The organism is Rhodoferax sp. LS1P39 (genome assembly GCF_056521425.1).
The window spans coordinates 223,723-280,186 of record NZ_JBWMAV010000002.1 but is presented as its reverse complement, the minus strand read 5'-3'; the positions used below and the strand labels follow the sequence as shown (position 1 = coordinate 280,186).

Below are 56,464 nucleotides of genomic sequence, written 5' to 3'. Positions count from 1 at the left end.
GACGGCCTGAACTACACCTTTGTGCTCAAAAAAGGCATCAAATTCCAGGACGGCACCGACTTCAACGCCGAAGCCGTCAAGGCCAACTTTGACCGGGTGACCAACCCCGACAACAAGCTCAAGCGCTACACCCTGTACAAGAACATCGCCAAGACCGAGGTGCTGGATGCCAACACGGTGCGGATTGTGCTCAAGGAGCCGTTCTCGCCCTTCATCAATTCGCTGGCCCACCCCTCGGCGGTGATGATTTCGCCCGCAGCCATCGCCAAGTACGGCAAGGCCATTGGCCAGAATCCGGTAGGCACCGGCCCCTTCAAGTTTGTCGAATGGAAGCAGACCGACTTTGTGAAGGGCGAGAAATTTGACGGCTACTGGCGCAAGGGCTACCCCAAGGTGGACAGCATCACCTGGCGCCCAGTGGTCGATAACAACTCGCGTAGCGCCATCATCCAGACCGGTGAGGCCCACTTCACCTACCCGGTGCCGCCCGAGCAGGTCGAGCTGCTCAAGGCCAAGCCCAATCTGGAGATCACGGTATCGCCGTCCATCGTGCACCGCTTTGTGACGCTTAACACCCAGCACAAGCCGTTTGACAACCAGAAGGTGCGCGAAGCCCTGAACTACGCCATCAACAAAGACGCGCTGATCAAGGTGGTGTACGGCGGCTACGCCATCCCCGCCGAAGGCGTGATCCCCAAGGACGTGCAGTTCTCCACCAAGCTGGGCCCCTGGCCGTACAACCCGGTCAAGGCCCGCGAACTGCTGAAAGAGGCGGGCTACCCCAACGGCTTTGAGAGCACGCTGTGGTCGGCCTTTACCGACTCCACCTCGCTCAAGGCCATCCAGTTCATCCAGCAGCAGCTGCGCGTGGTGGGGGTGAACCTGCAGGTGCTGGCCCTGGAGGCAGGGCAGCGGGCAGAGCGCGTTGAAAGCGCGCCTGATGCCGCCACCGCCCCGGTGCGCATGTACTACGTGGGCTGGTCGGCCTCTACCGGCGAGGCCGACTGGGCCATCCGTCCGCTGCTGGCGGCAGAGTCGTTCCCGCCCAAGTCGTTCAACGTGGCCTACTACAAGAACGATGCGGTGGAAGCCGGTATCGCCAAAGCACTGGTCACCACCGATCCGGCCATCAAGGCGCAGATTTACGCCGACGTGCAGCAGCGCGTGTGGAAAGACGCGCCCTGGATCAACCTGGCCACGCTGCAACTGGTGTCGGCACGCGCCAAGAACTTCAGCGGGTTTTACGTGATGCCCGACCGCTCGTTCAACTTTGACGAAATCGAACTGAAGTAAACCCCGGCCCGCATGCTCAACTACATCCTCAAGCGGCTGCTGGGCCTGCTGCCCACGCTTTTGATCGTGGCGGGGCTGGTGTTCCTGTTCGTCCACCTGCTGCCGGGCGACCCGGCGCGGCTGGCCGCCGGGCCGGAGGCGGACTTTGAAACCGTGCAGACCATCCGCCGCGACCTGGGGCTGGACTTGCCCTTGCACCAGCAGTTCTGGCGTTTCATCAGCAACGCAGCGCAGGGGGATTTTGGCCATTCGCTGCGCAGCAAACGCCCGGTGTCCACCGAGATTGCCGAACGCTTCATGCCCACTTTTTGGCTCACCGTGGCGGCCATGGGCTGGTCGGTGCTGCTGGGGCTGGTGATTGGCACGGTGTCGGCCGTGTGGCGTAACCGCTGGCCCGACCGCCTGGGCATGACGCTGGCCATTACCGGCATTTCGTTCCCGTCGTTTGCGCTGGGGATGGTGTTGATGCAGGTGTTCTCGGTGTATCTGGGCTGGCTGCCCACGGTGGGCGCAGACACCTGGAAGCATTACGTGCTGCCCTCGCTCACGCTGGGCGCGGGTGTGGCGGCGGTGATGGCGCGGTTCACCCGCTCGTCCTTCATCGACATTTTGAAAGAAGACTACGTGCGCACCGCCCGCGCCAAGGGATTGGGCGAGTTTGTGGTGGTGGTCAAGCACGGCCTGCGCAACGCGCTGATCCCGGTGGTCACCATGATGGGCCTGCAGTTCGGCTTTTTGCTGGGCGGCTCCATCGTGGTGGAGAAGGTGTTCAACTGGCCGGGCATGGGTCGTTTGCTGGTGGACGCGGTGGAGATGCGCGACTTTCCGGTGATCCAGGCCGAGGTGCTGCTGTTTTCGCTGGAATTCATCCTGATCAACCTGGCGGTCGATGTGCTGTACGCAGTGATCAATCCGGCCATTCGCTATAAATAAAAGAGCTTGTCATGCCCGTTTCATCAGCGCTAGAGCCTCATTTGACCAAGGATCGCGTGCGCACACCCTGGAGCGAGTTCTGGCGCAAGTTCAAGGGCCAGTACGTGGCCCTGGTGGCCGGGCTGTTCGTGCTGTTGCTGGTGGTGGTGGCGTTGGCGGCCCCGTGGCTGGTGCCCTTCGATGCCGAGAATTTCTTTGACTACGACGCGCTGAACGCCACGCCCTCAAGCACTCACTGGTTTGGTGTGGATGCCCTGGGCCGCGACATCTTCAGCCGCATCCTGATGGGCGCGCGTATCTCGCTGGCCGCTGGCTTTATCTCGGTAGCGGTGGGGGCGGTGATCGGCACGGTGCTGGGCCTGTTGGCAGGCTACTACGAAGGCTGGTGGGACCGCATCGTGATGCGCATCTCCGACGTGCTGTTTGCCTTTCCGGGCATTTTGCTGGCTATTGGCATCGTGGCCATTCTGGGCAACGGCATGGTCAATGTGATTTTGGCGGTGGCGGTGTTCAGCGTACCGGCCTTTGCGCGGCTGGTGCGTGGCAACACCCTGGTGGTGAAGAACCTGACCTACATCGAAGCCGTGCGCTCGATTGGCGCGTCCGACTGGACCATCCTTTCCCGGCACATCTTTCCGGCCACCATCTCGTCGGTGGTGGTGTACTTCACCATGCGCATCGGCACCTCCATCATCACCGCCGCCAGCCTGTCCTTCCTGGGCCTGGGCGCGCAGCCACCTACGCCCGAGTGGGGCGCGATGCTGAACGAGGCCCGCGCCGACATGATGAGCGCGCCGCATATCGCGCTGTTCCCCAGCCTGGCGATCTTTTTCACCGTGCTGGCGTTCAACCTGCTGGGCGACGGCCTGCGCGACGCGCTCGACCCCAAGCTGGATAACTGATTTAGTGCCTTTCAGGCCTCCAGCGCTTATGGAGTAGGCGCGAGCAGCTACTTTTTAGATAGCAATCACTGGGGAGCTGCCTGGATGCTGTCGATCACCTTTTGCAGGTCGGCTACGGCCCGGCTGCGGTTTTCGTCGCTGAGCTTGTCCAGGTCTACCGACAGGCGCAGGCCGGGGTAGCGCTGGTTCAGGGTGTCGGGCGGCGCGTCGGGGGCGTGGATGTCGCGCAGCACAAAGCAGCGGATTTCGCGCGACACGCCCTTGGCGGCCAGCGGCTCGCGCTCGTGCGCGTCAAATTCTTCTTTCACCAGGGCGTAGGTCTCGTACGACATGATGATGCCGTCGGGTTCGCCGTTTTGCTCCAGCCGGGCGGCCAGGTTCACCTCGCTGCCGATCACGGTGTAGTCCATGCGCTGGTCGCTGCCAAAGTTGCCCACGTGGCAAAAGCCGGTGTTGATGCCGATGCGGATCTGGAACGGCTGGCGGTCGCCCTTGTCGCGCCAGATTTCGCGCAGCTGGTGCATGCGCCGCTGCATCGCCACGGCCATGCGCACGCACTGCAGTGCATCTTCCTGCACGCCGCGGGTTTCGGGGTCGCCAAAGAAGATGAGGATGGCGTCGCCGACGAATTTGTCGATGGTGGCACCAAACTCCAGCGCGATCTTCGACATCTCGGAGAAGTAGCTGTTCAAAAAGTAGGTCAGGTCCTCGGGCTGCATGCCCTCGGAGGTGCGGGTGAAGTCCTTGATGTCCGAGAAAAAGATCGTCAGCTTCTTGCGCACCGCCTGGATGGACACGTCCTGGTCGCCCTCGAAAATCGACTTGTACACCTGGGGCGAGAGGTAGCGCGAGAGCTTGTTGGACAGCGAATGCAGCATGGCCGTGCGCACGTTCAGGGCAATGTGGTTGTGCACCCGGGCCAGCAGGATCGGCGGGCAAATTGGTTTGGTGATGTAGTCCACCGCGCCCAGCTCAAAGCCTTTTTCTTCGGCTTCGTCGTCGGACTTGGCGGTGAGAAAGATCACCGGAATGTCGCGCGTGGCCGGGTTGGCCTTGAGGCGGCGGCAGACCTCGTAGCCATCGATCTGCGGCATCATGATGTCGAGCAGGATCAGGTCCGGTGGCGTGCTGGAGGCGGCCACGGCCAGCCCTTTTTCGCCGTGGTTGACCACCTTGACGCGATAGGTGTCCTTGAGCAGCGCCGCCATCAGCGTCAGGTTGTCGGCAGTGTCATCCACCACCAGCACGGTGGGTTTTTCGGCGAAGCCCAACATTTTCATACAGTGTCTTCCGAGAGCCAGACTGTCCGCATACAACACGCGGGTCCAAGGCGCTGAGAATCGTACACCGACCGCCAAGTCAAATGTGACATTTTGTGTACATTCCAGGCGCTGTACCATCCCGGTCTTGACCACTGGGAGTATGGCTATGAAATGGGAAGGCAATCGGGAATCCAGCAACGTGGAAGACCGGCGCGGCGGCGGGGAGGGCGGCTCTGGCGGCGGCATGCTGGGCGGGCGCAGCATCGGTATTGGCACCATCGTGGTGGCGTTGGTGGGGGGCTGGATTTTTGGCATCAACCCCATGACCATCATCAGCCTGATGAGCGGCGGCAGTGCGCCCCAGATACAGCAGCAAGGGCCCGCACAGCGGCCGCCCAAGGACGACCAGCTGGCCAAGTTTGTCTCTACCGTGCTGGCCGATACCGAAGATGTCTGGAAGGATGTGTTCGCCAAGGCGGGCGGTACCTACCAGGAGCCCGCTCTGGTGCTGTTTCGTGGCGCGACCCGCACGGCGTGCGGCCAGGGGCAGGCGGCGATGGGGCCGTTTTACTGCCCGGGTGACCAGAAGGTCTATATCGACCTGGGTTTTTATGAAACACTTAAAAACCAGCTGGGTGCGCCGGGCGAGTTTGCCCAGGCCTACGTGATTGCCCATGAAGTCGGCCACCACGTGCAAAACCTGATGGGCATCAGCGAAAAAGTCGAAGGCATGCGCGCCCGGGTCAGCCAAACCCAGTACAACGCCTTGAGCGTGCGCCTGGAGTTGCAGGCCGACTGTTTTGCCGGCCTATGGACCAAGCACGCGCAGAACGCCCGTCAGATTCTGGAAAACGGCGATATAGAGTCGGCCATGAACGCCGCCGCCAAGATTGGCGACGACGCTTTGCAGCGCTCCAGCGGCGGCGAAGTGGTGCCCGACAGCTTCACCCACGGCACCAGCGCGCAGCGCCAACGTTGGTTCAATACGGGTTACCAGACCGGTGTGGTGAAGTCCTGCGACACCTTCAGTGCCCGGCAAATCTGAGGCCTGCGCCGTTCCGGGCTATAATTTCAAGGCTTTGCATACGGCAGAGCGCACGTTGACTGAAATTCCATCTATCAACGCAAGTCACTTTTAACGGATAAAACATGATCGCATCCTCTATCAAGGCCGAAGTCGTCAAGGCCAACGCGCGCAGCGCCACCGACACCGGCAGCCCAGAAGTGCAAGTTGCACTGCTGACCGCCCGTATCAACGAACTCACCCCCCACTTCAAACTGCACGCCAAGGACCACCACGGCCGCCGCGGTCTGCTGCGTATGGTGAGCCGTCGCCGCAAGCTGTTGGACTACCTGAACTCCAAAGACCACGAGCGTTATGTCGCTCTGATCGCGAAACTCGGCCTGCGTAAGTAATCCCAGTTCCCAATGCACAAGCGCCTGAGTTAGTTCACTAGCTCAGGCGTTTTTGTTTGTTTTTTCGTTGAGAGGCGATTTACCCCGTACGCGCTGTGTCATTCCATAAACCACCCGGTGGCGGTTTATGGAATGGCATCGTATGGCCGAACCCTCTTTGTCCCCCGCCGGTCCCGTCGTGATGTCGATGGACTGCAAAACCTCCCAGGAGACTCCCTATGACTATGTTCAACAAAGTAAGCAAAACCTTCCAGTGGGGTGCCAACACCGTCACCATGGAAACCGGCGAAATGGCCCGCCAATCCACCGGCGCCGTGCTGCTGGACATGGACGGCACCGTGGTGCTGGCCACCGTGGTGGCCAAGACCGTTGGCAAGCCCGGCCAGGACTTTTTCCCGCTGACCGTCGATTACCTGGAAAAGACCTACGCTGCGGGCAAGATCCCCGGCAGCTTTTTCAAGCGCGAAGGCCGCCCCAGCGAATTTGAAACGCTGACCAGCCGCTTGATCGACCGCCCGATCCGCCCGCTGTTCCCCGAAGGTTTTTTCAACGAAGTGCATGTGGTCATCCACACCCTGTCGCTGAACCCCGAAGTCGATGCTGACATCGCCGCCCTGATCGCCACCAGCGCCGCCTTGTCGGTCAGCGGCATCCCGTTCAGCGGCCCCATTGGTGCCGCCCGCGTGGGTTACATCAACGGCGAATACGTGCTGAACCCTGGCCAGACCGCCCGCAAAGATTCCATCATGGACCTGGTGGTGGCCGGTACCGAAACCGCCGTGCTGATGGTGGAATCGGAAGCCCAGCAACTGTCCGAAGAGATCATGCTCGGCGGTGTGATGTTCGGCCACGAGCAAGGCGTGATCGCCATCAACGCTATCCATGAACTGGTGCGTGATGCAGGCAAGCCGGTCTGGGACTGGACCGCACCTGCCAAAGACGAGCCGCTGATCGCCAAGGTGGGCGAGTTGGCCCAAGAAAAACTGGTGGCTGCCTACCAGATCCGTAACAAGCAATCCCGTACCCAGGCTTGCCGTGCTGCTTACGCCGAAGTCATGGCTGCACTGAAGGCCGACGGCGCTGCGTTTGACAGCGTGGCGGTCGAAGGCATGCTGTTCGACATCGAAGCCAAGATTGTGCGCAGCCAGATTCTGGCCGGCGAGCCCCGTATTGACGGCCGCGACACCCGCACGGTGCGCGCCATCGAAATCCGCAACAGCGTGCTGCCCCGTACCCACGGCTCGGCCCTGTTTACCCGCGGCGAAACCCAGGCTCTGGTGGTTACCACCCTGGGCACCGAGCGCGATGCCCAGCGCATTGATGCACTGGCGGGCGAGTTTGAAGACCGCTTCATGCTGCACTACAACATGCCTCCGTTCGCCACCGGCGAAACCGGCCGCGTGGGCACCCCCAAGCGCCGCGAAATCGGCCACGGTCGTCTGGCCAAGCGCGCTTTGGTAGCAGTGTTGCCCAGCAAGGAAGACTTCCCCTACACCATGCGTGTGGTGTCGGAAATCACCGAATCGAATGGCTCCTCGTCGATGGCTTCGGTCTGCGGCGGCTGTCTGTCGTTGATGGACGCTGGCGTGCCCATGAAAGCCCATGTGGCCGGTATCGCCATGGGCCTGATCAAAGATGGCAACCGTTTCGCCGTGCTGACCGACATTCTGGGTGACGAAGACCACCTGGGTGATATGGACTTCAAGGTGGCCGGTACCACCAACGGTATTACCGCGCTGCAAATGGACATCAAAATCCAGGGCATCACCAAAGAGATCATGCAGGTTGCATTGGCCCAGGCCAAGGAAGCCCGCTTGCACATTCTCGACAAGATGATGGCAGCCATGTCCGAAGCCAAGACCGAAGTGTCCACCTTCGCGCCCCGCCTGTTCACCATGAAGATCAATCCGGACAAGATCCGTGACGTGATCGGCAAGGGCGGCGCGGTGATCCGTGCGCTGACCGAAGAAACCGGCACGCAGATCAACATCGAAGAAGACGGCACCATCACCATCGCGTCGAGCGATCCCGCCAAGGCTGAAGAAGCCAAGCGCCGCATCGAGCAGATCACCGCAGAAGTCGAAATTGGCAAGGTCTACGAAGGCCCGATCACCAAGATTCTGGACTTCGGCGCACTGGTTAACCTGTTGCCCGGTAAAGACGGCCTGCTGCACATCAGCCAGATCGCCCACGAGCGTGTGGAAAAGGTGACTGACTATCTGAGCGAAGGCCAGATCGTCAAGGTCAAGGTCATGGAAACGGACGAAAAAGGCCGTATCAAGCTGTCCATGAAGGCCTTGCTGGACCGCCCCGCGTACAACCCGGAAGCCCAGCGCTAATTCCAGTGTTCAGCGGGTGTGGCAACGCAGCCGTGGACATGGAATGCCACTCTTCTATGAAAGCCATCGAAATCACCGCGTACGGCGCGCCGGATGTGCTGCGTCTCGCAGAACGTCCCGTGCCCGTGCCGGGTGCGGGTGAGTTGCTGATCCGCGTGTCCGCCAGCGGTGTCAACCGGCCTGACGTATTGCAGCGAACCGGTAACTACCCCGTACCTGCGGGTGCTTCGGATATTCCCGGCCTGGAGGTGGCAGGCGTGGTGGTGTCTGGCGATGCCGATGCGATGGCGCAGGTAGGCTTGCAGATCGGCGACCGCGTCTGTGCGCTGGTAGCGGGTGGTGGCTATGCGCAAATGTGCGTGGCCCCGGTGGCGCAATGCCTGCCGGTTCCACTAGGTTTGAGCGACATCGAGGCGGCATCCCTGCCCGAGACCTTCTTTACGGTGTGGAGTAATGTGTTTGACCGGGCCCGCTTGCAACCAGGCGAAACCCTGTTGGTGCAAGGCGGCTCCAGTGGCATCGGCATCACGGCCATTCAGTTGGCCAAGGCCATGGGGGCCACGGTGCTGGTGACGGCGGGCAGCGATGCAAAATGCGTGGCCTGTCTGGCCCTGGGTGCGGACTACGCCATCAACTACAAGACCTACGACTTCGTGGAAGAGGTGCAGCGCATCACCCAGGGTGCTGGCGTGGACGTGGTACTGGACATGGTGGCGGGTAGCTATGTGGCCCGAGAGATCCAGTGCCTGGCAGAAGATGGTCGTCTGGTCATCATCGCCGTACAAGGCGGTGCCAAGAGCGAGATCCATGCCGGTCTAGTCCTACGCAAGCGCCTGACCATCACCGGATCGACCTTGCGTGTTCGCCCTGTGGCGTTCAAGGCGGCGATTGCGCAGGCTTTGCGGCAACAGGTGTGGCCCATGCTGGCCGATGCCCGCATCAAGCCGGTGGTTTGTCAGGTATTTGCCGCTGAAGAGGATGGGGCCGCCCAGGCGCATGCGCTGATGGAGTCGGGTGCAAACATTGGAAAAATCGTTTTGACATGGTGATGCTATGAAGAAAAAACTGATTGTTGGAAATTGGAAGATGAACGGCAGCCTGGCTGCAAACCAGGCTTTGTTGCAGTCTCTGCTGGCGGGTGTGGGCCAGCCCGCATGTGGCGTGGCTGTTTGCATTCCTGCGCCTTATTGGGCGCAAGCGCAGGTTTTGCTTGCATCGGGCGCTATCAACTTGGGAGCGCAAGATGTTTCACAGCATGCTGTGGGTGCATTCACTGGTGAAGTGTCCACGGCCATGCTGAAGGAATTTGGCGTGCGCTATGCCATCGTTGGCCATTCGGAGCGCCGGCAATACCATGGTGAAACCGATGCGGTCGTGGCCCTGAAAACCCAGACTGCCTTGGCAGCAGGTATCACGCCCATCGTTTGCGTGGGTGAAACCCTGGCAGAGCGCGAAGCGGGCAAAACCGAAGAAGTGGTGAAGCGCCAACTGGCGGCTGTGGTGCATACCAACGGCCACTGCATTAGCGAAATCGTGCTGGCCTACGAGCCAGTGTGGGCGATCGGTACAGGGCTGACGGCCACGCCCGAGCAAGCCCAGCAAGTGCATGCCTTGCTGCGTGCCCAGCTGCATGCAGCCACCAATCAGTCCGATCGGATCCAGATTTTGTACGGCGGCAGTATGAACGCGGCCAATGCGGCGCAACTGCTGGCCCAGGCGGATATCGACGGTGGCCTGGTCGGCGGCGCGTCGCTCAAAGCGGCAGACTTTTTGGCGATTGTGGCGGCGGCCCAGTAGGCCGGACACATCGCATTACACATTTTTGAGTTTGATTTAGGAGTATTGAGATGAATATTTTGTTGACCATCCTGCTGGCGGTCCAGATGCTGGCCGCGATCGGCATGATTGGCCTGATCCTGGTCCAGCACGGCAAGGGTGCCGACATGGGTGCGGCATTCGGTAGCGGCAGCTCGGGCAGCCTGTTCGGTGCTAGCGGAAGTGCCAATTTCCTGTCGCGTACTACCGGCATTTTGGCGGCGGTGTTTTTTGCGTGTACCTTGGCTTTGGCGTATTTCAATAGCGCGCGTACTGTCAGTTCCGGTAGTGTGCTGGAGCGTGCGGCTGTGACTGCACCTGAAGTTGCTGCCTCTGGTGCGGTCGGGCAGATCCCTGGCTCTACATCTGGTTCGGTGCCTGCTGCACCCGCAGTAGCAGCTTCCGGCGCGGGGCAGATTCCGACTAAATAATATGGGTTGAATTTCTTAGTCACCCTGAGAACGACAGGGTAATCGAGTAAAATTCATAGCTGTGCAGAAAGCCACAAACCGCAAGGTTCCTCATGCCATCTGTACAGAAAAAACCGCCGTCGTGGTGAAATTGGTAGACACGCTATCTTGAGGGGGTAGTGGCGAAAGCTGTGCGAGTTCGAGTCTCGCCGACGGCACCAACAAAAAGACCTGCTGAACCTGTGTTCGGCAGGTCATAAGCGGTGATCAGAACCTCAAGATGAACTTAGATCAGTACCTCCCAGTCCTTTTGTTCATCTTAGTCGGCATAGGTGTCGGCGTTGCACCGCAGGTGCTTGGCCATATATTCGGCCCCAACCGGCCCGACGCGGCAAAAAACTCCCCTTACGAATGTGGCTTTGAAGCATTCGAAGACGCGCGCATGAAATTTGATGTGCGCTACTACCTGGTGGCCATTCTTTTTATCTTGTTTGATCTGGAAATTGCGTTCCTTTTCCCTTGGGCGGTAGCGGTCAAGGAGGTGGGTATTGTGGGTTTCTGGGCTGTCATTATTTTTCTGGGAATTCTGGTTGTAGGCTTTGTCTACGAGTGGAAAAAAGGGGCCCTTGACTGGGAGTAGCACGATGATTGAAGGTGTTATGAAAGAAGGGTTTGTCACCACGTCTTACGACTCGGTGGTGAACTGGGCAAAGACGGGGTCGCTGTGGCCTATGACGTTTGGTTTGGCCTGCTGTGCGGTTGAAATGATGCATGCGGGTGCCGCGCGCTACGACATGGATCGCTTCGGCATGTTGTTCCGTCCCAGCCCACGCCAAAGCGATTTGATGATCGTGGCGGGTACGCTGTGCAACAAAATGGCACCTGCTTTGCGCAAGGTGTACGACCAGATGCCCGAGCCGCGCTGGGTGCTTTCCATGGGTTCGTGTGCCAATGGGGGTGGCTACTACCACTATAGTTATTCCGTGGTGCGCGGCTGCGACCGCATCGTGCCTGTGGATGTGTACGTGCCGGGCTGCCCGCCCACTGCAGAAGCGCTTTTGTATGGCGTGATCCAGTTGCAGCAAAAAATCCGTCGCACCAACACGATTGCGAGAGTCTGAGATGACTGTATTTGCTGTTCAACCCGAGGCTTTAAAAGACACCTTGGTTCAGATCCTCGGTGCCCAGGCAAGCCGTGTCGGCGTGGCTTTGGGTGAGGTAGAAGTGGTGGTGCGCGCGCCCGACTATCTGGCGGTGGCAACTCTGCTGCGTGATGCACCGGGCTGCAAGTTCGAGCAACTGATCGACCTGTGTGGCATGGATTATTCGTCGTTCCGGGATGGAGCTTACGAAGGCCCACGTTACGGCGTGGTGCTGCAGTTGCTGTCGGTCAGTCTGAACCAGCGTGTGCGGGTCAAGGTGCTGTGCCCTGACGATGATTTTCCGGTGGTGGATTCCATCAACGGGGTCTGGAATTCTGCTAACTGGTTTGAGCGCGAAGCATTTGATCTGTTTGGCATCATCTTCGAAGGTCACAATGATTTGCGACGCATCCTGACGGACTACGGGTTTATCGGTCATCCGTTTCGCAAAGATTTCCCTACATCGGGCCATGTCGAAATGCGCTATGACCCTGAGCAAAAACGCGTCGTCTACCAGCCTGTATCGATTGAACCGCGCGAAATTACACCCCGCATCATCCGGGAAGACAATTACGGGGGCCTGCATTAAGCGCAGGATGTCTCATGGCTGAAATCAAGAATTACACGCTCAATTTTGGGCCGCAGCACCCGGCCGCACACGGTGTCTTGCGCCTGGTGCTGGAGTTGGACGGCGAAGTGATCCAGCGGGCCGATCCGCATATTGGTTTACTGCACCGTGCCACCGAAAAGCTGGCTGAAACCAAAACCTTCATCCAGTCACTGCCGTACATGGACCGTCTGGACTATGTGTCCATGATGGCCAATGAGCAGGCTTATTGCCTCGCCATTGAAAAGATGATGGGTATCGAGGTGCCCGTGCGTGCCCAGTACATCCGCGTCATGTTTGCGGAAATCACCCGGCTGCTGAACCACTTGCTGTGGTTGGGTGCGCATGGGCTCGATTGTGGTGCCATGAATGTGCTGATCTATTGCTTCCGCGAGCGAGAAGATCTGTTTGATATGTACGAAGCGGTGAGCGGTGCACGCATGCATGCCGCCTACTTCCGTCCTGGTGGCGTGTACCGGGACCTGCCCGATACCATGCCGCAGTACAAGGTCAGCCGCATCAAGAATGCCAAGGCCATGGCACAGTTGAATGAAAACCGCCAAGGCAGCTTGTTGGATTTCATCGACGATTTCTCTGCGCGTTTCCCCAAGTGCGTAGACGAATACGAGACCTTGCTGACCGAAAACCGCATCTGGAAACAGCGCACCGTAGGCATTGCTGTGGTCACGCCCGAGCGGGCGCTCAATCTGGGTTTCACCGGTCCCATGCTGCGTGGCTCGGGTATTGCTTGGGACTTGCGCAAGAAGCAACCTTATGATGCCTATGACAAGATGGACTTCGATATTCCGGTAGGTAAAACCGGCGATTGCTACGACCGCTATCTGGTGCGTGTGCAAGAGATGCGTGAGTCCAATCGCATCATCAAGCAGTGTGTGGATTGGCTGCGCGTGAATCCCGGCCCCGTTATTACCGACAACCACAAAGTGGCGGCTCCCGCACGTGAATCGATGAAGGCGAACATGGAGGAGTTGATCCACCATTTCAAGCTTTTCACAGAGGGCTTCCACGTGCCACTGGGCGAGGCCTATGCGGCGGTCGAGCACCCCAAGGGTGAATTTGGTATCTACCTCGTCAGCGATGGTGCCAACAAGCCTTACCGCCTGAAAATTCGGGCTCCGGGTTTTGCACATTTGGCTGCGATGGACGAGCTGTCTCGCGGTCACATGATTGCGGATGCCGTTGCGGTGATCGGCACGATGGACATCGTGTTTGGCGAAATTGACCGGTAATGTGAGCATGATTTCTGAATCCACCAAAGCCCGTTTTGCCCGCGAAGTGGCCAAGTTTCCCGCCGACCAAAAGCAATCTGCCGTGATGGCATGTCTTTCTATCGTCCAGCAAGAGTTGGGCTATGTCAGTGCAGAAAGCGAAAACGTGGTCGCAGAGGTTCTGGGCATGCCACCCATCGCGGTGCATGAGGTCACGACCTTCTACAACATGTACAACCAGGTTCCGGTTGGGCGCTTCAAGTTGAACGTCTGCACCAACTTGCCGTGCCAACTGCGCGACGGTGCCAAGGCTTTGAAGCATCTCGAGCACAAGCTGGGTATCTCCATGAACGAGACCACGGCAGATGGCATGTTCACGCTGCAACAAAGCGAGTGCCTGGGGGCCTGTGCGGATTCCCCGGTGATGTTGGTCAACGACCGCACCATGTGCAGCTTTATGAGCAATGACAAACTGGACCAATTGGTAGATGGTTTGCGCGCTTCTGGCACCCCATCTGCGGAGGCTAAGTAATGTCAGCAGAACAAATTCTTTCCCAATTCAGGGCCACTGGGGTTCAAACCAGTTTCCATGGTCGCCACATCAATCCGCAAATCATGGCGGATCTGGATGGTACCAACTGGCACCTTAAGGATTACGAGGCCCGCGGTGGCTACCAAGCCTTGCGCAAGATTTTGGGCAAAGACGGTGGTGAAGGTCTCACACAGGACCAGGTCATTGCAACTGTTAAAGAATCGGCGTTACGTGGCCGAGGCGGCGCAGGATTTCCTACGGGTTTGAAGTGGAGCTTCATGCCTCGCCAGTTTCCTGGGCAGAAGTACCTGGTCTGTAACTCGGACGAGGGCGAGCCGGGTACCTGCAAAGACCGCGACATCATGCAGTACAACCCGCATATCGTCATCGAAGGCATGGCGATTGCGGCATATGCCATGGGTATTTCGGTGGGTTACAACTACATCCACGGTGAGATTTTCGGTACCTACGAGCGTTTCGAAGAGGCGCTGGAAGAAGCCCGTGCAGCCGGTTTGTTGGGTAACAACATTCTGGGCAGCAACTATTCGTTCCAGCTGCATGCATCCCATGGTTTTGGGGCTTACATCTGCGGCGAAGAAACGGCTTTGCTGGAATCGCTGGAGGGCAAAAAGGGCCAGCCACGCTTCAAGCCACCGTTCCCGGCCAGCTTTGGTTTGTATGGCAAGCCCACGACCATCAACAACACAGAAACTTTCGCGGCTGTGCCGTGGATCATCCGCAATGGTGGTCTGGCGTATCTGGAATGCGGCAAGCCCAACAACGGCGGCACCAAGATCTACTCGGTTAGCGGGGATGTAGAGCGCCCTGGCAATTACGAGATCCCAATGGGCACGCCGTTCTCCAAGCTGCTCGAATTGGCCGGTGGCGTACGCACCGGGCGTACCCTCAAGGCGGTGATCCCTGGCGGATCCTCCGCTCCTGTGTTGCCTGCAGACACCATGATGCAATGCACCATGGACTATGACTCGATTGCCAAGGCCGGTTCCATGCTGGGTTCCGGGGCGGTGATCGTCATGGACGATTCCCGCAACATGGTGGAGAGTCTGCTGCGCCTGTCGTACTTCTACTCCCACGAATCGTGCGGGCAATGCACGCCGTGCCGTGAAGGTACGGGCTGGATGTGGCGGGTGATTGACCGTATCTGGCGCGGCGAAGGCCGTGCAACCGATCTGGATTTGCTCAACTCGGTTGCAGACAATATACAAGGCCGCACCATTTGCGCGCTGGGTGACGCAGCGGCCATGCCGGTGCGCGCCATGATCAAGCATTTCCGCCCTGAATTCGAGGCGTTGATCCAGAACAAAAAACCCCAGGCTGCGGCGCACGCCTGATTGAGGTAAGAGCACATGGTAGAAATCGAACTCGACGGTAAGAAGGTAGACATTCTTGAAGGCAGCATGATCATGCATGCGGCTGAAAAGGCGGGAACCTATATCCCCCATTTTTGTTACCACAAGAAGCTCAGTATTGCGGCCAACTGCCGTATGTGCCTAGTGGATGTGGAGAAAGCACCCAAGCCTATGCCTGCGTGCGCCACGCCCGTCACGCAGGGCATGATTGTTCGCACCAAGAGCGAAAAAGCCCTCAAGGCCCAGCAGTCGGTGATGGAGTTTTTGCTCATCAACCACCCGCTGGATTGCCCCATCTGCGACCAGGGCGGTGAATGCCAGTTGCAGGATTTGGCCGTGGGCTACGGTGGTTCCTCCTCGCGCTACGAAGAAGAAAAGCGCGTGGTTTTCCACAAGGATGTCGGCCCACTGGTATCCATGGAAGAAATGAGCCGCTGCATCCACTGCACGCGCTGCGTCCGTTTTGGCCAGGAAGTGGCGGGCGTGATGGAGCTCGGCATGATCCACCGCGGTGAGCATTCCGAAATCACCACCGTGTTGGGTGAAACGATTGACTCCGAGCTCTCGGGCAACATGATTGACATTTGCCCCGTGGGCGCGTTGACCAGCAAGCCGTTCCGCTACAGCGCCCGTACCTGGGAGCTGTCGCGCCGCAAATCGGTCAGCCCGCACGATTCGACCGGAGCGAATCTGGTGGTCCAGGTCAAAAACAACAAAGTCATGCGCGTGGTGCCGCTCGAAAACGAAGCGGTGAACGAATGCTGGATTGCCGACCGTGATCGTTTTTCCTACGAAGCACTGAACAGCACCGAACGTCTCACCAGTCCCATGCTCAAGCAGGGCGGAGAGTGGAAATCCGTGGATTGGCAGACGGCGTTGGAATACATTGCCAACGGCCTGAAGCAGATCAAGACACAGCACGGTGCTGCCAGCATCGGTGCCTTGGTCAGCCCGCACAGCACGCTGGAAGAGCTGGTTCTGGCTGGGGCCTTGGTTCGCGGCCTGGGTAGTGAAAACATTGACTACCGGCTGCGCAATGCCGAGTTTGCTCAGGTCGAAGGTATCCGTTACCTGGGTACGTCGATAGCTTCTTTGAGCCAACTGCAGCGCGTGCTGGTGGTGGGTTCGAATTTGCGTAAAGACCACCCTTTGTTTGCACAGCGTATTCGGCAGGCAGCGCGCAAGGGATGTGCGGTGAGTGCTATAAATTCTGTAGTGGAGCTTGCCAAGGCGGATGCATGGGCAATTCCTGTTGCAAACTTCGTGCAAGGTTCAGCAGACCAATGGTTGCAGTTCTTGGCCGATGTCGCTGCTGCGGTGGCAGAAACTAAGGCTGTTACGGCGCCCGTTGCTGGTTCCGCCACGGACGCAGCCAAAGCCATTGCCAAGTCATTGCTGGGAGGGGACCGCAAGGCGATTCTCCTGGGTAATGCGGCTGCGCACCACGCCCAGGCTTCCAGCCTGTTGGCACTGGCTAACTGGATTGGCGAGCAAACGGGTGCCACGGTTGGGTATCTGACCGAAGCTGCCAACACCGTAGGTGCACAGTTGGCGCATGCCCAACCAGCCCAAGGCGGGTTGAATGCCGGGCAAATGCTGGCTGGTGGGCTCAAAGCCGTTTTGTTGCTAAACAATGAGCCGGAGTTTGACTCGGTTGCGGGTGCTGCACACAGCGTGGGCCGTGCAGAAATGGTCGTCACCATGAGCCCATTCAAGTCCAATATGGTGTTCAGCGATGTCTTGCTGCCAATCGCCCCGTTCTCGGAAACCTCGGGTAGTTTTGTCAATGCCGAAGGGCGTGTGCAAGGCTTCCATGCGGTGGTGAAACCTTTGGGTGATACCCGTCCGGCTTGGAAGGTGTTGCGCGTACTGGCCAATGTGCTGGGCCTGCCTGGCTTTGACTTTGAGTCGTCGCAAGATGTTTTGGCGACTTTGCGCGGCGATTTATCGGAAGGGGCCACACAGGTTCTGGCCGACAAGTTGAGCAACAAGACACAAGTAAGCATTGACATGACGGTACGTGCTTCTGCGGTGCCCGTAGTCGCAAGCCTGTACCAGTTGGATGGCATCGTGCGCCGTGCCAGTGCTTTGCAGATGACGGCAGATGCGCGCCAAGCCCATGCTGCACAAGAGGTGGCCGCATGATTGATGCAATTTTTGCTTTTGGACAAGGTCTGGTGGGTGCTAGCTGGTGGTCCGGTGGCGCTTGGCCAGTCATCTGGAACCTGATCAAAATCGTTTTGGTTCTTTTGCCGCTGATGGGCTGTGTGGCCTATCTGACGCTGTGGGAGCGTAAAGCCATTGGTTGGACCCAAATCCGTATCGGCCCCAACCGCGTGGGTCCTTTGGGCTTGCTGCAGCCGATTGCCGATGCATTGAAGCTGCTTACCAAAGAAATTATTCTTCCTACGGTGGCGAACAAGGGCCTTTTCTTTCTGGGCCCCATCATGACCATCATGCCCGCCTTGGCGGCTTGGGCGGTGATTCCTTTTGGTCCTGAAATTGCGTTGTCGAACATCAATGCAGGTTTGCTGTTCTTGATGGCAATCACGTCCATGGAAGTCTACGGGGTCATCATCGCCGGTTGGGCATCGAACTCCAAGTACGCTTTCCTAGGCGCTCTGCGCGCCTCTGCGCAGATGGTCAGCTATGAAATCGCCATGGGCTTTTGCCTGGTGATTGTGCTCATGGTGTCCGCCAGTTTGAACCTGACGGATATCGTGATGGGCCAGGCCAAGGGCATGTTTGCCGAAAAAGGACTGACCTTCCTGTCCTGGAACTGGCTGCCGCTGCTGCCCGTCTTCCTGGTCTACTTCATCTCCGGTTTGGCCGAAACCAACCGCCACCCGTTTGACGTGGTGGAAGGTGAGTCGGAAATTGTGGCTGGCCACATGGTGGAGTATTCCGGCATGAGCTTTGCGATGTTCTTCTTGGCCGAATACGCCAACATGTGGCTCGTGTCGATCATGACGGTGCTGATGTTCCTCGGTGGCTGGTTGTCGCCGATCGACAGCGTGTTGTTCAACTGGATTCCAGGCTGGATATGGCTCGGGCTCAAGACCTTCGCGGTCGTGACCATGTTCTTGTGGGTGCGTGCCAGCTTCCCACGCTTCCGGTACGACCAGATCATGCGCCTGGGTTGGAAGATTTTTATCCCCGTCACCCTGGTGTGGCTGGTGGTGGTGGGTGGCTGGATGCAGACCCCGTTCAATATCTGGAAGTAAAGCGAGTCACGTATGTCCACATTGGCTACCCCTGCCTTTTCGCTCAAGGACTTTCTCTCCAGCTTCATGTTGGCAGAGTTGTTCAAAGGCCTGGCGCTGACCGGCAAGCATGCGTTTCGGCGCAAGATCACGGTGCAGTTTCCAGAAGAAAAAACACCGCTGTCTCCGCGTTTTCGTGGCCTGCATGCTTTGCGCCGCTACGAAAATGGCGAAGAGCGTTGCATTGCCTGCAAGTTGTGCGAGGCGGTGTGCCCCGCCATGGCAATCACCATTGAATCGGACGTGCGTGCCGATGGCTCGCGCCGTACCAGCCGGTATGACATCGATCTGACCAAATGCATTTTTTGCGGTTTTTGCGAAGAAAGCTGCCCGGTCGACTCCATCGTGGAAACCCATGTACTGGAGTACCACGGTGAAAAGCGTGGTGACCTGTACTTCACCAAAGACATGTTGTTGGCAGTGGGAGACCGGTACGAAAAAGACATCGCAGCGGCCCGTGCTGCAGATGCCAAGTACCGCTAGTCCTCGTTCACAGCTGCTGATTGCTGCCCTCGTTTCCACACAATAAGAACTGCTCCATGGACGTTAAGACAGGCCTCTTTTATCTCTTCGCGACAGTGCTGCTGTTCGCAGGGTTTCGGGTGATTACCTCACGCAACCCTGTGTATGCCGCTCTGTATCTGGTGCTTGCGTTTTTCCAGGCAGCCGCTATCTGGATTCTGCTGAAAGCAGAGTTCCTGGCTATTACCTTGGTGCTGGTGTACGTCGGCGCGGTGATGGTGTTGTTCCTGTTCGTGGTGATGATGTTGGACATCAATGTCGATGCACTTCGCCAGGGCTTCTGGAAGCATTTCCCCATCGCTGCCGGTGGTGGTGTTTTGCTGGCACTTGAAATGGCCATGGTGTTGATGGGCGGGTTCCGTACCAACGACGAAACCCGCAACCTGACGGGGGGCGCAGATGTGGCTGCCCAGGTATCCAACACCAAGGAACTGGGCAAGATTCTCTACACCGAGTATCTTTATCCGCTGGAAATCGCTGCAGTCATCTTGTTGGTGGCTATCGTCGCCGCCATTGCGCTGACGCTGCGCCAGCGCAAAGACAGCAAGCACGCGAATCCATCCGACCAGGTGCGCGTCAAAGCCCGTGACCGGGTGGAGATCATCAAAATGAAGGTAACCCAGCCCGCGGTGGAAGTTGCTGCACCTGTTGCTCCAGCAACTGCGGTTGTGGAGAAAAAAGCATGACCCTGACGCTTGGACACTTTCTTTCACTCGGGGCCATTTTGTTTGCCTTGTCGGTGATCGGCATCTTTCTGAACCGTAAAAACCTCATCGTCTTGTTGATGGCCATCGAGTTGATGCTGTTGGCGGTGAATATGAACTTTGTGGCGTTCTCGTATTACTTGAACGACATGCGCGGGCAGATTTTCGTCTTCTTCATTCTGACGGTGGCCGCCGCCGAATCGGCTATTGGCTTGGCCATTCTGGTGCTGCTGTTCCGTAATAAATCCAGCATCAATGTGGATGAACTCAATACGCTCAAGGGTTAATAAAAATGAGTCAAACCCTCACAGCTTCTACTTTGCTGACGGTTCCGCTGGCACCTCTGGCGGGCGCTTTGCTCGCTGGTGTTCTGGGTACCGCATTTGGCGGTAACGTGATTGGCCGACGCGCCAGCCACTCGCTCACCATCTTGGGTGTGTTGATTGCTTTCGTCTTGTCGGCCATGACGCTCAACAGCGTGGTCAACGACGGTGCCCGCTTCAATGAAACGCTCTACACCTGGATGGATGTAGGCGGATTGCGTATGGAGATTGGTTTCATGGTGGACGGCTTGACCGCCATGATGATGTGCGTGGTGACCTTTGTGTCGCTCATGGTGCACATCTACACCATTGGCTATATGGAAGAAGACGCGGGCTATAACCGTTTCTTCGCCTACATCTCGCTGTTTACTTTTTCGATGTTGATGCTGGTCATGAGCAACAACATGCTGCAGTTGTTTTTCGGCTGGGAAGCTGTGGGCCTGGTGTCCTACCTGCTGATCGGTTTCTGGTTCAACCGTCCCACCGCCATCTTTGCCAACATGAAGGCCTTTTTGGTCAACCGTGTGGGTGACTTTGGTTTCATTCTGGGCATTGGCCTGATTGCTGCCTACGCAGGCACCTTGAACTACACCGAAGCTTTTGCAAAAAAAGACGCGCTGGCGCAACTCATGCTCCCCGGTACCAACTGGATGCTGATTACTGTGATCTGCATCTGCCTGTTCATCGGAGCCATGGGTAAATCGGCCCAGTTCCCGCTGCATGTGTGGTTGCCAGATTCCATGGAAGGCCCTACACCCATCTCGGCGCTGATCCATGCGGCCACCATGGTGACTGCGGGTATTTTCATGGTGGCGCGTATGTCGCCTCTGTTCGAGTTGAGCGATACCGCCTTGAACCTGATCCTGGTGGTGGGTTCCATCACTGCGTTGTTCATGGGCTTTTTGGGCATCATCCAAAATGACATCAAGCGGGTGGTTGCGTATTCCACGCTGTCCCAGTTGGGCTACATGACGGTGGCTTTGGGTGCCTCGGCTTATTCGGTTGCCGTGTTCCACCTGATGACGCACGCATTCTTCAAGGCCTTGCTGTTCCTGGCGGCAGGCTCAGTCATCATGGGTGTCCACCACAACCAAGACATCCGCTGGATGGGCGGCTTGCGCAAGTACATGCCCATCACCTGGATTACCTCGCTGCTGGGTTCTCTGGCTTTGATCGGTACACCCCTGTTTTCCGGCTTTTACTCCAAGGACAGCATCATCGAAGCAGTGCATTTGAGCCACTTGCCTGGAGCCAGTTTCGCAAACTTTGCGGTGCTGGCGGGCGTGTTTGTCACCGCTTTCTACTCATTCCGGATGTACTTTCTGGTGTTTCACGGCAAAGAGCGGTTTGACCAAAACCCGGATGCCCACCATGGACATGACGACCACCATGGCGACCATGGCCACGGTGACAGCAAGCCCCACGAATCCCCCTGGGTGGTGACCTTGCCATTGGTGCTTTTGGCCATTCCCTCGGTCGTCATTGGCTACTTCACTCTCCAGCCCATGTTGTACGGTGACTTTTTCAAGGATGCTATTTTCATAGACTCTGAAAAACACGCCGCCATGAAAGAGCTGGCGCAAGAGTTTCACGGTGCCTGGGCCATGGCGGTCCACGCATTGACCACCATGCCGTTTATTTTGGCGGTTGCCGGTGTGGCCACCTCCTACTACATGTACATGGTCAACCCGGCGCTGCCTGCGGCCATCAAACGTGCTTGCCAGCCGATTTACACGCTGTTGGAAAACAAGTACTACCTGGACTGGTTCAATGAAAACGTGCTGGCACGCGGTGCCCGTGGCCTGGGTACCGGCCTGTGGCAGGTGGGCGACCGCACCATCATCGACGGTGGCGTGGTGAACGGATCCTGGAAAATCGTGGGTTGGATTTCGGGCATGGTGCGTTGGGTCCAAACCGGATTCATTTACGACTATGCGTTTGCCATGATCGTGGGTGTTTTTGCGCTGATGACGTATTTCGTTTGGCTCAACCAGTAGAGGAATAAGAAAAATGGGATTGTTGAGCCTTGCCATCTGGATACCTATCTTTTTTGGCGTTGTACTTTTGGCCTTAGGCCGTGATGAGCAGGCCCGGGCCGTCCGTTGGGTCGCCCTGGTGGGTTCGGTGGTGAGCTTGCTGGTGACCTTGCCGCTGTACAGCGGCTTCAAGCTGGGCACTTCGGCGATGCAGTTTGTGGAAAACACCAGCTGGATCGAGCGCTTCAATGTGAACTACCACCTGGGTGTGGACGGCATCTCGGTGTGGTTTGTGATCTTGACGGCATTTATCAATGTCATCGTGGTCATTGCCGGTTGGGAAGCCATTACCAACAAGGTCAACCAGTACATGGGTGCCTTCCTGATTCTCAGCGGATTGATGATTGGTGTCTTTTGCGCGCTGGATGGGATTTTGTTCTACGTCTTCTTCGAGGCCACCCTGATCCCGATGTACCTGATCATCGGTATCTGGGGCGGGCCCAACAAGATTTACGCCGCCTTCAAGTTCTTCTTGTACACGCTGCTGGGTTCTTTGTTGATGCTGGTGGCGTTGATCTTCCTGTACGTCAAGTCGGGCGGCAGCTTTGACATTGCCACCTGGCACCAGTTGCCTCTGGACAGCCAGACCCAGACATTGCTGTTCTTCGCATTCCTGTCAGCGTTTGCGGTCAAGGTGCCGATGTGGCCAGTACACACCTGGTTGCCCGATGTGCACGTGGAAGCACCTACCGGCGGCTCCGCCGTGCTGGCGGCCATCATGCTGAAGCTGGGTGCCTACGGTTTCCTGCGGTTCTCCTTGCCCATTGCGCCCGATGCATCCCATGAATGGTCGGGGCTGATGATCGGCCTGTCCCTCACTGCCGTCGTGTATGTGGGTTTGGTGGCCATGGTGCAGGAAGACATGAAGAAGCTGGTGGCCTATTCGTCGGTCGCCCACATGGGTTTTGTAACCCTGGGCTTCTTCATCTTTAACCCGCTGGGCATTGCGGGCGGCATTGTGCAGATGATTGCCCATGGCTTTGTGTCGGCCGCCATGTTCTTGTCCATCGGCGTGCTGTACGACCGTGTGCATTCCCGCGAAATTGCCAGCTACGGCGGCGTGGTCAACACCATGCCCAAGTTTGCAGCCTTTGCCTTGCTGTTTGCCATGGCCAATTGCGGCTTGCCCGCCACAGCTGGCTTTGTGGGTGAGTGGATGGTGATTCTGGGTGCCGTGCAGTTCAACTTCTGGGTCGGTTTTGCCGCAGCAACTGCGCTGATCTTTGGCGCCGCCTACACCCTGTGGATGTACAAACGTGTCTACCTGGGCCCGGTCACCAACGACCATGTCAAGGAACTCAAAGACATCAATGCGCGCGAGTTCTTCATGCTGCTCCTGCTGGCGATTGCGGTGCTGGCCATGGGCCTGTACCCCAAGCCTTTCACCGACGTGATGGATGCCTCGGTGGCCGATTTGATTAAACACGTTGCAGTTTCCAAGCTCAACTGACCCCACTGGATTGAGAACGAAAAGATGATTGACACAATCAGTTGGATCACGGTTTACCCTGAAATCGTGCTGCTGGCGATGGCCTGCATCATTGCGCTGGTCGACCTGGGGGTGAAAAGCCCACGCCGCACTGGCACCTATGCCCTGACCCTGCTGTCGCTGGGCGTGGTGGCCATCCTGCAGGGCTTGTACGCCAATGGCAACACTACCTTGTACGGTTTTGGCAATATGGTCGTGAGCGACCCCATGGGCAACTGGCTCAAGTGCTTTGCCACGATCGCGGTGATGGTCACCCTGGTTTATGGCCGTCCGTACGCAAGCGACCGCGGCATGTTGCACGGCGGCGAAATGTTCACCTTGAGCATGTTTGCGCTGCTGGGCATGTCGGTCATGATTTCGGGCAACAACTTCCTGGTCATCTACATGGGCCTGGAGCTGCTGACCCTGTCCAGCTACGCCCTGGTGGCGCTGCGCCGCGACAACGCCACTGCCAGCGAAGCCGCCATGAAGTATTTCGTGCTGGGTGCCCTGGCTTCGGGTTTCCTGCTGTACGGCTTGTCGATGATGTACGGTGCCACCGGCACGCTGGAAGTCGGCCAGGTCTTCAAGGTGATCGCCTCTGGCCAGGTTAAGCACCAGGTGCTGGTGTTTGGCTTGGTGTTTGTGGTGGCCGGTCTGGCGTTCAAGCTGGGCGTGGTGCCATTTCACATGTGGATTCCCGACGTGTACCAGGGCGCACCCACCGCGGTGACGCTGATGATCGGCGGCGCGCCCAAGCTGGCGGCATTTGCCATCTGCATCCGTTTGCTGGTCGAGGGCATGCTGCCGCTGGCGATTGACTGGCAGCAGATGCTGGTAGTCCTGTCGGTGGGCTCCTTGGCGCTGGGTAACCTGGCTGCCATCGCCCAAACCAATTTGAAGCGCATGCTGGCCTACTCCACCATTTCGCAAATGGGCTTTGTGCTGCTGGGCCTGCTGTCGGGTGTGGTCAACGGCAATACCTTGTCGGCCGCCAATGCCTACAGCTCGTCCATGTTCTACGTCGTCACCTATGTGCTGACCACCCTGGCCGGTTTCGGTGTCATTCTGCTGCTGGCCCGCGAAGGCTTTGAGAGCGAAGAAATCTCCGACCTGGCCGGTTTGAACGAACGCAGCCCCTTGTACGCCGCGGTAATGGCCATCTGCCTGTTCTCCATGGCCGGTATCCCGCCCATGGTCGGCTTCTACGCCAAGCTGTCGGTGCTACAGGCGCTGATCGCCTCGGGTTACGCAGGCTATATCGCGCTGGCAGTGTTTGCGGTGGTGATGTCGCTGATCGGTGCCTTCTACTACCTGCGCGTGGTCAAGGTCATGTACTTCGATGCACCCATTACCGCCACCACCGTGTCGGCACCGCTGGACGTGCGGGCCGTGCTGTCGGTCAACGGCGCGCTGGTGCTGATTCTGGGCATCGTGCCCGGCGGCCTGATGACCCTGTGTGCGCAGGCCATCGTGCTGACGCTGGGCACCTGATGCGAGCGGGCAGGGCGGTAGGACAGTTGCGGTGACCCAAACCGTTTCCGTATGGTTGGTGCTGTTGGCGGCCATCGTTGCCGCCAATCTGCCGTTCATGGGCCGCCGCCTGTTCTTGGTGTTCAAGCTGGCCCATCCCAAATCCCTGGGCATGCGCCTGGGTGAGTTGGTCGTGTACTACTTTGCGGTCGGTGGCCTGGGCTTGCTGCTGGAGAACCACGGTGGCCAGATCGCTCCCCAGGGCTGGGAGTTCTACGCCATCACCGGCACCCTGTTCATCACCTTGGCGTTTCCGGGCTTCATCGCCCGCTATCTGCTCAAGCACCGCATTTGAGCTTTGCCGAACTGCCGCCAGTGACGCTGTCGGCCCTCCCGAATGACTTCCATGCCTATCCCCGACCAGCACCTCGTTGAGCACAAGACCGACAGCGAAGAGCTGCTCAAGGGGCGCTTCCTGCACGCCTTTCGCGACACCGTACGCTTGCCCGATGGGCGCAGCGCCACGCGCGAGTACGTGAAGCATCCCGGCGCGGTGATGGTCGTGCCCATGCTGGACGATGGCCGCCTGGTGCTGGAGCGCCAGTTCCGCTATCCGCTGGACCGGGTGATGGTCGAGTTTCCTGCGGGCAAGCTGGATGCGGGGGAAACCACGTTCGCCTGCGCCCAGCGCGAGCTGCTCGAAGAAACCGGCTACTCCGCTACCGAATGGGCGCGGGCGGGCATGCTGCACCCGGTGATTGCCTACTCCACCGAATTTATCGACATCTGGTTTGCCCGCGGCCTGACGCTGGGTGAGCGCAATCTGGACGCGGGTGAGTTCCTCGACGTGTTCACCGCCACCTTGCCCGAGCTGCTGGAATGGTGCCGCGATGGCCGGGTGACCGACAGCAAAACCCTCACCGCCGCCCTGTGGCTGCAAAACCTGGCCTCGGGTGCCTGGTCGCTGGATTGGCAGCCTACCGCGTCTGTAGTAGCCTAAGCGCATGAAAGTCCTGGATCTCCAATGCGCCCACCAGCACAGCTTTGAAGGCTGGTTTGGGTCAGAGGATGATTTCCAGAGCCAACTCGCCCGGGGTTTGGTCGAATGTCCGCTGTGCGGCAGCAGCGAGATCGTGAAAAAACTCAGCGCCCCGCGCCTGAATCTGGGGGCCGTGCAGGTCCCCGCCAAGGCCGATGCTGCACCTGTGGTTGAAGCTAACCCGGCTCCCACGCCGTCACCCGCAGCCCAGGCCGCCTGGATGAAGATGGTCCGCCACGTGATCGCCAACACCGAAGACGTGGGCAGCCAGTTTGCCGAAGAGGCCCGCAAAATCCACTACGGCGAGCGCAAGGAACGCAACATCCGCGGCGAGGCCACGGTGGAAGAAACCGAAGCCTTGCTCGACGAGGGCATCGACGTGCTGCCGCTGCCGATACCGGCGGCGCTGAAAAGGCCGCTGCAATAACCATCTGCTATCTTTTTTGAAAAAATAAAGATAGCTTGCCACGCTTATGGAATAAGCACGGGCTGTCGGTTTTATGCCTAAAAATGACCCACCCAGCGTATAAACGTCTCTTCCAGGGATACCGCGGAACTGGCTTTGCCAGGCCGTAGGTATCGCCCCCTGCAAGGGGGGTGGCGAAAAGTGCGTAGCACTGCAGCCTGGGGGTGTGCCAATTTCAGGGGTACAGGCCGCGCAGTTCGCGGGTATGCAGAATCCGCTTGCAGGCCACGATGAAGGTGGCGGTGCGCAGGGTCACCTTGTTCTCTTGTGCCACCAGCCAGACGGCGTTGAAGGCTTCCTTCATGATGCGCACCAGTCGGGCGTTGATCTCGTCTTCGTCCCAGAAGAAGCTCGAAAAGTCCTGCACCCACTCAAAGTAGCTCACCGTCACGCCGCCCGCATTGGCGATCACGTCGGGCAGCACCAGGATGTTGCGCTCTTGCAGAATGTCGTCCGCCTCGGGGGTGGTGGGGCCGTTGGCACCCTCGATCACCATGCGGGCGGTGATGCGTCCGGCGTTGTCCTTGGTAATTTGCTGCTCCAGCGCAGCGGGGATCAGGATGTCGCAAGGCACGTCCCAGAACGCGTCGTTGGCAATCACCTCGGCACCGGCAAAGCCGCCCACGCCACCGGCGTTCTTCACGTGCTGCAGCAGGGCGGGCACGTTGAAACCGCCTTCACAGTAGATGGTGCCGCTGTGGTCCTGCACAGCCACCACGCGGGCACCGGCTTCGGCAAACAGCTTGCCCGCCACGCCACCCACATTGCCAAAACCTTGCACCGCGATGCGGGCCGTGGACACGTCCAGGCCGATGTGCTTGGCCGCTTCCATGCCCACGGTAAACACGCCGCGCCCAGTGGCTTCACGGCGGCCCAGCGAGCCACCCAGATCGACCGGCTTGCCGGTCACCACGCCGGTGGCGGTGGAGCCCTGGTTCATGGAGTAGGTGTCCATCATCCAGGCCATGATCTGCTCGTTGGTGTTCACGTCGGGGGCCGGAATGTCCTTGTTCGGGCCGATGATGATGCCGATCTCGCTGGTGTAGCGGCGCGTCATACGCTCCAGCTCACCGCGCGACAGGGTTTTGGGGTCCACGCGGATGCCGCCCTTGGCACCGCCGTAGGGCACGTTGACGGCCGCGTTCTTGATCGACATCCAGGCCGACAGCGCCATCACTTCCGACAGCGTCACGTCCTGGTGGAAGCGCACGCCGCCTTTGCCCGGGCCGCGCGAGGTGTTGTGCTGCACGCGGTAGCCTTCAAAGTGGGCGATGGAGCCGTCGTCCAGGTGGATCGGCACATCGACTACCAAAATGCGCTTGGGGCGCTTCAGGGTTTCCACCCAGCGGGCCAGGTCGCCCAGATAGGGTTCCACCCGGTCCACTTGCTGTAGAAAAATGCCCCAGGGGCCGATGTGGTCGGGGTTCAGGTACGAGGGCACGGCGTGCACGGTAGGCGCTTGGTTGGACATGGAATAAATCCCTTGTGTGACAGAAAGGCGAAGCTTAAAACTCCAATGCGCATCTGTCCAAGGCCAGCTTTAAGCCCATCTATGCACTAAATGCATGGACGGGCGGGTAGCCGTTTCAGCCCACCGGGTCTACCGCCAGCAGCCGTTCGGCCTGCACCCGCAGCGGCGCCAGCAACTGGCCGATCAGCGCCAGTTGGCTTTGCACCACCCGGTGCGCAGCGTCGGTGGGCGCGGCGCACAAGGCCTCCAGCACGGCTTCTTCGTCGGGGTTGGCGGGCGGCACCGGCTGGCTGGTGGCCAGGCTGGTGGCCAGTGCGTCCAGCACCTTGCTGATCAGCGCGGCGGCCTGCTCGGTGGACGCGTCGCTGGGGGCGTTTTGCAAAGCCTCGCGGTGCGCGCCCAGGCCCGACAAATAGTTCAGCAGGGTGTGCGAGAGCAGCAAAAACCGCAAACCGCTGTCGCTGCGGCCCTGCAGAAAGCCCGGCTCCTGGAACAGGTTGGACAGCGCGGTAGACAGCGCCGCATCCGCGTTGTGCGCATTGCGCCGGGCCGTGCGGTAGGCCAGGTCGTCGCGCTGGCCGCCTTGGCCGCTTTTGTACTGGGCCATGATCTGGCGCAGGTACAGGTTGCAGGTGGCCAAGGTGCGGGCCGCCACCTCGTGCATGCGGCGGCCCTGCCAGTCGGGCAGGATCAAAAACACCGCCAACCCGGCGATCAGGCTGCCCACCACGGTATCCACCATGCGCGGCACGATCAGGCCGTAGCCGTCGCCAATCTGGTTGAAGCTCAGCAGCACCAGCAGCGTCATCGAGCCCGTGGCCAGCGCGTAGTGCCGGGTGCGGTTGCCAAAGAACACCACGCCCGCCGCCACCGCAAACATGGCCTGCAGCAGCAGGCTGGGGAACAGCCGGAACAGCGCCCAGCCCACCACCAGCCCGGCCATGGTGCCCACCACCCGCTGCACCATGCGGCGACGGGTTGCGCCAAAGCTCTGTTGGCACACAAACACCGTGGTCAGCAAAATCCAGTAGCCCTGGCGCGCATGCAGCCAGTGCAGCAGCCCGTAGCCCACGGCCAGCGCAATGCTCAGGCGCACCGCGTGGCGAAACAGCGGCGTGGCCGGGGTCAGCTGCCGCCATACCCGGTCGAACGCGTCGCGCAGCGACTGGGGCGAGCGGTCCAGCAGCGCATGGTCCTGCACCTCGGCTTCGGGCGCGGGCAGGCTGGCGCTGGTCAGGCGGGTTTGCAGCGTGCCCAGGTTCTTGGCCAAGGCAGTCAGCGTGGCCAGCAGCCTTTGCCAATGCGGTTGCTGCAAGCCCTCCAGGTGCGCCAGCGCGTCTTGCAAATCCTGCTGCGCCTGGGCGCTCACCGTGTCGGGAATCACCGCTACGCGCAGCAAGATCGCCCGCGCCAGCCGCTCGCAGGCGTGGCCTTGCAGGCGCAGCAGCCGCTGGCAGCGGAACAGCACGTCGCTGTGAAAAAACGTCTCGGTCAGCTCGCTGTAGGGCGAATGCGAAGAGCTGGCCCGCTCATGCACCTCCTGGGCAATGAAATACAGCCGCAGGTAGTACTGCATGCGGTGGCTGGGCACGGCCTCCAGCCGGTTCAGAATGCTTTCCTTGGTGACGTTCAGCGCCGTCACCACCGCGCCGTTGCGTTGCGCCAGGGCCAGGCGCTTGACCTCCTGGTCCACCCCGCGCACCGGCTCAAACAACGATGCCTTCAGCGTCAGGTAGCTGCCCAGCACCCGGTACAGGGCCGCCAGGTTTTGCTGCACCGGCTGGTGGGTGAACAGCACGCACCACAGCACCGACAGCAGGCCGTACCAGGTGGCCCCGGTCAGCAGCAGGGCGGGTTCCAGCCACAGCGCGTTGCCCGAGCCGCTGCGCTGGTCCATGCCAATGGTGGTGTAGATCGACAAAATTAGCGTGCCGTAGGCAATGGCCTGGTAGCGCGGGCTGATGGCCCCCAGCATGGTCAGGCAAAAGGTGGCCAGCACCAGGCTGATGGGAAACAGCACCGGGTGCGGAAACAGTGTCTGCACCGCAAACGCCGCCAGCGCAAAGCACAGCAGCGTGACCAGCAGCGCCCGCAGCCGCCCGCGCCAGTTGTCGTCGGTCTCGGCCAGGGCACAGGCGATGGTGCCCAGAAACACCGGCATCACCAGCGCCATCTGGTCGTTCACCCAGCCCACCGCCATGGTGGTGCTCAGCGCAATAAAGATGCGCAGGCTGTAGGGAAACGTGTCCAGCGCCCACAGGCGGCGCAAAGACTGGGACAGAGGCAAGAAGGGCATGCGGGCTTTACTATTAAAAATATAGCTGCTCGTGCTGGTGGAACAAGCGCTAGGCCCTGATTCTATGCAAAATCTATGCCGTGAACTGTAATGCGGCCAAGCGGGCATACACCCCGTCCTGCGCCACCAGCGCCGCGTGCGTGCCCTGTTCGACGATGCGGCCATGCTCCAGCACCACGATGCGGTGGGCCTGCTGCACGGTGGCCAGGCGGTGGGCAATCACCAGCGTGGTGCGGCCCCGCATGGCGGATTCCAGGGCGGCCTGCACCATGCGTTCGCTTTCTGCGTCCAGCGCGCTGGTGGCTTCGTCCAGCAGCAGCAGCGGGGCGTTTTTCAGCATGGCGCGGGCAATCGCCACGCGCTGGCGCTGGCCGCCGCTCAGGCGCACGCCGCGCTCGCCCAGAAAGGTGTTGTAGCCCTCGGGCAGGGCGGTGATGAAGGCGTGGGCAAAGGCCGATTCGGCGGCGGCCATCACCTCGGCATCGGTCGCGTCGGGGCGGCCATAGCGGATGTTTTCCATCGCGCTGGTGGAGAACATCACCGCGTCTTGCGGCACGATGCCGACGTGCTGGCGCAGGTCCTCCAGCGCCAGGTCGCGGGTGGCCACGCCGTCCAGCCGGATGCTGCCCGACTGCGGGTCGTAAAAGCGCAGCAGCAGCTGGAACACCGTGCTCTTGCCCGCGCCGCTGGCCCCCACCAGGGCCACGGTTTCGCCTGGGGCCACGGCCAGGCTGAAATCGGCCAGGGCGGGCTGCAGCGGGCGCGATGGGTAGTTGAAGTTGATATTTTCAAAAACAATAGCACTTCCCGCCGATGTAATCAGCGCTGGGGCCGGATTGGGTGCAGATTTAATGGGCGACTCGGTGGCCAGCAGCTCCATCAGCCGCTCGCTGGCACCCGCCGCGCGCAGCACGTCGCCGTACACCTCGCCCAGCACCGCGGTGGCGCTGGCCAAAATAATCACGTAAACAACAGTCTGCCCCAGGTGCCCGGCCGTAATGCTGCCCTGCAACACCGCCTGCGTGCCCTGGTACAGGCCCCACAGCAGGGCGGCAGAGGTGGCGATGATGATGAAGGCCACCAGCACCGAGCGTGCCTTGCTGCGCCCCACGGCGGTTTGGAAAGCGGCGGCGGTGGATGCGTTGAAACGGGTGGCCTCACGCCCCTCGGCGGTGTAGCTCTGCACCACCGGAATGGCGTTGAGCACCTCGGCGGCGATGGCGCTGCTGTCGGCCACCCGGTCCTGGCTGGCGCGTGACAGTTTGCGCACCCGCCGACCAAACCAGGCGCTGGGCAGCACGATCAGCACCAGGATGCCAAACACCTGGGTCATCACCACCGGGTTGGTCCACACCAGCACGCCCAGGGCACCCAGGCCCATCACCGCATTGCGCAGGCCCATGCTCAGCGACGAGCCCACCACGGTTTGCACCAGCGTGGTGTCCACCGTCAGGCGCGACAGCACCTCGCCGGTCTGGGTGGTTTCAAAAAACTGCGGGCTTTGGCGCAGCACGTGGGCGTACACCGCGTTGCGGATGTCGGCGGTGACGCGTTCGCCCAGCCAGCTCACGGTGTAGAAGCGCGCCGCCGAGAACAGGCCCAGCGCGGCCGCCACCGCAAACAGCTCAAAGAAATGGTCGCGCAGCGCCAGCACCTGTGCGCCCCGGTCCACGCCGCCGTCGGAGCCGGTCTGCACCAGGCCCTGGTCGATCAGCGCCCGCAGCGCCAGCGGAAACGCCAGCGTGGCGGCGGCGGCCAGCACCAGGAACACGATGGCCAGCGCTATGCGGAAACGGTAGGGCTTCAAGAACGGCAGCAGCCCCGACAGCGACCGTGGCGACCCCTTGGCCCCGGCGGTGGTCGAGGGGGACGGGGAGGGGGCGGAAGGAATTGCAGAGGTGGCCATGCCCCGAGTGTAGCCAAATCAAATGCCCAAACAAACAAAGACTTGACAATAATTGCTTAGGCAGTTAATAATCCAACCCATGACTACACGCCCAACCCCTCCGCCAGCGTCCGCGCCGGTCTTCTACGCCGCCGACAACTATGTTGCTGGTACCGACGGTGTCGGCCACCTGGTGGCACGGGTTTTCAACATGCTCGCCCAGGAGCTGGAGCGCCAGTTCGAGCCCAGCGGCCTGACCAACGCGCAGTGGAAGCCCCTGTTCAAGCTGTCCACCGGCGAGGTGTCTACTGTGGCCGAGCTGGCCCGTGTGTGCACCCTGGATGCCGGTGGCATGACCCGCATGCTCGACCGCCTGGAGGCCAAGGGCCTGTGCCAGCGCGTCCGTTCCAGCGAAGACCGCCGGGTGGTCAACCTGGAGATCACCGAAGCCGGGCGCGATACCGCCAAGGTCATCCCCGAGGTGCTCAGCCGGGTGCAAAACGCCTACCTCGCAGGCTTCTCGGTGGAGGAGTGGGAGGCCCTGAAAAGCTACCTGCGCCGCATGCTCGACAACGCCAACGACTTCCAACAAGCCCAACAAAGCGCATCCGATGCCGGAGAAAACAATGCCGTTTAAATCTAGTTCCGTGCCCCGTCTGGCCCTGGCCGCCGTCGCCCTGGCCAGCCTGGCGGCCTGCGCCAACTTCTCGGGCATCACCCCCCAGGCCCAGATGCAGACCACCCCCGTCGTTGGCGCATCCGACGTAGCCCTGGTCGATGCAGAGTGGTGGCACGGGTTCAATGATCCGCAGCTCGACCGCCTGGTCACCCAGGCCCTGGACGGCAGCCCCAGCCTGAAGCTGGCCCAGGCCCGCCTGCGCCGCGCCCAGGCCGCCACCGACGGTGCCCGTGCTACCACGCTGCCCCAGGTAGGGGCCGACGCGCAGGCCATGCGCCAGCTCTACACCGCCAAAGGCCAGTACCCCGCACCGCTGGCGGGCAATATCTACAACAGCGGCACACTGCAGCTCAGCGCCAGCTGGGAGCTGGACTTCTTCGGCAAAAACCGCGCCGCACTCGATGCCGCCCTGGGTCAGGCCCAAGCCGCCCAGGCCGACACCCAGGCCGCCCGCGTGCTGCTGGTCAGCCAGGTGGCGCGCAGCTACTTCCAATTGCTGCGCCTGAACGGCCAGCTGGCGCTGGCCCACCGTACCCTGGCCCAGCGCAACGAGCTGCTGGCGCTGGTGCGTGACCGCGTCAACGCCGGGCTGGACACCCGCCTGGAGCTGAACCAAAGCCAGGGCAGCCTGCCCGAAGCCCGCCAGCAGATCGAAGCCCTGAACGAGCAAATCGCCCTGGCCCGCAACGCCTTGTCGGCCCTGGTTGGGCAATCCAATGTGGCTGACACGCTACAGCTACCGGCGCTGGCAGCTATTAAAACCGCAGCAAACGCGCAGGCTATTCCCGCCGACCTGCTGGGCCGCCGCGCCGACATTGCCGCCGCCCGCTGGCGCGTCGAAGCTGCCAGTGCCGATGCCCGCAGCGCCAAGGCCCAGTTCTACCCCAACGTCAGCCTGAACGGCTTTGCCGGTTTCTCCAGCATCGGCCTGGGCAACCTGCTGCATGCGGGTAGCGAGCAGTGGGGCATTGGCCCGGCCATCCACCTGCCGATTTTTGACGCAGGCCGTTTGCGCGCTAGCCTGGCGGCCAAAACCGCCGACCTGGATGCGGCGGTAGAGAGCTACAACGCCGCGCTGGTCGACGCGGTGCGCGATGTGGCCGACCAGTTCGCCTCGCAGCAGTCCATCGCCCGCCAGCAAACCGAGCAGCGCGCCGCCCAGCAAGCCGCCGAAGCCGCGTACGAGATCGCGGTGCAGCGCTACAGCGCCGGGCTGGGTAACTACCTCAACGTGCTGAGCTCCGAGACCGCCGTGCTGGCCCAGCGCCGCCTGCAGGTCGACCTGGCCGCCCGCGCGCTCGACACCCAGGTGGCGCTGGTGCGCGCACTCGGTGGTGGGTATGCGCCGATTGCTACCGAAACCATAGCTTCTACCGCCCATTAAATAAGCGCTAGAGCCCGATTTCTTATAAATTTTCTGAGGTGAATACCATGTCTGATTCCGCAAACAACGCCCCCGCCAGCAACCCCCAACGCAAAAAGTCCCTGATCACCATCGCCGCCGTGGTGGTGCTGGCCGGGATGGGGTGGGCCGCCTACGACATGGTGGTGGCCAGCCGCTATGAAGACACCGACAACGCCTACGTGCAGGGCAACGTGATCCAGATCACCCCGCAGGTCAGTGGCACCGTGATGGCCATCCTGGCCGACGACACTGACTTCGTGAAGGCTGGCCAGCCGCTGGTCAAGCTCGACCCGGCTGATTCCAAGCTAGCCCTGGACCAGGCCGAGGCCAACCTGGCCCAGGCCGTGCGCCAGGTGCGCACCCTGTACGCCAACAACGGCACGCTGACGGCACAGATCGCCCTGCGCACGGCCGACGTGACGCGCACCCAAACCGACATTGCCCGCGCCCAGAGCGAAGTCGCCCGTGCGCAAGATGACCTGCGCCGCCGCCAGGCCCTCACCGGCAACGGCGCGGTCTCCAAGGAAGAACTCAGCCACGCCCAAACCCAGCTGGCCACCGCCCAAAGCGGCCTGTCCACCGTGCAGGCCAGCGTGGCTGCGGCCCAGGCCGGGGTAGCGGCAGCCAAAGAGCAGCTCAGCAGCAACCAGGCCATGACCGACGGCACCAGCATCGACCAGCACCCCAGCGTGCTGGCCGCCGCCGCCAAGGTGCGCGAGGCCTATCTGGCCAGCCAGCGCGCCGCCATCCTGGCCCCGGTGGACGGCTATGTGGCCAAGCGCACCGTGCAGCTCGGCCAGCGCATCGCCGCAGGCGCACCGCTGATGTCCATCATCCCGCTGAACCAGGTGTGGGTGGATGCCAACTTCAAGGAAGTGCAGCTGCGCAACATCCGCATCGGCCAAAGCGTCAAGCTGACCGCCGACCTGTACGGCAAAAAGATGGAATACACCGGCACCGTGGCCGGGCTGGGCGTGGGCACGGGCGCGGCCTTTGCGCTGCTGCCCGCGCAAAACGCCACCGGCAACTGGATCAAGGTGGTGCAGCGCGTGCCCGTGCGCATCGCCCTGGATCCGGCGCAATTGGTCAGCCACCCGCTGCGCGTGGGTCTGTCGATGGATGCCACGATCGACATCACCCACCAAGACGGCCAGATGCTGGCCGAAGCGCCGCGCAGTGCCGCCTTGCCCACCATGCAGATGGGGGCCACGCCGGAAAGCGGTGCCGATGCCGACGTGCAGCGCGTGATTGCCGCCAACCTGGGCATCAAGGCGGCGGCGGTGGCCCATGCGCCGGTCAAGCTGGCCGCTGCTCCCACAGCACAGGTGCACTGAGCCCGCCATGGCGACCGCTTTTACCTACACGCCACCGCCTCCGCTGGAGGGCTCGGCCCGCATGTGGGGCACCATCGCCTTGTCCACCGCCACGTTCATGAACGTGCTGGACTCGTCGATTGCCAACGTGTCCCTGTCGGCCATCGCCGGGGATTTGGGCGTAAGCCCCAACCAGGGCACCTGGGTGATCACCAGTTTTGCCGTGGCCAACGCCATCTCGGTGCCGCTTACCGGCTGGCTGTCGCAGCGCTTCGGCCAGGTGCGGCTGTTCACCATCAGCATCATCTTGTTCGTGCTGGCCTCGTGGCTGTGCGGGCTGGCGCCGAACATGACCATGCTGATCGCCTTTCGTATCCTGCAGGGCTTTGTGGCCGGGCCAATGATTCCGCTGTCGCAGGCGCTGCTGCTCTCCAGCTACCCCAAAGCGCTGGCGGGTACGGCCATGGCCATGTGGGCCATGACCACGCTGATTGCCCCGGTGGTGGGGCCGCTGCTGGGCGGCTGGATCACCGACAACATCTCCTGGCCGTGGATTTTTTACATCAACATCCCGGTGGGCTTCTTGGCTGCCGCGGCCACCTGGAACCTGTACCGCAAGCGCGAGTCGCCCACGCAGAAGCTGCCCATCGACAGCGTGGGCCTGGCCCTTCTGGTGGTCTGGGTGGGGGCGCTGCAAATCATGCTCGACAAGGGTAAAGAGCTGGACTGGTTCCATTCCACCGAAGTGCAGATTCTGGCTGCGGTGGCACTGGTGGGCTTCTTGTTCTTCCTGGCCTGGGAGCTGACCGACAAGCACCCGGTGACCGACCTGCGGCTGTTCGCCCGGCGTAACTTCTGGGCCGGTACGGTGGCCACCTCGGTGGGCTACGGCCTGTTTTTCGGCAACGTGGTGCTGCTGCCGCTGTGGTTGCAGCAGTACATGGGCTATACCGCCACGCAGGCCGGTTTTGTGCTGGCCCCGGTGGGGCTGCTGGCCATCGTGCTGTCGCCCATCGTGGGCAAGAACATTGCCAAGTTCGACCCGCGCCTGTTTGCCAGCTTTGCCTTTATTGTGTTTGGGGTGGTGCTGTGGATGCGCTCCAACTTCAACATCCAGGCCGATGAGGCCACGCTGATGGTGCCCACCATCATCCAGGGCGTTGCCATGGCGTGTTTCTTCATCCCGCTGAGCATCTTGACGCTGTCTGGCCTGACACCCGACCGCATCCCGGCAGCTTCGGGCCTGACCAACTTTGTGCGCATCACTGCCGGGGCCATGGGCACTTCCATCGTCACCACGGTGTGGGAAAGCCGCACCGCCTTGCACCATGCGCAGTTGACCGAGTACATCAACGTGGGGCGGCAAACCGCCACCGGCGCGCTGAACGGCTTGGCCAGCGCGGGCCTGGAGCCGCAGCAGGCGCTGGAAACCGTGAACCGCCTGATCGGCCAGCAAGCGGCGACTTTGGCGGCCAACGATGTGTTCTTTGCGTCGTCGGTCATGTTCCTGTTGCTGATCCCTCTGGTGTGGATCACCCAGCGCCCGGCGGCCATGGGCAAGGCGGCGGCAGAGGCGGCAGCGGGTGCGCATTGACGGTTAAACTCTAAGGCTCACAAGCTAGCGCGGCTTAACTTTTACGTTATCAACCGCGCTTTTTGCTTTTTAAATTTCAGAACCCCATGATCCACATCACGCTCCCCGATGGCTCCGTCCGCGAATTTCCTGGCCCGGTTACGGTTGCCGAAGTAGCTGCTTCCATCGGCACCGGCCTGGCCAAGGCCGCGCTTGCAGGCAAGATCAACGGCACCGTGGTCGATACCAGCTACCAGATCACGCAAGACAGTCCGCTGGCCATCATCACCGCCAAGGATGCCGACGGCCTGGACGTGATCCGCCACTCCACCGCCCACTTGCTGGCCTACGCCGTCAAAGACCTGTTCCCCGACGCGCAGGTCACCATCGGCCCGGTGATCGAAAACGGCTTCTTCTACGACTTCTCGTACAAGCGCCCGTTCACGCCCGACGATCTGGTGGCCATCGAGAAGAAGATGACCGCCCTGGCCGCCAAGGACGAGCCCGTGACCCGCCGCGTACTGCCACGCGACGAGGCCGTGGCCTATTTCAAAAGCCTGGGTGAGCACTACAAGGCCGAAATCATCGCCAGCATCCCGGCCGACCAGGACGTGTCGCTGTACCGCGAAGGCGCGTTCGAAGACCTGTGCCGCGGTCCCCACGTGCCCAGCACCGGCAAGCTCAAGTTTTTCAAGCTGATGAAGCTGGCCGGTGCCTACTGGCGCGGCGACCACAACAACGAAATGCTGCAGCGCGTCTACGGCACGGCCTGGGCCAGCAAAGACGATCTGCAAAACTACCTGACGCAGCTCGAGGAAGCCGAAAAGCGCGACCACCGTAAGCTGGGCCGCGAGCTCGACCTGTTCCACATCGACGACCACGCCCCCGGCCTGGTGTTCTGGCACCCCAAGGGCTGGACGGTCTGGCAGGGCGTGGAGCAGTACATGCGCCGTGTCTACCAGGACAACGGCTACCAGGAAGTCAAAGGCCCGCAGGTCATCGACAAGACGCTGTGGGAAAAAACCGGCCACTGGGACAAGTACCGCGAAAACATGTTCACCACGGAATCGGAAAAGCGCGAATACGCCCTGAAGCCGATGAACTGCCCCGGCCACATCCTGATCTTCAAGCAGGGCATCAAGAGCTACCGCGACCTGCCGCTGCGCTACGGCGAATTCGGCCAGTGCCACCGCAACGAGCCTTCGGGTGGCCTGCACGGCATCATGCGCGTGCGCGGTTTCACGCAGGACGACGGGCACATCTTCTGTACCGAAGACCAGATCCTGCAAGAGTGCGTGAACTACACCGCGCTGCTGCAAAAAGTCTATGTCGACTTCGGGTTCAGCAACATCATCTACAAGGTAGCCACGCGCCCTGAAAAGCGCATCGGCTCGGACGAGAGCTGGGACAAGGCCGAGCACGCGCTGATGGAGTGCCTGCGCGCCTCCGGGGTCGAGTTTGAAATTTCCCCGGGCGACGGTGCCTTCTACGGCCCCAAGATCGAATACACCCTGAAAGACGCGATTGGCCGCCAGTGGCAGTGCGGCACCATGCAGGTCGATTTCTCCATGCCCGAGCGCCTGGATGCCGAGTTTGTGGGCGAAGACGGTGCCCGGCATCGCCCGGTCATGCTGCACCGCGCCATCCTCGGCAGCCTGGAGCGTTTCATCGGCATTTTGATCGAGCAACACGCTGGCGCGCTGCCCACCTGGCTGGCTCCGGCGCAGGTGTCCATCCTCAATATTTCCGAGTCGCAAGACGATTACTGTCGTGAAATTGCCAAAACGCTGCAGGATCAAGGGCTTAGGGTTCAGCTGGATTTACGCAACGAAAAAATAACGCGTAAAATACGAGAGCATTCGATGCAAAAGCTTCCCTACATCCTGGTCGTAGGCGACAAGGAAAAAGAAGCTGGGTCCGTCGCAGTGCGCGCCCGGGGCAATATTGACCTCGGTGTGATGCCGCTACAGGACTTCCAGTCCAAAATTGCCAGCGACATCGCTCTAAAACTGTAGTTTTTAAATAAACCTAGGCTTTAGCGCACGTGCTGTCTGCGGTAGTTGCTATTGTTACTATAGCATTCTGATTTTTAAGGATTTGAGCCATCGCTACTGAATTTCGTGACCGCCGTCACCGCGAAGAACGCAAACACCGTCTGAACCGTGAAATCATGGCACCGGAAGTTCGTCTTTCCGGCCCAGAGAATGAGCCCTTAGGCATCGTCAGCCTGATGGAAGCTTTGCGTTTGGCCGGTGAATACGATGTGGACCTGGTTGAAATTGTTGCCACGGCGAACCCGCCGGTCTGTCGTTTGATGGACTACGGCAAGTTCAAATACCAGGAACAAAAGAAAGCGGCCGACGCGAAGTCCAAGCAAACGGTGATCGAGATCAAGGAAATCAAATTCCGTCCCGGTACCGACGATGGCGACTACAACATCAAGATGCGCAATATCAAGCGTTTCCTGGCCGACGGCGACAAGTGCAAGATCACTTTGCGTTTTCGGGGGCGAGAAATCACCCACCAGGAAATCGGTATGGCCTTGCTGCAACGCATCCGCAACGACTTGCAAGACCTGATCATCGTGGAGCAGTTTCCCAAGTTGGAAGGCCGCCAGATGATCATGATGATCGCGCCCGGCAAGAAAAAGCCCGCGTCCAGCAAGCCTGCAGCAGAAGCCGCACCAGCAGCGCCCGCAACGGCATCGTAAAAATTTCAGCCCGCAGGCCTTGGCTTGCGGGTTGTCAATGCAGAGAAGCGAAAGTTTCTCTGCCCCAGTGGAGAGTGAAAACTCGCCACTACAAGTGGCTCGGGGCCAACAAGTCTGGGATCGGTTTCCAGCGCCTCACGAGCACAATGAACAGGAGCATTGAAATGCCCAAAATGAAGACCAAGAGCGCGGCGAAAAAACGCTTTCGCGTTCGTCCAGGTGGTACCGTTAAACGCGGCCACGCCTTCAAACGTCACATCTTGACCAAGAAGACCACCAAAAATAAACGCCAGTTGCGCGGTACGACTGCAGTGCATGAGACCAATATGGGTCACATGGCGCAGATGCTGCCCGGCCGTGGTATTTAATTTAACGACGAACAAGGAGTAAATACATGCCTCGCGTCAAACGTGGTGTAACGGCTCGCGCCCGCCACAAAAAAGTTCTCGCCCTTGCAAAAGGTTTCCGCGGTCGCCGCGGCAATGTTTACCGCGTCGCCAAAGAAGCGGTAATGAAGGCTGGGCAATATGCCTACCGTGACCGTCGGACCCGCAAGCGGGTGTTCCGTCAGCTGTGGATTGCCCGTATCAACGCCGCTGCGCGCGAATGCGGTCTGACCTACAGCCAGTTCGCCAATGGCCTGAAAAAGGCTGCCATCGAGATCGACCGCAAAGTGCTGTCCGATATCGCTGTGCACGACAAGGCGGCTTTTGCCAGCATCGTGGAGCAAGTCAAGGCCCGTCTGGCTGCTTGATTCCCCACGCTAGTTTGCTATTCTTTGAGTAGCATTCTGTGCAAGTAAACCAAGGGCTAGAGCTTGAAAAAGCGCTAGCCCTTTGTCATTTCCAAGAGATCTTATGAACGAGTTGGACGCGATTGTCAGTGCAGCACACAGCAGTTTCCAGGGGGCCAGCACGCCCGCCGATCTGGAGAATGCCAAAGCCCAGTTTTTAGGTAAATCCGGCCGCATCACCGAGTTGATGAAGGGCATGGGGGCCCTGAGCGTAGAAGAAAAAAAATCACGCGGTGCCTCCATCAACCTGGCCAAACAAGCCATTGAAGCCGCCTTGACAGCGCGCCGCAAAGCCCTGGCCGATGCCGAGCTGGAGCAGCAACTCAAGGCCGAAGCCCTGGATGTAACCTTGCCGGGCCGCCAGCGCGGGCAGGGCGGTTTGCACCCCGTGTCGTTGACGCTGGAACGCATCGAGGCCATCTTTGGCTCCATGGGTTTTGAAGTGGCCCAGGGCCCCGAGATCGAGTCCGACTGGTTCAACTTCACCGCGCTCAACACGCCTGAAGACCACCCCGCGCGCTCCATGCACGACACGTTTTACGTGGAAGGCGGCACCGCCACCGCGCCCAACCTGCTGCGTACCCACACCAGCCCGATGCAGATCCGTCACGCGGTCACGCACGTCAAGAAACACCGCGCTGCGATTGACGCGGGACAGGTCATGCCCGAGATCCGCGTGATCGCGCCCGGCCGCACCTACCGTGTGGACAGCGATGCCACGCATTCCCCGATGTTCCACCAGTGCGAAGGCCTGTGGATCGGCGAAAACGTCAGCTTCAAAGACCTGAAAGTGGTCTTCACCGATTTCTGCCGTACCTTTTTTGAGTCGGACGACCTGGTGCTGCGGTTCCGCCCCAGCTTCTTCCCGTTTACCGAACCCAGCGCCGAGATCGACATCCAGTTCCAGAGCGGCCCGCTGTCGGGCCGTTGGCTGGAAGTAGCGGGCTCTGGCCAGGTACACCCGAACGTGGTGCGCAACATGGGCCTGGACCCCGAAAAATACATCGGCTTTGCTTTCGGCATGGGCCCCGACCGTCTGACCATGCTGCGCTACGGCGTGAACGACCTGCGACTGTTTTTTGATGGCGACATCCGTTTCCTCAGCCAGTTTCAATAATTCTTCAGCCGTACTAGATAGACCAAACCATGCAATTTTCTGAATCCTGGTTGCGCGCTTTCTGCAACCCCGACCTGACCACCGAGCAACTGGCCGAGACCTTGACCATGGCCGGGTTGGAAGTCGAAGAACTCAAACCCGTGGCTCCGCCGTTCACCGGCATCGTCGTGGGCGAAATCAAGACCGCCGAACAGCATCCCAACGCCGACCGCTTGCGCGTCTGCACCGTGGATGTCGGCCAGCCCGAGCTGCTCAACATCGTCTGCGGCGCACCGAATGCCCGTGTCGGCATCCGCATACCCTGCGCGCTGGTGGGTGCCGAGTTGCCCCCCGGTGACGACGGCAAGCCTTTCCTGATCAAGGTCGGCAAGCTGCGTGGCGTGGAAAGCCAGGGCATGCTGTGCTCGGCCCGCGAACTTAAGCTGTCCGAAGACCATGGGGGCCTGCTGGAGTTGGCCGCCGATGCGCCCCTGGGCCAAAACATCCGCGAACACCTGATGCTGGACGACACCTTGTTCACCCTCAAGCTCACGCCCAATCTGGCGCATTGCCTGAGCGTGTTTGGCGTAGCCCGCGAAGTGGCCGCACTGACCGGTGCGCCCTTGCTGCAGCCCAGCTTCCCCGCGGTGCCGGTCAAAATTACCGACCGCGTGCCGGTCAAGATCAGCGCCCCCGACCTGTGTGGTCGCTTCTCGGGCCGCGTGGTGCGCAACGTCAACCCCAAGGCCGCCACACCGCAGTGGATGGTGGACCGCCTGGCACGTTGCGGCCAGCGCAGCGTGACGGCGCTGGTGGACATTTCCAACTACGTGATGTTCGAGCTGGGCCGCCCGTCGCATATCTTCGATCTGGACAGAATCCACGGCGGACTCGATGTGCGCTGGGGCCAGCCTGGCGAGCAGCTCAAGCTGCTGAACGGCAATACCGTTACTGTCGATGAAAAAGTGGGTGTGATTGCCGATGACCGCCAGGTGGAATCGCTGGCGGGCATCATGGGCGGCGATGCCACCGCGGTGTCGGACGATACGGTCAACATTTACGCCGAAGCCGCTTTCTGGTGGCCCAAGTCGATTGCAGGCCGTTCGCGCCGCTACAACTTCTCTACCGACGCAGGCCACCGCTTCGAGCGCGGCGTGGATGCCAGCCACACCGTGGAGCATCTGGAGCGCATCACCCAGCTGATTCTGGACATCTGCGGCGGCGAAGCTGGCCCGATGGACGACACCCAGGTCAACGTGCCGCAAGCCGTGCCCGTCACTTTGCGCGTGGCACGTGCTGTCAAAGTCATCGGCATGCCGCTGACCCAGGCGCAGTGCGCCGATGCCCTGACCCGCCTCGGTTTGCCGGTGGTGGAGGGCGATGGCGTGCTGACCGTGACCCCGCCGTCCTACCGCTTCGACCTCACCATCGAAGAAGACCTGATCGAAGAAGTGGTGCGCATGGTGGGCTACAACCAGTTGCCCACCACGCCGCCGCTGGCCCCCATCACCGCCAAAATCCGTCCAGAAGCGCAACGCAGCCCGTTTGCGGTGCGCCGTGCGCTGGCCGGTTTGGGCTACCAGGAAACCATCAACTTCAGCTTTGTCGAAGAGCGTTGGGAGAAGGAACTGGCGGGCAACCCCAACCCCATCCAGTTGCTGAATCCGATTGCAAGCCAAATGAGCGTCATGCGCTCATCCCTCATGGGTTCCTTGCTACAAGTTTTGAAGTTCAACCTGGACCGTAAGGCCAGCCGGGTGCGCGTGTTCGAGCTGGGCCGCGTGTTTCTGCGCGATGCCCATGCCGTGAATTCCGACACCACCGTGGCGGGCTTCCACCAGCCTATGCGGGTGGCCGGTATCAGCTTTGGCGCGGCCGACCGCCTGCAATGGGGCCGCAGCGAGCAAGCTGCCGACTTCTTCGACATGAAGGGTGATGTGGAGGCGCTGTTGGCCCCGCTGGCTGTTCAGTTTGAGGCGGCAGAGCACCCCGCTTTGCACCCTGGCCGTTGCGCCCGGGTACTGGTAGCCGGACAGGCGATTGGTTTCATTGGCGAGCTGCATCCGCAGTGGCGGCAGGGCTATGACCTGGCGCAGGCACCGATGCTGTTCGAGCTGGAACTGGACGCGGTGCTGCAACGCCCCGTGCCGGTGTTTGCACCGGTGGCCAAGTTCCAGGCGGTCGAGCGCGACATCGCTGTCATCGTGGCCGAAGCAGTGGGCCATGGCGCGCTGCTGGCGGCCACCCAGGCGGCGGCCACGAACGGCTTGCTGCGCGATACGGTGGTGTTCGACATCTACCGCCCCAAGCCCGTGCCCAAAAGTACTGAACCGGTGTCCACCGGCGGCTTGGCGCAAGGCGAGAAGAGCGTGGCCTTGCGCCTGACGCTCAACGGCACAGATGCCACGCTGACCGAGCCGCAGATCGAGTCTGCGGTGCAGGCGATACTGGCCCAGCTTGGCACGCAATGTGGTGCGCGTCTGCGTGCTTGAGCCCCTACACGACAAACTGGAGAAAGCCGTGGAAATTGCGGTTGAAAGTCTGGAAACCCCAGCCCTGACCAAGGCCCAACTGGCCGATTTGCTGTTTGAACAAATCGGCCTGAACAAGCGCGAGTCCAAAGACATGGTGGATGCTTTTTTTGACCTGGTCAGCACCAGCCTGGTCGAGGGCACAGATGTCAAGATTTCCGGTTTTGGCAACTTCCAAATCCGCATCAAGGCCCCCCGGCCTGGGCGCAATCCGCGTACCGGCGAAGCCATCCCCATCGACGCGCGCCGGGTCGTGACTTTCCACGCCAGCCACAAGCTCAAAGAGCAAATCCAGGGTTGAAGGAATCATCGCAGTGCCCATGCCGGTGTGACATTTATCACGCCGGTGGCCCAGGCGCTGCGAACTAATTTTCCGTCCATGTGTTACTTCGGGTAACCTATCTGGTTGCTTGCGCATTCCACAGGACCACATTGATTCTTATGGGAAATTCTCTCCCGTCTATCCCCGTCAAACGCTACTTCACCATTGGCGAAGTAGCAGACCTGTGCGGCGTGAAACCGCACGTGCTGCGTTATTGGGAGCAAGAATTCACCCAACTGCGGCCCATGAAGCGGCGCGGTAACCGGCGCTACTACCAGCACCACGAAGTGCTGATGATCCGCCGCATCCGCGACCTGCTGTACGACCAGGGCTTCACCATCAGCGGTGCGCGCAACAAGCTGCAGGAACTGGTGCAGGGTGAGCGTGACAAGCTGCGGCTCGGGGATGCGGAGTTGGATGGCTTGGATGCGTTGGACGATGGGGACACGTCGTTTGAGCGCCTGGAAGACGTGGTCACGTTGGACTACGACGAGGCCACCACCCAGCATCTTTTGTCAGTACGACAAGAATTATTCGAAATTCGTGACCTGCTCTCAGAAGTGCTCTAAACGCAGGCTATAATTCGAGGCTTGATCGGTGTGTGGCGCAGCCTGGTAGCGCACTTGCATGGGGTGCAAGGGGTCGAAGGTTCGAATCCTTTCACACCGACCATTTAATACAAAAAAACCCTCTAAGAACTTGAGTCTTAGAGGGTTTTTTCATGCGCGAAAGAAAATGCCCGGCTGGGCATTGAAAGGCAGCTTAGCTGCGCAGGTTCTGGTTGAAGAACGCCAGGGTGCGCTCCCAGGCCAGCTTGGCGGCTGCCGCGTCGTAGCGGGGCGTGGTGTCGTTATTGAAGCCGTGCTGGGTGCCGGGGTACTGGTAGGCGGTGTAGGGCACGGCAGCGGCTTTCAGGGCGGCTTCGTAGGTTGGCCAGGCGGCGTTGATGCGCTCGTCCACGGCGGCAAACTGAATCAACAGCGGGGCCTTGACCTGACTGGCGGCGCTGGCGGCGGGCTGGTTGCCATAGAAGGGCACAGCGGCACCCAGATCCGGCAGGCGCGTCGACAACATGTGGGCCACGCCACCACCGTAGCAGAAGCCGACCACACCAATCTTGCCTACGACCTCGGGGCGGGCCTTGAGGAAACCAGCCGCAGCCACAAAGTCTTCGGAGGTCTTGGCCTGGTCGAGTTTGGCAAACAATTCACGGGCTTTCTCTTCGTCGCCGGGATAACCGCCCAGAGGGGTCAGGGCATCAGGGGCAAAGGCGACAAAGTTGTCTAGCGCCAAGCGGCGTGCAATGTCTTCGATATGGGGGTTAAGGCCCCGGTTTTCGTGCACCACCAGAATGCCGGGCAGGGGCCCGGTGGCGTTCGCGGGGCGGGCCAGGTAACCCTTGACTGTGCCGGAGCCGTTGGGCGAGGGAAAGGAGAGGGTTTCAGTCCGGATGCGGGGGTCGGTGGGGGCGACTTGCTGGGCCGCTGCGAAATTGGGGCTGAGCGCACCGAGCAGCATGGTGGCAGTGACACCGCCTACTGCAAACTTTTGGGCTTTTTCCAGGAATCCCCGCCGGTCCAAGGTGCCGTGGACGTAGGCATCAAACAATATGAGCAGTTCCTGGTCGAAATCTTGGGCGGTTTTGCGCTGCATGGGGTGTCTCCAAAAGAGACGGAGCTTATCGGCTTGGCCGATTTCCGCAAAGACCGTCGAAAACTGCGGGGTTTAGTTGGCCGGTTTGGTATCGGCTTCGGCGCTGGGTGTGACGCGGCGTGCGCCGTCGAAGCGGCGTTGCCAGTAGGCGGCGCGCATATCTTCCACGCGGACTTGGGCTCCACTGCGTGGCGCGTGGATGAATTTGCCATCGCCCACGTAAATGCCTACATGGCTGAAGGCTCGGCGCATGGTGTTGAAGAACACCAGGTCGCCAGGGCGCAAATCGTTTTTGTCGATGCGGTCGGTGGCGGCTGCCTGCTCGTTAGCACGACGGGGCAGCACCAGACCGATGGTTTGCTCGTACATGGCGCGGACAAAGCCGCTGCAATCGAAGCCAGTGTCGGCGGAAGTGCCACCAAATTTGTAGGGGACGCCCAGGAAACCCATGGCGTTGACCACCAGGTCCGATGCCCGGGTGCTGACGGTTTGCCGCACCTGTTCAAGCTGGTCGATGGTGTGGGTTAGCAGGCCGCGATCGACCAGCAGCTTGTCGATGTCTTCCTGGTTGGTGGATGGGGGTGCGGCGTGTACAGACGCGCATACAAGAGATAAAACAGCGAGCCATTTATGCATCGGGCGAAGGTTAGAGGCTCTGGCGGGATTAGTCAAGTCTGGAGGGCTGCGTAAGCTGTTGATTCGTAATGAACTTTACCATACGCTTTGTAATTTCCAGGATACAAGATGGTTTGCAGGCGCGTGGCCTGGCTGCGAGGGTACAGCGTTTCAGGGGGTATGCGGAGAAACACGGGTTTACACACTTTTTTGGCAGTTTGCGCCGATCCAATGAGCACAAGCAGCTATTTTTTATATAGCAATCTCTTGATGGGCTATTGGGGCTGCCATTGGTGGGTCCAGAACGCGTCCAGGGCATCGGCGATGTCAGACGGTGGCTCGCCCAGATAGCCGATGCGGCCTTGCTGGTAGACCCTGCCAAACAAGCGGTCTCGGTCTTCGGCGTAGAGCAGAGCGGCGTTGAATCCGGTGCAGTCGTGCGGTTTGCATACCGACAGCAGCATGTAGTCCATGCCGGCCACGCGCACCCGCCGTGCCGGTGGGCGGGGGCCGTTGAATTTGGCCAACCAGGCTTCGCTTGCTAACGACCCCAGTACCCGCAGGTAGGTGGCTTTGAAGGCCGGGTTGAGCAGGATCTTTTCGGCCTCGCTCATCGGCTCGTTATGGGTGGTGTGGGTGGCCGGGCTGGGCGCTGGGGCGATGTCACAACGGCGGTAGGTTGCGTTGACCAGGGTTTTGCCCAAAGGCGCTTGCAGCGCGGCACCGGTCTGCAGGCGGATAGTGGTGCCGGCTTTGTCTTCAAACACCATGAAGCCCAGGGCTGAACCAGGACGGACCTCGCTGACCAAGGCCAACTTGAAAGACGGCGGTGGGTTTGCGGTGGGGTACGTGGCCGCGGTTTGTACCTTGCGGCCCACCACGCGCTTGTCACCCTGTTCTACCACCAGTGCGTCGCGCAACACCCGCAGGCGGGGTGCGTCGGGGTGGCTGCAGTGGGTGGCGTAAATGCCGCCGTACTTGCGCACCACGTCGGGTTTGAAATGCGTTTGGGACCATGCCGTATGGGCAGCCAGAAAGAGGCTGCTTGTCGCAGTCACCCAAAGCAATGGGCTGCGGCGGGGAGAAAACTGCATCAAATACGCCTTTGGATTGGGGGGCTGGTGGTGGCCACGCGAGGGGCCATCACGGCAAATATGGCGCCGGTGGCACCACGCTCTCAGAACCCGCTTACGATTTATTCCAAGCCCCAACACATCGTAAACAGACTCTCTGACACTGGCGCTTTGCTTGCCGGGGATGACGCGCCCCGGCACCGACATGTAAACGAATGTAGTCTGCGGCCACCGAATCACAAGCGTGCACCTCCCATTGCATGCCAACTATTTCCGGTCGGTGGCATCTTTATTTTGAGGCGCAGAGAAGGCCCATTTTTGGCACTTGAGACGTTTAAGTAATAAACAACTGAGAATTCATTCGTTCCAGTTTGGATGGTTCGCTTACAGAATCCAACCCATCGCACAACTTTGGAACCTTGAATCTCTATGCTGACCCGCCGCCATCTGTCCCAAGCCCTGTTCACCATTGCCTTATCGGCCGCTGGTTTTGCACACGCCCAGGCCTCTGCGCCCATCACCTTGCTCAACGTGTCGTATGACCCGACCCGTGAGTTCTACAAAGACTTCAACACCGCTTTTTCCAAAGACTGGCTGGCTAAAAACAAGCAAGAGGTCACCGTCAAGCAGTCGCACGGCGGCTCGGGCAAGCAGGCGCGTTCGGTGATTGACGGGCTGGAGGCCGACGTGGTTACCCTGGCCCTGGCCTACGACGTGGACGCGCTGAACGAGTTCGGCAAGTTGATCCCTCCCGACTGGCAAAAACGCCTGCCGCAAAACGCTTCGCCTTACACCAGCACCATCGTGTTCCTGGTGCGCAAGGGCAACCCGAAGAAGATTGCCGACTGGTCCGACCTGGTGCGCCCCGGCATTGGCATCGTCACGCCCAACCCCAAAACATCTGGCGGTGCGCGCTGGAACTACCTGGCCGCCTGGGGCTACGCCGTGAAGAAGAACGGTGCCGACGAAGCCCATGCCCGCGACTTTGTAAAAGCCCTGTACAGCAACGCCGTAACGCTGGACTCCGGTGCCCGCGGTGCCACCACCAGCTTCACCGAACGCGGCCAGGGCGACGTACTGATCGCCTGGGAGAACGAGGCCTATCTGGCGCTGCAAGAGTTCGGCAAGGACAAGTTCGAGATCGTTACCCCCAGCCTGTCCATCCTGGCCGAGCCGCCGGTGAGCGTGGTCGACAAAGTGGTGGACAAGCGCGGCACCCGCAAGGTGGCCGAAGCCTACCTGCAGTACCTGTACAGCCCCGTGGGCCAGGACCTGGCGGGCAAGAACTTCTACCGCCCCCGCGACAAGGCCGCTGCCGCCAAGTACGCCAAGCAGTTTGGCAATGTGAATCTGTTCACCATCGACGAACTCTTCGGCGGCTGGACCAAAGCCCAGAAAACCCACTTCGCCGATGGCGGCGTGTTCGACCAGATCTACGGCAAGAAGTAAGGAACCCGGCATGTCCATTCTTCTGATTGCCGGTAGCCCGTCCGAGCGCTCGCGCTCTGCCGCCTTGCTGGATGCCGTGCAACTTCACCTGGAATTGCGTGGCGCGCAGGTGGAGCGGGTGTTGATCCGCGACCTGTCGCCCCAGGCCCTGGTGCTGGCCGATGTGGCCCACCCCAGTATCGCGCAGGCGGTGGCCAAGGTGGCGCGGGCGCAGGCCATCGTGGTGGCCACGCCGATCTACAAGGCGGCCTACAGCGGCGTGCTCAAGCTGTTTCTGGACCTGCTGCCGCAGACCGCCTTCAAGGGCAAGACCGTGTTGCCCATGGCTACCGGCGGCAGCCCCAACCACATGCTGGCGATGGATTACGCGCTGCGCCCCGTGCTGCAGTCGCTGGGGGCCGACCACATCCTGTCGGGGGTGTTTGCCACCGACGGCCAAGTGGTTCTGCTGCCACCCGACGGCCACCAGCTCGACGACGACCTGGCGCAGCGCCTGCACCGTGCGGCCGGTCTGCTGCCGGTGTCCAAGGACTGGGGCAAGCACGCGGCCAACGCGCCCATCCATTTCTCGCGCGTGCGCTGTAGCGTTTAAACGCTCCCAGGTTTCCCTTCTTTTTGATATGGCTGCAGCGCGGCAGGGCGAAGCCTTGCCTGCGCGCCACCCCAAGGACATTGCTATGACGAACTTGCCCCTGATTTCCCGCCGTACGCTGCTCGCCGCCAGCGCGCTGGCTGCACCTGGTTTCCATGCTTTCGCCCAATCGCCGCGCGTGCTGCGCATCGGCAACCAGAAAGGCGTGCTGAGCTTTTTGAAGGCCCGTGGCACGCTGGAAAAGCGCCTGGCCCCGCTGGGCGTGAGCGTCACCTGGACCGAGTTCAACGCCGGGCCGGTGCAGCTCGAAGCGCTCAACGTCGGCTCCATCGACTTTGGCGACGTGGGCGAAGCCCCGCCCATCTTCGCCCAGGCCGCCGGTGCGCCGCTGGTCTATGTAGCGGCCACCGCGCCCCTGGTCGGCAGCGAAGCCGTGATCCTGCCCAAAGGCTCGGCAGTCCAGAAGATTGCGGATCTGAAGGGCAAGAAAGTGGCCTACAACAAGGGCTCGAACGTGCAGTTCTTCCTAGCCAAGCTGCTGGAGAAAAACGGCCTGGCCTATAACGATGTGCAGCACGTGCATCTGGCACCCGCCGATGCCCGCGCCGCTTTCACCCAGGGCGCGGTGGATGCCTGGGTGATCTGGGACCCGTTCTTCGCCGCAGCGCAAAAAACGCTGGACGCGCGCCTGCTGGCCGATGCCGCCGGCGTGGTCAACAACCGCGGTTACTACTTCAGCTCTCGCAGCTTTTCCGACAAGAATCCCGACATCCTGCGCATTGCGGTGGAGGAGGTGACGGCCATCGACAAATGGTTTGGCACCGACCGCGCTGCAGCGGCAACGGAATACGCCGCCATCCTGGGGCTGGACCGCAGCGTGGCCGAGCTGACCTTGCAGCGCCGCCCCGTGGGCACCGTGCCCATCACCAAAGCTATCCTGGCCGAGCAGCAGGTGATTGCCGACACTTTCTTTGAACTCAAGCTGCTGCCCCGCAAGATCAGCATTCTGGAAGCCGCCCAAGCGGGCGTGGCCTGAGGAGGACGGCATGGACCATCCCAACGACCGGCGCAACATATTGCGTGTACTCGCCACCGGGGCCGCAAGTTTTGGCATTTTTAGCCCTCTTGCGCTCATTCCATCAGCACAAGCAGCTACCAAAAATGTAGCGGATGCCCCTTTGCAGCAACTGCGCATCGGCTACCAGAAATCTGCCGTCAACCTGGTCATTACCAAGCAACTGGGCTGGCTGGAAAAGCGCCTGCCCGCGACCAAGATCACCTGGCTGGAATTCCCCGCCGGGCCGCAATTGCTGGAAGCCTTGTCGGTCGGCAGCCTGGAATTTGGCCTGACCGGCGACGCACCGCCGGTGTTCGCCCAGGCCGCGGGCAAGGACCTGGTCTACGTGGGGGCCGAGCCGCCCAAGCCCGACAGTTCGGCCATCCTGACGCAGGCCGATTCCCCGCTGCGCACCCTGGCCGATTTGAAGGGCCGCAAAGTGGCGCTGCAAAAGGGGTCGAGTGCCCACTTTTTGCTGGTGCGGGCGGTAGAGAAGGCGGGTCTGCAGTGGAGCGACATCCAGCCCATCTACCTCACCCCCGCCGATGCACGGGCTGCGTTCGAGCGTAAAAGCGTGGATGCCTGGGCCATCTGGGACCCGTTCTACGCCGCCACCGAGCTGGCCGTGCAGCCCCGCGTGCTGGCCAATGGCCGCGGCCTGTCGAACAACAACTCGTTCTACCTGGCATCAAGAAGCTTTGCCAGCCAGCACCCGCAAGCGATTGCCGTGCTGTTTGAAGAACTCACCCGCGCCGACCGCCTGGCGCAGGACGACCGCAAACAGGCCATCCAGCTGATTGCCGATTTCAGCGGCCTGGACGCGGGCGTGGTCAGCCTGTTTTTGACCCGCCGCCCACGCTCGCCCGTGGCCCCGCTGGCCGCTACGACCGTGGCCGACCAGCAGCGTGTGGCGCAGGCGTTTTTCAAGATCGGGCTGATCCCCAAACCCCTCAACGTGGCCGATGCCCTGTTGAAGCTGTAATTTTTCTGAGGCTCCCATGCAAGTTTTCTGGTTTATCCCCACCCACGGCGACAGCCGCTACCTCGGCACGGCGCAAGGCGCGCGCGAGATCGACCACGACTACCTGAAACAGGTGGCGCAGGCCGCAGACAGCCTGGGCTATGAAGGCGTGCTGCTGCCCACCGGCCGTTCGTGCGAAGACCCCTGGGTGGTGGCGGCCAGCCTGTTGCCGGTGACCCAACGTCTGAAGTTTCTGGTGGCCGTGCGCCCCGGCCTGCACCAGCCCAGCCTGGCGGCGCGCATGGCCGCCACCTTCGACCGCTTGTCCGGCGGGCGGCTGATGATCAACCTGGTGACCGGCGGCGACCAGACCGAGCTGGAAGGCGACGGCGTGTACCTGGACCACGCCCAGCGCTACCAGCAGTCGGCCGAGTTCATCCGCATCTGGCGCGAGATTCTGGCCCACAGCCATGAGGGCAAGGCCTACAACTTCGAGGGCGAGCACCTCAGCGTCAAGGGGGCCAAGCTGCTGTACCCCCCGGTACAAAAACCGTATCCGCCCGTGTACTTCGGCGGCTCGTCCGACGCGGCACACGACCTGGCGGCCGAGCAGGTCGATACCTACCTGACCTGGGGCGAGCCACTGGCCGAGGTGGCCAAGAAGGTGGCCGACGTGCGCGCCCGTGCGGCAAAACATGGCCGCACCGTCAAGTTCGGCATCCGCCTGCACGTCATCGTGCGCGAAACCGATGCCGAGGCCTGGGCCGCCGCCGAGAGCCTGATCAGCAAGCTGGACGACGACACCGTCATCCGTGCCCAGGCCGCGTTCGCCAAGATGGATTCGGCAGGCCAGCGCCGCATGGCCGCGTTGCACGCCGGGGGCACCAAACGCACCCGCGCCGACCTGGAGATCAGCCCCAACCTGTGGGCCGGTGTAGGCCTGGTGCGCGGTGGCGCGGGCACTGCCCTGGTGGGCGACCCGCAGACGGTGGCGGCCCGCATGCAGGAGTACGCCGACATCGGGCTGGACACCTTTGTGCTGTCGGGCTACCCGCACCTGGAAGAGGCCTACCGCTTTGCCGAGCTGGTGTTTCCGCTGTTGCCGCGCAAGTTGCAAGACCCGTTGCCCGGCCAGCGCCTGACCGGGCCGTTTGGCGAGGTGGTGGCCAACGAATACCTGCCGCGTGTTTCACAAAGCTAGTCACAAAGCTAAAGGACAACTATGAACATCCACTCCATCCACCACGCCCAGCTGCCATTTCGCGCGGGCGACGAGGCCCAGATCCGGCGCTTTTATAACCAGCTGATCGGCCTGACCGAGTTCCATGCCAGCGGGCCCGCCGGAACACCGCTGCGTTTTGTGGCCGGTCACCAGCGCATCGACCTGGTGCCTACCGATAACTGGCAGCCCAACCCTATTCCCAGCCACCTGGCGTTCGAGGTGCAAGGCCTGCCCACGCTGCGCAACCGCCTGCTGTCTGCCGACGTGCCGCTGGAAGAAAGCCGCCCGCTGGTGGGCTACCTGCGCTTTTACGTCAAAGACCCGGCAGGCAACCAGCTGGAGTTTCTGGAACCCGACGCATCGCAGGCGAGCACGGTATGAGCGGCCCCCTGACTTCTCTGCGCGAAGTGCAGACCACGCCGTTCCCTCACACCGCCGCCGACTTGCCGGATACGCCGGAAACCCCTTTCCCGTTCAAGGCGTTTGCCGCCAGCGTCGGCCAAGGCCTGCTGCCCTGGTTGCTGCCCATCGTGCTGGTGGTGGCCTGGCAAATCGCCAGCAGCACCGGCTGGCTGGCCACGCGCATCCTGCCTGCGCCGCTGGATGTGTTCAAGGCCGCGTGGACCCTGGCGGCATCGGGCGAGCTGGCCAAGCATGTGGGCGTGAGCGCCTGGCGCGCGCTGACCGGGCTGGCCATCGGCGGCGGGCTGGGCCTGGTGCTGGGCTTGCTGACGGGCTCGGTCAAGTTCTTTGAGACCCTGCTCGACTCCAGCCTGCAGATGGTGCGCAACATCCCGGCGCTGTCGCTGATTCCGCTGGTGATTTTGTGGTTTGGCATTGACGAGACGGCCAAGCTGTTTTTGATCTCGGTGTCGGTGTTTTTCCCGATCTACCTCAACACCTTCCACGGCATCCGCAATGTGGACCCTGCGCTGATTGAGATGGGGCGCAGCTACGGCCTCACGCGCTGGCAGCTGTACCGCGACATCATCTTGCCGGGCGCGCTGTCCAGCATCCTGGTGGGCCTGCGCTTCAGTTTGGGCCTGATGTGGGTGATTTTGATCGTGGCCGAAACCATCTCAGCCCAGGCCGGTATCGGCTACCTGACCATGAACGCCCGCGAGTTTTTGCAGACCGACATCGTGCTGGTCGGCATTCTGCTCTACGCGCTGCTGGGCAAGCTGGCCGACGTGTTTGCCCGCGGTCTGGAGCGCTACTTTTTACGTTGGCATCCGGGCTACCAAGCCACAACGCATTGAAGGAAAACCATGTCTGATTCCACATCGTCCGAAGGCGTGCGCCTGCAACTGCAATCGCTGACCAAGCGCTACGGCGAGCGCACGGTGTTGCACAACACCGAACTCACCATCGAACCCGGCCAGTTTGTGGCCATCGTGGGGCGCAGCGGCTGCGGCAAAAGCACCTTGCTGCGGCTGGTGGCCGGGCTGGAAGCGGCCAATGGCGGCAGCCTGCAACTGGATGCGGAGCCGATTGACGGCATCCGCGAAGACACCCGCATCATGTTCCAGGATGCACGTCTGCTGCCCTGGCGCAAGGTGATCGACAACGTGCTGATTGGTCTGCCCAAGTCGGCCCGTGCGCAGGGCGAAAAGGTGCTGGCCCAGGTCGGCCTGGCCGACCGCCAGCAGGACTGGTCCGCCAAGCTCTCCGGCGGCCAGCGCCAGCGCGTGGCCCTGGCGCGTGCCCTGGTGCACAACCCGCGCCTGCTGCTGCTGGACGAACCCCTGGGCGCGCTGGATGCGCTGACCCGCATTGAGATGCACCGCCTGATCGAAGGCCTGTGGGAGAAGCACCGCTTCACCGCGCTGCTGGTCACCCACGACGTGCAAGAGGCCGTGGCCCTGGCCGACCGCGTGATCCTGATCGAGGACGGTCGCATCGCGCTGGACGAAAACATCGCCCTGGCCCGCCCGCGCTGGCATGGCGACCCGGAGTTCGCCCGCATCGAAAAACGCATTCTCGACCGCGTGCTACAGAAACCAGAGCGGCCTGCGCACATTCCACCAGCGCGGGGAGGCAATTTGGCTCCTATTTTTGGCCTGAACTGGGCTATCTGATTTTTTAAAGAGGCACACCATGGCCAGAGACAGCACTAATTGGAAGTTCGAGACCAAGTCGGTCCACGCGGGCTATTCGCCCGACCCGACCACCCGCGCCGTCGCGCCGCCCATCTACCAAACCGTGGCCTACGCGTTCGACAGCGCGCAGCACGGGGCCGACCTGTTCGACCTGAAGGTGCCGGGCAACATCTACACCCGCATCATGAACCCCACGCAGGACATACTGGAGCAGCGTGTGGCGGCCCTGGAGGGCGGCATTGCCGCGCTGGCGCTGGCATCGGGCCAGGCGGCGGTGACCTACGCCATCCAGACCATTGCCGAGGCGGGCGACAACATCATCAGCAGCACGGCGCTGTACGGCGGCACCTACAACCTGTTTGCCCACACGCTGCCGCAGTTTGGCATCACCACCCGCTTTGCCGACCACCGCGACCCCAGCAGCTTTGAAGGCCTGTTCGACGACAAGACCAAGGCCGTGTTCGTCGAGTCGCTGGGCAACCCCGCGGGCAACGTGACCGACATCGCCGCGATTGCCGAGATCGCCCACCGCCATGGCGTGCCACTGATCGTCGACAACACCGTGCCCAGCCCCTACCTGAGCCGCCCCATCGAGCACGGGGCCGACATCGTGGTGCATTCCCTCACCAAGTACCTGGGCGGCCACGGCACCAGTATCGGCGGGGCGATTGTGGATTCGGGCAAGTTCCCTTGGGGCCAGCACAAGGCCCGCTTCAAGCGCCTGAACGAGCCCGACCCCAGTTACCACGGCGTGGTCTACACCGAAGCCCTGGGCGCTGCCGCCTACATCGGCCGCGCCCGCGTGGTGCCGCTGCGCAATACCGGCGCGGCCATCTCGCCATTCAACGCCTTCCTGATCCTGCAAGGCATCGAGACCCTGGCCCTGCGCATGGACCGCATCAACAGCAACACGCTGGCCATCGCCCAGCATTTGCGCGGCGCGGCCAAGGTGCAGTGGGTCAACTACGCGGGCCTGGAAGACCATCCTGACTATCCACTGGCGAAGAAGTACCTCAGCGGCAAGGCCTCCGGGATTCTGACCTTCGGCGTGGGCGGTGGGCGCGAAGCCGGTGCCCGTTTCCTGGATGCCCTGCAGCTCTTCACCCGCCTGGTCAACATCGGCGA

General features: G+C 61.0%; 54 protein-coding genes and 2 tRNA genes (2 of these 56 running past the window's edge). 49 read left to right on the top strand and 7 right to left on the bottom strand.

The window, feature by feature from the left end; translation table 11 throughout:
• The 3 genes in view from gsiB to gsiD are tightly spaced (at most 41 nt apart) and all read left to right on the top strand, a layout consistent with a single transcriptional unit that may run on beyond the window.
• Positions 1–1,293: the 3' portion of a glutathione ABC transporter substrate-binding protein GsiB gene (gene gsiB / locus AC097O_RS04665; protein WP_479591697.1), read on the top strand. It extends 252 nt beyond the left edge of the window; the window shows 1,293 of its 1,545 coding nt (coding positions 253–1,545); its start codon lies off the left edge, out of view; its stop codon occupies positions 1,291–1,293.
• Positions 1,294–1,305: 12 nt separating this feature from the next.
• The gene (gene gsiC, locus AC097O_RS04660) at positions 1,306–2,226 is read left to right on the top strand and encodes a glutathione ABC transporter permease GsiC (protein ID WP_479591696.1); all 921 of its coding nucleotides are present in this window, start codon (positions 1,306–1,308) and stop codon (positions 2,224–2,226) included.
• Positions 2,227–2,267: 41 nt separating this feature from the next.
• The gene (gsiD, locus tag AC097O_RS04655; RefSeq protein ID WP_479591695.1) at positions 2,268–3,128 is read left to right on the top strand and encodes a glutathione ABC transporter permease GsiD; all 861 of its coding nucleotides are present in this window, start codon (positions 2,268–2,270) and stop codon (positions 3,126–3,128) included.
• Between the two features lie 65 nt (positions 3,129–3,193).
• On the opposite strand, the gene AC097O_RS04650 is transcribed toward gsiD, so the two are convergent.
• Positions 3,194–4,408, bottom strand: a complete 1,215-nt coding sequence (locus tag AC097O_RS04650; protein ID WP_479591694.1) for an adenylate/guanylate cyclase domain-containing protein — start codon at positions 4,406–4,408, stop codon at positions 3,194–3,196.
• A gap of 148 nt (positions 4,409–4,556) precedes the next feature.
• Between AC097O_RS04650 and ypfJ the strand changes: the two genes are divergently transcribed.
• The 24 genes from ypfJ to AC097O_RS04530 all read left to right on the top strand — a co-directional run bounded on the left by ypfJ (position 4,557) and on the right by AC097O_RS04530 (position 26,505).
• The gene (gene ypfJ, locus AC097O_RS04645) at positions 4,557–5,435 is read left to right on the top strand and encodes a KPN_02809 family neutral zinc metallopeptidase (protein ID WP_479591693.1); all 879 of its coding nucleotides are present in this window, start codon (positions 4,557–4,559) and stop codon (positions 5,433–5,435) included.
• Between the two features lie 104 nt (positions 5,436–5,539).
• Positions 5,540–5,806, top strand: a complete 267-nt coding sequence (rpsO, locus tag AC097O_RS04640) for a 30S ribosomal protein S15 (RefSeq protein WP_315203918.1) — start codon at positions 5,540–5,542, stop codon at positions 5,804–5,806.
• A 218-nt stretch (positions 5,807–6,024) separates the two neighbouring features.
• Positions 6,025–8,145 carry a polyribonucleotide nucleotidyltransferase gene (pnp, locus tag AC097O_RS04635; protein ID WP_315185677.1) on the top strand — a complete coding sequence of 707 codons (2,121 nt, stop codon included), beginning with the start codon at positions 6,025–6,027 and terminating at the stop codon, positions 8,143–8,145.
• 56 nt (positions 8,146–8,201) lie between these two features.
• A complete protein-coding gene (locus tag AC097O_RS04630) occupies positions 8,202–9,194 on the top strand; it encodes an NAD(P)H-quinone oxidoreductase (RefSeq protein WP_479591692.1) in 993 nt (330 codons plus the stop codon).
• A 4-nt stretch (positions 9,195–9,198) separates the two neighbouring features.
• Positions 9,199–9,942 (top strand): triose-phosphate isomerase, encoded by a 744-nt coding sequence (gene tpiA / locus AC097O_RS04625; RefSeq protein ID WP_479591691.1) that lies wholly within the window; start codon positions 9,199–9,201, stop codon positions 9,940–9,942.
• Positions 9,943–9,992: 50 nt separating this feature from the next.
• Positions 9,993–10,391 (top strand): preprotein translocase subunit SecG, encoded by a 399-nt coding sequence (gene secG / locus AC097O_RS04620; protein ID WP_479591690.1) that lies wholly within the window; start codon positions 9,993–9,995, stop codon positions 10,389–10,391.
• Positions 10,392–10,506: 115 nt separating this feature from the next.
• Positions 10,507–10,591: transfer RNA gene (locus tag AC097O_RS04615), tRNA-Leu, on the top strand.
• A 59-nt stretch (positions 10,592–10,650) separates the two neighbouring features.
• The gene (locus AC097O_RS04610; protein WP_479591689.1) at positions 10,651–11,010 is read left to right on the top strand and encodes an NADH-quinone oxidoreductase subunit A; all 360 of its coding nucleotides are present in this window, start codon (positions 10,651–10,653) and stop codon (positions 11,008–11,010) included.
• Positions 11,011–11,014: 4 nt separating this feature from the next.
• Positions 11,015–11,491: a NuoB/complex I 20 kDa subunit family protein gene (locus tag AC097O_RS04605; protein WP_295956930.1), complete on the top strand. Its 477-nt coding sequence runs from the start codon at positions 11,015–11,017 to the stop codon at positions 11,489–11,491.
• Position 11,492: 1 nt separating this feature from the next.
• The gene (locus AC097O_RS04600; protein WP_479591688.1) at positions 11,493–12,101 is read left to right on the top strand and encodes an NADH-quinone oxidoreductase subunit C; all 609 of its coding nucleotides are present in this window, start codon (positions 11,493–11,495) and stop codon (positions 12,099–12,101) included.
• Positions 12,102–12,115: 14 nt separating this feature from the next.
• Positions 12,116–13,369, top strand: a complete 1,254-nt coding sequence (locus AC097O_RS04595) for an NADH-quinone oxidoreductase subunit D (protein ID WP_479591687.1) — start codon at positions 12,116–12,118, stop codon at positions 13,367–13,369.
• Between the two features lie 7 nt (positions 13,370–13,376).
• Positions 13,377–13,880 (top strand): NADH-quinone oxidoreductase subunit NuoE, encoded by a 504-nt coding sequence (gene nuoE, locus AC097O_RS04590; protein ID WP_479591686.1) that lies wholly within the window; start codon positions 13,377–13,379, stop codon positions 13,878–13,880.
• Positions 13,880–15,232: an NADH-quinone oxidoreductase subunit NuoF gene (gene nuoF / locus AC097O_RS04585; protein ID WP_479591685.1), complete on the top strand. Its 1,353-nt coding sequence runs from the start codon at positions 13,880–13,882 to the stop codon at positions 15,230–15,232. The genes nuoE and nuoF overlap by 1 nt, the downstream gene beginning before the upstream one ends.
• Before the next feature lie 15 nt (positions 15,233–15,247).
• On the top strand, positions 15,248–17,395 hold the full coding sequence (nuoG, locus tag AC097O_RS04580) for an NADH-quinone oxidoreductase subunit NuoG (protein ID WP_479591684.1): 2,148 nt from the start codon (positions 15,248–15,250) through the stop codon (positions 17,393–17,395).
• Complete coding sequence (gene nuoH, locus AC097O_RS04575; protein ID WP_315185696.1) at positions 17,392–18,474, top strand: NADH-quinone oxidoreductase subunit NuoH; 1,083 nt, start codon at positions 17,392–17,394, stop codon at positions 18,472–18,474. Before nuoG ends, nuoH begins: the two co-directional genes overlap by 4 nt.
• Positions 18,475–18,486: 12 nt before the next feature.
• Positions 18,487–18,996 (top strand): NADH-quinone oxidoreductase subunit NuoI, encoded by a 510-nt coding sequence (gene nuoI / locus AC097O_RS04570; protein ID WP_315185698.1) that lies wholly within the window; start codon positions 18,487–18,489, stop codon positions 18,994–18,996.
• Between the two features lie 56 nt (positions 18,997–19,052).
• A complete protein-coding gene (locus AC097O_RS04565; RefSeq protein ID WP_479591683.1) occupies positions 19,053–19,721 on the top strand; it encodes an NADH-quinone oxidoreductase subunit J in 669 nt (222 codons plus the stop codon).
• On the top strand, positions 19,718–20,026 hold the full coding sequence (gene nuoK / locus AC097O_RS04560) for an NADH-quinone oxidoreductase subunit NuoK (protein WP_315185702.1): 309 nt from the start codon (positions 19,718–19,720) through the stop codon (positions 20,024–20,026). The genes AC097O_RS04565 and nuoK overlap by 4 nt, the downstream gene beginning before the upstream one ends.
• A 5-nt stretch (positions 20,027–20,031) precedes the next feature.
• Positions 20,032–22,059, top strand: a complete 2,028-nt coding sequence (gene nuoL, locus AC097O_RS04555) for an NADH-quinone oxidoreductase subunit L (protein ID WP_479591682.1) — start codon at positions 20,032–20,034, stop codon at positions 22,057–22,059.
• A 13-nt stretch (positions 22,060–22,072) separates the two neighbouring features.
• Complete coding sequence (locus AC097O_RS04550) at positions 22,073–23,548, top strand: NADH-quinone oxidoreductase subunit M (RefSeq protein WP_479591681.1); 1,476 nt, start codon at positions 22,073–22,075, stop codon at positions 23,546–23,548.
• 24 nt (positions 23,549–23,572) lie between these two features.
• Positions 23,573–25,060, top strand: coding sequence for an NADH-quinone oxidoreductase subunit NuoN (gene nuoN / locus AC097O_RS04545; RefSeq protein WP_479591680.1), 1,488 nt, complete (start codon positions 23,573–23,575; stop codon positions 25,058–25,060).
• 31 nt (positions 25,061–25,091) lie between these two features.
• A complete protein-coding gene (locus tag AC097O_RS04540; RefSeq protein WP_479591679.1) occupies positions 25,092–25,394 on the top strand; it encodes a DUF2818 family protein in 303 nt (100 codons plus the stop codon).
• 42 nt (positions 25,395–25,436) lie between these two features.
• Complete coding sequence (locus AC097O_RS04535) at positions 25,437–26,039, top strand: NUDIX domain-containing protein (protein WP_315243866.1); 603 nt, start codon at positions 25,437–25,439, stop codon at positions 26,037–26,039.
• 4 nt (positions 26,040–26,043) lie between these two features.
• Positions 26,044–26,505, top strand: a complete 462-nt coding sequence (locus tag AC097O_RS04530) for a DUF1178 family protein (RefSeq protein WP_479591678.1) — start codon at positions 26,044–26,046, stop codon at positions 26,503–26,505.
• Between the two features lie 214 nt (positions 26,506–26,719).
• Here AC097O_RS04530 and AC097O_RS04525 read toward each other — a convergent pair whose 3' ends face one another.
• From AC097O_RS04525 to AC097O_RS04515, 3 genes are all read right to left on the bottom strand, one after another.
• On the bottom strand, positions 26,720–28,015 hold the full coding sequence (locus tag AC097O_RS04525; protein WP_479591677.1) for a Glu/Leu/Phe/Val family dehydrogenase: 1,296 nt from the start codon (positions 28,013–28,015) through the stop codon (positions 26,720–26,722).
• A gap of 115 nt (positions 28,016–28,130) precedes the next feature.
• On the bottom strand, positions 28,131–30,311 hold the full coding sequence (yccS, locus tag AC097O_RS04520) for a YccS family putative transporter (RefSeq protein WP_479591676.1): 2,181 nt from the start codon (positions 30,309–30,311) through the stop codon (positions 28,131–28,133).
• Between the two features lie 73 nt (positions 30,312–30,384).
• Positions 30,385–32,217, bottom strand: a complete 1,833-nt coding sequence (locus AC097O_RS04515) for an ABC transporter transmembrane domain-containing protein (RefSeq protein ID WP_479591675.1) — start codon at positions 32,215–32,217, stop codon at positions 30,385–30,387.
• A gap of 79 nt (positions 32,218–32,296) precedes the next feature.
• On the opposite strand from AC097O_RS04515, the gene AC097O_RS04510 reads away from it, so the two are divergent.
• The 13 genes from AC097O_RS04510 to AC097O_RS04450 all read left to right on the top strand — a co-directional run bounded on the left by AC097O_RS04510 (position 32,297) and on the right by AC097O_RS04450 (position 45,290).
• Positions 32,297–32,833, top strand: coding sequence for a MarR family winged helix-turn-helix transcriptional regulator (locus AC097O_RS04510; RefSeq protein WP_479591674.1), 537 nt, complete (start codon positions 32,297–32,299; stop codon positions 32,831–32,833).
• Positions 32,823–34,259 (top strand): efflux transporter outer membrane subunit, encoded by a 1,437-nt coding sequence (locus tag AC097O_RS04505; RefSeq protein ID WP_479591673.1) that lies wholly within the window; start codon positions 32,823–32,825, stop codon positions 34,257–34,259. The genes AC097O_RS04510 and AC097O_RS04505 overlap by 11 nt, the downstream gene beginning before the upstream one ends.
• Positions 34,260–34,306: 47 nt before the next feature.
• Positions 34,307–35,614, top strand: a complete 1,308-nt coding sequence (locus AC097O_RS04500) for an EmrA/EmrK family multidrug efflux transporter periplasmic adaptor subunit (RefSeq protein WP_479591672.1) — start codon at positions 34,307–34,309, stop codon at positions 35,612–35,614.
• Positions 35,615–35,621: 7 nt separating this feature from the next.
• A complete protein-coding gene (locus AC097O_RS04495) occupies positions 35,622–37,187 on the top strand; it encodes a DHA2 family efflux MFS transporter permease subunit (protein ID WP_479591671.1) in 1,566 nt (521 codons plus the stop codon).
• 86 nt (positions 37,188–37,273) lie between these two features.
• A complete protein-coding gene (gene thrS, locus AC097O_RS04490) occupies positions 37,274–39,181 on the top strand; it encodes a threonine--tRNA ligase (protein ID WP_479591670.1) in 1,908 nt (635 codons plus the stop codon).
• Between the two features lie 89 nt (positions 39,182–39,270).
• Complete coding sequence (infC, locus tag AC097O_RS04485; protein ID WP_479592090.1) at positions 39,271–39,876, top strand: translation initiation factor IF-3; 606 nt, start codon at positions 39,271–39,273, stop codon at positions 39,874–39,876.
• Positions 39,877–40,040: 164 nt separating this feature from the next.
• On the top strand, positions 40,041–40,244 hold the full coding sequence (gene rpmI / locus AC097O_RS04480) for a 50S ribosomal protein L35 (RefSeq protein WP_295956885.1): 204 nt from the start codon (positions 40,041–40,043) through the stop codon (positions 40,242–40,244).
• 26 nt (positions 40,245–40,270) lie between these two features.
• Positions 40,271–40,630: a 50S ribosomal protein L20 gene (gene rplT / locus AC097O_RS04475; RefSeq protein ID WP_295956883.1), complete on the top strand. Its 360-nt coding sequence runs from the start codon at positions 40,271–40,273 to the stop codon at positions 40,628–40,630.
• Between the two features lie 103 nt (positions 40,631–40,733).
• Positions 40,734–41,786, top strand: a complete 1,053-nt coding sequence (pheS, locus tag AC097O_RS04470) for a phenylalanine--tRNA ligase subunit alpha (protein ID WP_479591669.1) — start codon at positions 40,734–40,736, stop codon at positions 41,784–41,786.
• A 29-nt stretch (positions 41,787–41,815) separates the two neighbouring features.
• Positions 41,816–44,257, top strand: coding sequence for a phenylalanine--tRNA ligase subunit beta (gene pheT / locus AC097O_RS04465; protein ID WP_479591668.1), 2,442 nt, complete (start codon positions 41,816–41,818; stop codon positions 44,255–44,257).
• A gap of 28 nt (positions 44,258–44,285) precedes the next feature.
• On the top strand, positions 44,286–44,597 hold the full coding sequence (locus tag AC097O_RS04460) for an integration host factor subunit alpha (protein ID WP_295956877.1): 312 nt from the start codon (positions 44,286–44,288) through the stop codon (positions 44,595–44,597).
• 140 nt (positions 44,598–44,737) lie between these two features.
• Positions 44,738–45,187: a MerR family transcriptional regulator gene (locus AC097O_RS04455; RefSeq protein ID WP_479591667.1), complete on the top strand. Its 450-nt coding sequence runs from the start codon at positions 44,738–44,740 to the stop codon at positions 45,185–45,187.
• A gap of 26 nt (positions 45,188–45,213) precedes the next feature.
• Positions 45,214–45,290: transfer RNA gene (locus tag AC097O_RS04450), tRNA-Pro, on the top strand.
• 90 nt (positions 45,291–45,380) lie between these two features.
• Here AC097O_RS04450 and AC097O_RS04445 read toward each other — a convergent pair.
• The 3 genes from AC097O_RS04445 to AC097O_RS04435 form a co-directional block, all read right to left on the bottom strand.
• The gene (locus tag AC097O_RS04445) at positions 45,381–46,271 is read right to left on the bottom strand and encodes a dienelactone hydrolase family protein (RefSeq protein WP_479591666.1); all 891 of its coding nucleotides are present in this window, start codon (positions 46,269–46,271) and stop codon (positions 45,381–45,383) included.
• A 72-nt stretch (positions 46,272–46,343) separates the two neighbouring features.
• Positions 46,344–46,907, bottom strand: coding sequence for a C40 family peptidase (locus tag AC097O_RS04440; RefSeq protein WP_479591665.1), 564 nt, complete (start codon positions 46,905–46,907; stop codon positions 46,344–46,346).
• 254 nt (positions 46,908–47,161) lie between these two features.
• Positions 47,162–47,980, bottom strand: a complete 819-nt coding sequence (locus AC097O_RS04435; protein WP_479591664.1) for an Ivy family c-type lysozyme inhibitor — start codon at positions 47,978–47,980, stop codon at positions 47,162–47,164.
• Between the two features lie 408 nt (positions 47,981–48,388).
• Between AC097O_RS04435 and AC097O_RS04430 the strand changes: the two genes are divergently transcribed.
• The 9 genes from AC097O_RS04430 to AC097O_RS04390 form a co-directional block, all read left to right on the top strand.
• Positions 48,389–49,408, top strand: coding sequence for a sulfate ABC transporter substrate-binding protein (locus AC097O_RS04430; RefSeq protein ID WP_479591663.1), 1,020 nt, complete (start codon positions 48,389–48,391; stop codon positions 49,406–49,408).
• A gap of 10 nt (positions 49,409–49,418) precedes the next feature.
• The gene (ssuE, locus tag AC097O_RS04425; RefSeq protein ID WP_479591662.1) at positions 49,419–50,000 is read left to right on the top strand and encodes an NADPH-dependent FMN reductase; all 582 of its coding nucleotides are present in this window, start codon (positions 49,419–49,421) and stop codon (positions 49,998–50,000) included.
• 85 nt (positions 50,001–50,085) lie between these two features.
• A complete protein-coding gene (locus AC097O_RS04420; RefSeq protein WP_479591661.1) occupies positions 50,086–51,036 on the top strand; it encodes a sulfonate ABC transporter substrate-binding protein in 951 nt (316 codons plus the stop codon).
• Positions 51,037–51,046: 10 nt separating this feature from the next.
• Positions 51,047–52,039 (top strand): sulfonate ABC transporter substrate-binding protein, encoded by a 993-nt coding sequence (locus AC097O_RS04415; RefSeq protein WP_479591660.1) that lies wholly within the window; start codon positions 51,047–51,049, stop codon positions 52,037–52,039.
• 16 nt (positions 52,040–52,055) lie between these two features.
• Positions 52,056–53,219: an FMNH2-dependent alkanesulfonate monooxygenase gene (gene ssuD / locus AC097O_RS04410; RefSeq protein WP_479591659.1), complete on the top strand. Its 1,164-nt coding sequence runs from the start codon at positions 52,056–52,058 to the stop codon at positions 53,217–53,219.
• A gap of 21 nt (positions 53,220–53,240) precedes the next feature.
• Complete coding sequence (locus AC097O_RS04405; RefSeq protein ID WP_479591658.1) at positions 53,241–53,621, top strand: VOC family protein; 381 nt, start codon at positions 53,241–53,243, stop codon at positions 53,619–53,621.
• Positions 53,618–54,499: an aliphatic sulfonate ABC transporter permease SsuC gene (ssuC, locus tag AC097O_RS04400; RefSeq protein ID WP_479591657.1), complete on the top strand. Its 882-nt coding sequence runs from the start codon at positions 53,618–53,620 to the stop codon at positions 54,497–54,499. Before AC097O_RS04405 ends, ssuC begins: the two co-directional genes overlap by 4 nt.
• 9 nt (positions 54,500–54,508) lie before the next feature.
• Complete coding sequence (locus tag AC097O_RS04395) at positions 54,509–55,318, top strand: ATP-binding cassette domain-containing protein (RefSeq protein WP_479591656.1); 810 nt, start codon at positions 54,509–54,511, stop codon at positions 55,316–55,318.
• 19 nt (positions 55,319–55,337) lie between these two features.
• Positions 55,338–56,464: the 5' portion of an O-acetylhomoserine aminocarboxypropyltransferase/cysteine synthase family protein gene (locus tag AC097O_RS04390; protein WP_479591655.1), read on the top strand. Its footprint extends 166 nt past the window's final position; the window shows 1,127 of its 1,293 coding nt (coding positions 1–1,127); its start codon is at positions 55,338–55,340; its stop codon lies beyond the right edge, outside the window.

Coding starts and splice junctions, on each gene's coding strand:
- nuoH (WP_315185696.1), top strand. CDS start 17,392: ATGATTGATGCAATTTTTGCTTTTGGACAAGGTCTGGTGGGTGCTAGC.
- AC097O_RS04430 (WP_479591663.1), top strand. CDS start 48,389: ATGCTGACCCGCCGCCATCTGTCCCAAGCCCTGTTCACCATTGCCTTA.
- pheT (WP_479591668.1), top strand. CDS start 41,816: ATGCAATTTTCTGAATCCTGGTTGCGCGCTTTCTGCAACCCCGACCTG.
- AC097O_RS04495 (WP_479591671.1), top strand. CDS start 35,622: ATGGCGACCGCTTTTACCTACACGCCACCGCCTCCGCTGGAGGGCTCG.
- ssuC (WP_479591657.1), top strand. CDS start 53,618: ATGAGCGGCCCCCTGACTTCTCTGCGCGAAGTGCAGACCACGCCGTTC.
- AC097O_RS04395 (WP_479591656.1), top strand. CDS start 54,509: ATGTCTGATTCCACATCGTCCGAAGGCGTGCGCCTGCAACTGCAATCG.
- rpsO (WP_315203918.1), top strand. CDS start 5,540: ATGATCGCATCCTCTATCAAGGCCGAAGTCGTCAAGGCCAACGCGCGC.
- yccS (WP_479591676.1), bottom strand. CDS start 30,311: ATGCCCTTCTTGCCTCTGTCCCAGTCTTTGCGCCGCCTGTGGGCGCTG.
- ssuE (WP_479591662.1), top strand. CDS start 49,419: ATGTCCATTCTTCTGATTGCCGGTAGCCCGTCCGAGCGCTCGCGCTCT.
- thrS (WP_479591670.1), top strand. CDS start 37,274: ATGATCCACATCACGCTCCCCGATGGCTCCGTCCGCGAATTTCCTGGC.
- AC097O_RS04605 (WP_295956930.1), top strand. CDS start 11,015: ATGATTGAAGGTGTTATGAAAGAAGGGTTTGTCACCACGTCTTACGAC.
- pnp (WP_315185677.1), top strand. CDS start 6,025: ATGACTATGTTCAACAAAGTAAGCAAAACCTTCCAGTGGGGTGCCAAC.
- AC097O_RS04505 (WP_479591673.1), top strand. CDS start 32,823: ATGCCGTTTAAATCTAGTTCCGTGCCCCGTCTGGCCCTGGCCGCCGTC.
- AC097O_RS04455 (WP_479591667.1), top strand. CDS start 44,738: ATGGGAAATTCTCTCCCGTCTATCCCCGTCAAACGCTACTTCACCATT.
- ypfJ (WP_479591693.1), top strand. CDS start 4,557: ATGAAATGGGAAGGCAATCGGGAATCCAGCAACGTGGAAGACCGGCGC.
- AC097O_RS04610 (WP_479591689.1), top strand. CDS start 10,651: ATGAACTTAGATCAGTACCTCCCAGTCCTTTTGTTCATCTTAGTCGGC.
- nuoL (WP_479591682.1), top strand. CDS start 20,032: ATGAGTCAAACCCTCACAGCTTCTACTTTGCTGACGGTTCCGCTGGCA.
- AC097O_RS04405 (WP_479591658.1), top strand. CDS start 53,241: ATGAACATCCACTCCATCCACCACGCCCAGCTGCCATTTCGCGCGGGC.
- rplT (WP_295956883.1), top strand. CDS start 40,271: ATGCCTCGCGTCAAACGTGGTGTAACGGCTCGCGCCCGCCACAAAAAA.
- nuoI (WP_315185698.1), top strand. CDS start 18,487: ATGTCCACATTGGCTACCCCTGCCTTTTCGCTCAAGGACTTTCTCTCC.
- AC097O_RS04535 (WP_315243866.1), top strand. CDS start 25,437: ATGACTTCCATGCCTATCCCCGACCAGCACCTCGTTGAGCACAAGACC.
- AC097O_RS04445 (WP_479591666.1), bottom strand. CDS start 46,271: ATGCAGCGCAAAACCGCCCAAGATTTCGACCAGGAACTGCTCATATTG.
- AC097O_RS04415 (WP_479591660.1), top strand. CDS start 51,047: ATGGACCATCCCAACGACCGGCGCAACATATTGCGTGTACTCGCCACC.
- AC097O_RS04650 (WP_479591694.1), bottom strand. CDS start 4,408: ATGAAAATGTTGGGCTTCGCCGAAAAACCCACCGTGCTGGTGGTGGAT.
- nuoF (WP_479591685.1), top strand. CDS start 13,880: ATGTCAGCAGAACAAATTCTTTCCCAATTCAGGGCCACTGGGGTTCAA.
- AC097O_RS04550 (WP_479591681.1), top strand. CDS start 22,073: ATGGGATTGTTGAGCCTTGCCATCTGGATACCTATCTTTTTTGGCGTT.
- pheS (WP_479591669.1), top strand. CDS start 40,734: ATGAACGAGTTGGACGCGATTGTCAGTGCAGCACACAGCAGTTTCCAG.
- nuoN (WP_479591680.1), top strand. CDS start 23,573: ATGATTGACACAATCAGTTGGATCACGGTTTACCCTGAAATCGTGCTG.
- secG (WP_479591690.1), top strand. CDS start 9,993: ATGAATATTTTGTTGACCATCCTGCTGGCGGTCCAGATGCTGGCCGCG.
- AC097O_RS04595 (WP_479591687.1), top strand. CDS start 12,116: ATGGCTGAAATCAAGAATTACACGCTCAATTTTGGGCCGCAGCACCCG.
- AC097O_RS04525 (WP_479591677.1), bottom strand. CDS start 28,015: ATGTCCAACCAAGCGCCTACCGTGCACGCCGTGCCCTCGTACCTGAAC.
- nuoE (WP_479591686.1), top strand. CDS start 13,377: ATGATTTCTGAATCCACCAAAGCCCGTTTTGCCCGCGAAGTGGCCAAG.
- AC097O_RS04515 (WP_479591675.1), bottom strand. CDS start 32,217: ATGGCCACCTCTGCAATTCCTTCCGCCCCCTCCCCGTCCCCCTCGACC.
- rpmI (WP_295956885.1), top strand. CDS start 40,041: ATGCCCAAAATGAAGACCAAGAGCGCGGCGAAAAAACGCTTTCGCGTT.
- nuoG (WP_479591684.1), top strand. CDS start 15,248: ATGGTAGAAATCGAACTCGACGGTAAGAAGGTAGACATTCTTGAAGGC.
- AC097O_RS04630 (WP_479591692.1), top strand. CDS start 8,202: ATGAAAGCCATCGAAATCACCGCGTACGGCGCGCCGGATGTGCTGCGT.
- nuoK (WP_315185702.1), top strand. CDS start 19,718: ATGACCCTGACGCTTGGACACTTTCTTTCACTCGGGGCCATTTTGTTT.
- AC097O_RS04600 (WP_479591688.1), top strand. CDS start 11,493: ATGACTGTATTTGCTGTTCAACCCGAGGCTTTAAAAGACACCTTGGTT.
- AC097O_RS04420 (WP_479591661.1), top strand. CDS start 50,086: ATGACGAACTTGCCCCTGATTTCCCGCCGTACGCTGCTCGCCGCCAGC.
- tpiA (WP_479591691.1), top strand. CDS start 9,199: ATGAAGAAAAAACTGATTGTTGGAAATTGGAAGATGAACGGCAGCCTG.
- AC097O_RS04500 (WP_479591672.1), top strand. CDS start 34,307: ATGTCTGATTCCGCAAACAACGCCCCCGCCAGCAACCCCCAACGCAAA.
- AC097O_RS04565 (WP_479591683.1), top strand. CDS start 19,053: ATGGACGTTAAGACAGGCCTCTTTTATCTCTTCGCGACAGTGCTGCTG.
- AC097O_RS04440 (WP_479591665.1), bottom strand. CDS start 46,907: ATGCATAAATGGCTCGCTGTTTTATCTCTTGTATGCGCGTCTGTACAC.
- AC097O_RS04435 (WP_479591664.1), bottom strand. CDS start 47,980: ATGCAGTTTTCTCCCCGCCGCAGCCCATTGCTTTGGGTGACTGCGACA.
- AC097O_RS04530 (WP_479591678.1), top strand. CDS start 26,044: ATGAAAGTCCTGGATCTCCAATGCGCCCACCAGCACAGCTTTGAAGGC.
- ssuD (WP_479591659.1), top strand. CDS start 52,056: ATGCAAGTTTTCTGGTTTATCCCCACCCACGGCGACAGCCGCTACCTC.
- gsiC (WP_479591696.1), top strand. CDS start 1,306: ATGCTCAACTACATCCTCAAGCGGCTGCTGGGCCTGCTGCCCACGCTT.
- AC097O_RS04510 (WP_479591674.1), top strand. CDS start 32,297: ATGACTACACGCCCAACCCCTCCGCCAGCGTCCGCGCCGGTCTTCTAC.